Below are 42767 nucleotides of genomic sequence, written 5' to 3'. Positions count from 1 at the left end.
CGGCATTCCGGTCTGCCATGGGCCGACCGGATGCCCGGTGCATAACCAGATCCCCGACTGGAACGACCTAGTCTATTGCGGCAACTGGCAGCAGGCGGCGATCGACCTGCATTCGACCAACAACTTCCCCGAGTTCACCGGCCGCATCTGCCCGGCGCCCTGCGAGGAAGCCTGCACGCTGAACCTGGAAGACACCCCAGTCGCCATCAAGACCGTCGAACAGGCCATCGCCGACCGCGCCATCCGCAATGGCTGGGTCAAGCCGCAGATCAACGACAAGAAGACCGGGAAATCCGTGGCCATTATCGGCTCCGGCCCAGCGGGCATGGCAGCCGCCCAGCAACTGGCTCGCGCCGGTCATGACGTGCATCTTTATGAGCGCGAGCCCAAGGCCGGCGGCCTGATGCGTTATGGTATTCCCGACTTCAAGATGGAGAAGGACCATATCGACTTCCGCGTCGAGCAGATGACCGCCGAGGGCGTCACCTTCCATTACAACGAGAATATCGGCGTCACCCGGCCGCTGTCCGATTTACAGGGCCGGCACGATGCCGTGCTGCTGACCGGCGGCTCTGAACATCCCCGCGATGTCGATGCCGAAGGCGTCAATCTGGCGGGCGTCAACTTCGCCATGCCCTTCCTCGTGCAGCAGAATCGTCGCCTTGGCGGCGAGGATATTTCGGGCGAGCAACTGCTCTCGGCGGCCGGCAAGCATGTTGTGGTGGTCGGCGGCGGCGATACGGCGAGCGACTGCGTCGGCACCTCGTTCCGCCAGGGCGCCATTGCGGTGACCCAGCTCGACGTTCGCGCCCAGCCGCCTGAACTCGAGAACAAGCTGACCAACTGGCCCAACTGGGCGGTCAAGATGCGCACGTCGTCGTCCCAGGCCGAAGGCGCCATCCGCGAATTCGCGGCGGGCACGATGAAGATCATCGGCAATGCCAAGGGCCAGGTCACCGGCGTCGAATGCGCCCGCGTCGATCGCAAGCGCCAGCCCATCCCCGGTACCGAATTCATCATCAAGGCCGACCTGGTACTGCTGGCCATCGGTTTCGCCCACCCCATCCACGAGGGCATGCTGGCCGAACTCGGCGCCAAGCTGGATGCGCGCGGCAACTTGTTTGCCGATACGTTCAGCTACAAGACGAGCGTGGATAAGGTTTACGCCGCCGGCGACATGCGGCGTGGGCAATCGCTGGTGGTCTGGGCGATCCGCGAGGGTCGGCAGGCGGCGCGGGCGATCGATAAGGATCTGATGGGCAAGACGGATTTGCCGCGGTAGGCTTTTCTCCCAATTTCGACATCGTGGCTCCGAACACCCCCTCCCAACCTCCCCCATCAAGGGGGAGGTTGGGAGGGGGTGGGTTGAACTGGATCGAATTCCACGAGTGGAGAGAAACCTCCCCCTTGATGGGGGAGGTAGGAGGGGGTGAAGGGTGATCACCGCCCCATCGCGTTTTGTCCCATGCCACGCTAGAGGTTATGCCTTCCCGGGAATCGCCGCATGACCCAGCCGCCCTACACCGTCGATGAACTGATCTCCGCCAAAGCCATCGCGGCGCGGGTGGAAGCCCTCGCCAAGGAGATTGCGACCTTCTACGCCGATACCGACAAGCTCGTCGTCGTCGGCCTGCTGCGCGGCTCGTTCATCTTCATCGCCGATCTGGTGCGTGAGTTGAACCTGCCCGTCGAGGTCGACTTCATGGAAGCCTCATCCTATGGCAATGCCATGGAATCGAGCCGCGAAGTGCGTATTCTCAAGGATTTGCGCGGCGAAATCGGCGGGCGCGACGTGCTGGTGGTCGAGGACATCGTCGACACCGGTTACACGCTCAAGCACGTGCTGGAAATCCTCGAAACGCGCCATCCGCGCCGTATGGAAGTGTGTGCATTGCTCAACAAGCCCAGCCGGCGGGAAACCGACGTGCAGGCCAAATGGGTGGGCTTCGATATTCCCGACAAGTTCGTCGTCGGCTATGGCATCGACTACGGCCAGCGCAATCGCAACTTGCCCCATATCGGGGCCGTGCGCTTCCTCAAAAGCTAGCGCCCGGCGGCATTCTCCACCGCGCCCGGATCGACACCGACGCCAAACGCATCGACGCGGCCCTTCGGCGCGGTCATCAATTGCTCGAGCGTGAAGGCCGGCACTGGCGCCGGCTGGCCCGACGCGGTCAACAGATCGCCGGCCCGGTTCGGCGACCGGCTTAACGGGATCACTGCGCCGGCAACCTCCAGTAGCCGCACCTGTCCCAATCCCTGATACGGCAGCCGCACCATCGCGCCCGCATCGGTGCCCAGCAATGGATCGGCAACCGCCACGCTCACCCCGCCGCTGCGATAGAAATTGCGGATCGACTGGTTGAGATAAAACGCCAGCTTGTCCGAGCCGGCGGTGGAAAAGTGGATGCCGTCATCCTTGCGCATGCGCGCGCTCTGCCCGTTCACATCGGGGCCATAGGCGGAAAACTTGCCGTCCTCGCCGAGGAACCGCTCATAGATATCGACAAATTCGGCGCCGCCCGAGAAGCTTGCCAGCCGCTGGATGGCACTGATCTGGGCGAGGGCCGCGGAATATTCGCTCTTGCTCATCGGCGGCAGGCCAACCCAGATCACCGGCTTGTTGGCCGCACGCAATTGGTTCAGGAACCCCGTCAGCCGCTGCTGGTAGATCGCCTTCCACGGATCGGTCAGGGACTTGTAGCTCTGCCCGTCGGCATTGATTTCCTGCCGGTCATTGACGCCAATCATGACGATCGCCAGATCGAAACTATTGGCGGCGATCTGCTCGCCCACAGCCCGGTCCCAATCGAAGAAATCCTCGCGAACGAACCCGGAGTCCCCCACGCCCTGGTCGATGACCACGAGGTTCGGGTCCTCGGCATAGAAGCGTTCCAGCGCTTTGCTGAGATCGATCGCCATGGAATCCCCGAATACCGCCAGCCGCGTAGCGCCTTCGGCCTTGGTGACGAGCGGCTTGGCCGGCGGTAGCGCGGCGGTGGGCGCACGCGGCGTTGCCCGCGGTTGCTGTTGCTGCTGCACGGGGGGCGGCGGAGCCGGCTCCTCGCCAAACAGCAGGTCGAACAGCGTCCGCCGCTTCTGCGCCTGCGCCAACACGATAGTACCCTGGTCCTGCGCAAACACCGGCGCAATATCGACCATGACGAAGCAGAACAGGACGATGACGGAGAGGACGCGGATCATGTCAGCCCTTGGTAAACTCGCCCATTCTCTAGCAAAACAGGCCCGGCAAGGCCAGTTCAGTCACGCCGAACTTATCGCGCCGCGGCGGCTAGTTCCTCGTAGGACGCCTTGGTGATGAAGCCATCGGCCACCTCGCCGCGCGAGGCCTGGAACTGCGCATAGGCCTGTTGGCTGATCGGCCCGATCCGGCCATCCACATCGCCCTTCAGAAAGCCTAGCTTGACCAATGCCGCCTGGATCGCCTTGCGCTCGGCGATATTGGGGAATTGCGTGTCGCGCGGCCAATCGTCCGCAAAGGCATCGCCGCCGTTGAGCCGGTCGGCGAGATGGGACACCGCCATGGCGTAGCTGTCGGAGAGATTATAGCCCTTGAGGACCATGTAGTTCTGCGTCATGAGGAATTTCGGGCCGTCCTTGCCCGCTGGCACATAGAGAAAGACCGGCAGATTGGGATCGGCGAAGGCCTCTCCCCGCACCCGCGCTATGCCCTTCTCGGCAAAGAACGATACCGGCCGCATCTGGGTCCGATCCGCCAACAGGTAGTCGAAACCATCGGGCACCGCGACCTCGATGCTGCAGGGCACGCCCGGCTGATAGCCCAATCCGCGCAGATAGACCGCGCTGGTGGCCAGCGCATCGGCCAGCGAATTCTGCAGGTCCACCACGCCGTCGCCATCCCCGTCGGTGCCGTATTTGACCACGTTAGATGGATTGACCTGCAAATGCCCGATCGCCCCGGCCCAGGAGCCGACCAGATGCTGCGCGTCGAGCGGCCCCCGTTGCACCAGTTGCAATGCGGCGATCAAATCGGCTTCGTCGCCTTCGAGGCGGCTGCGGCGCTGATGCACCAGCGTCGCTAGCGAGCGCACGATCGGCCGGATTATTTTGGTATCGCCCAGCACCGAGCCATAATTGGTCTCGATACCCCAGATGGCCCCCAGCAGGCGCGGTTCAACGCCGTAGCGCTGGCCGATATCGGCGAACAATGACGCATTGCGCTCCATCGCCGCCTTGCCGTTGGTGATGCGTCGCGGCGATGCGCGCAGATCGATATAATCCCACATCGGGGTGGTGAATTCGGGCTGCGCGCTCACCAGGTCCGGTGTGCCGGCGTCCGGGGTCAGCCCAACCATCGCCGCCTGATAGGTTTCGCGAGTGATCCCCGCCGCCAGGGCCTTCGCCTCGAAATTGGCAATGAAGCTGTCGAAGCTTTCGATTGGCTGGGCGTTTGCCGGCACGATCATGAGCGCCAGCAGCAGGCTCGCAACGATGGTTTTGATCACGGGCAGCCCCTTTTTATCCCGAGCCTAGCGGTTGCGCACCATCAGGTGCTGTTCCCAAGCATAGGCGGATTCGACGATTTCTTGCAGATCGTCATGCTGGGGCACCCAGCCCAGGATCGAGCGCACCTTTTCGCCGGTGGCGGTGATAGAGGCCGGATCGCCCGGACGGCGCGGGCCTTCATCGACGCGGAAATCGACGCCCGACACCGCCTTGACGGTATCGACCACCTGCCGCACCGAATAGCCCTGCCCGTAGGCGCAGTTCAACGTCGTGCTCTCGCCGCCGCTGCGCAAATGGCCCAGCAGCAAGGCATGGGCCGCGATCAGGTCGGTGACGTGGATATAGTCGCGCACGCAGGTGCCGTCCGGCGTTTCGTAGTCGGTGCCAAAAATGTCCATCTTGGCGCGCTGACCGAGCGCCGTCTGCGCCGCCACCTTGATCAGATGGGTGGCAAACGGCGTCGACTGGCCAGAACGCTTGCCGGGATCGGCGCCCGCCACGTTGAAATAGCGCAGCACCCCATAGGTGATCGGGTGCGCCGCCGCCACGTCGGCCAGCATCCATTCGGTCATCAATTTGGAGCGGCCATAGGGCGACATCGGGTTGAGCGGGGTTTCCTCCACCACGGGGGCCAGGCCGGTCATGCCGTAAACCGCGGCGGTGGACGAGAAGATGAAGTGCTTGACCCCCGCCTTGACCGCAGCCTCCAGCAGGTTGCGCGAAATAGCGGTGTTATTGCCATAATATTTGAGCGGATCGACTACCGATTCCGGCACCACGATGGAGCCGGCGAAATGGATAATCTCGGTGATACCGTGCTCTTTGACCAGCGCCCCTACCAATTCCATGTCGCCGGCGGAGCCCTGCACGAACGTGGCGCGCCCATCGATGGCCCAATCGAAACCGGTGACCAGGTTATCGAGCACCACGACGGTCTCGCCGGCATCGGTGAGGTTCAGCACCATATGGCTGCCAATATATCCGGCGCCGCCGGTGACCAGGACTGCCATGCTGTTAACTCCAACCGCTAAGACGCTATTTTGCCGTGATGTTATGTGCCAGATGTTGAGATAGCTTTACGGCGAAAATCCAGATTGGGGTGAACAGTGGGCAAGCGCGTCAGGACAGCAGTATTTCCCGTTGCGGGGTTGGGAACGCGGTTCCTGCCGGCCACCAAGGCCCTGCCCAAGGAGATGCTGACCGTCGTCGACCGGCCGCTGATCCAGTACGCGGTCGATGAGGCGCGCGAAGCCGGCATCGAGCACTTCGTCTTCGTCACCGGCCGCAACAAGGGCGTCATCGAGGACCACTTCGACCGCCAGTTCGAACTCGAAACCACGCTGGAAATGCGCGGCAAGACCAAGGCGCTCGATGAGTTGCGCAAGGACCTGCCCTCGGCGGGCCGCACCAGCTTCACTCGCCAGCAAGAGCCGCTGGGGCTGGGCCACGCCGTGTGGTGCGCGCGTCACATCGTGGGCAGCGAGCCGTTCGCGCTGCTGCTGCCCGACATGCTGTTCAAAGGCAATCCGGGCGTGCTCAAGCAAATGATGGACACCTATGAGGAAACCGGCGGCAACGTGATCGCCGTCGAGGAAGTCCCCCCGGCCGAAGTTTCCTCCTACGGCATCATCGCGCGTGGCGACGGCCCCGACAGCAATTTCGCCATCACCCAGATGGTAGAAAAGCCCAAGCAAGAGGAAGCCCCCTCCAACCTGATCATTTCGGGTCGCTATATCCTGCAGCCGGAAATCTTCACGCTGCTTGCCGACCAGCCCAAGGGCGCGGGGGGGGAAATCCAGCTTACCGATGCGATGCAGACGCTGATGAAGTCGCAGGCTTTCACCGGCGTGAAGTACCAGGGCCAGTCGTTCGACTGCGGCTCCAAGATCGGCTTCCTGACAGCCAATGTGGTCTACGCGCTGGACCGCGACGACATCCGCGAGGGCTTTGTCGCCGAGTTGCGCAAGCTCGACCTCGGCGAGCATTTCTAGCGCTTAGCGCTTGACCGTAACCCCGACCGTCACCCGATGGCTGTCCTCGGGGCTGTCATTGGTCTTATCGGCGTGCTCATAGCCGTAGTCGGCGGTAAGCGCGGTGTGGGCGTTGACGCTGTAGTCGGCGCCGACGCCGTAGCCGTAGCCTGTTTCGGTGTCGCTGCTGCCATCGAACGTGCTGGTATTCCAGTCGGCCAGCGCCCGCAGCACCAGCCAGGAATTGACCGTGTAATTGACGTCCGCATTGGCGGCGTATTCGACCTTAGTCAGCCCGCCATTGTCCGGGCCGGGAGGCGCCACGGTGGTGGTCAGACCTGCAGTAAAGCGCCAGGTGGGATCGGGGCTGAACACCAGCCGCGCGTCATAGAGGTTCGACTTGACCTCGCCCAGGCTCGCTTCATCGAACCGGCGGAGGCCCAGCCCGACCGAAGCTTCGGCGCTCAGCACTTCGTTCCATTTGCCCGACACGCCAGCCTTGATCGACGTATTGGTCGCATCCGGCTTGATCAGCAGCACCGATGAGGGCCTGTCGAACATTTCCCGGCCGAGATTGGCTTCGGTGAAAATCTCGAAGATCGGCGTCGCCTGGAAGCCCAGCCGCAGCCCGCCACCCGCCGTCCACAAATCCTGCTCGCTATTATCGACCACCGAGCCATCGGCGTAGGTCGTATTGCCATAGAGCGAGCGGGTCACCTCGCCCGTCACCCCGACATTGAAGCGGCCGAATTGGCGCGTCACACCGCCATCGACACTGCCCACAACGGTCTGGGGCGCCTGGGTGATGCCATTGGCCAGCCCTGGCGTATCGGGCCGGTCCCGGCTGATCGACAGATCCGCGTTGGCGTCGAGCGTCGTCACGCTGTCCAGCGCGTAGTTGGTGCTGAGATCGAGCCGCAAGGCGCTGACGTCGATTTGCCCGTCGACCGGCTGGTCGACTTCGGCGCCAGCATTGAACTTGATCTGCGAGCGGGAGCCGGCGTGCTCGAAGCTGACGCTGGGTGCGAGCACGACATCAAACTGTTCACCATCATTGGTTTTCGTGTAGCTGCCGCGCAGCGCCATCGACCAATCGATGTTGAAAAATGGATCGTAAGGCTCCCGCAAGCCCGGAAAATCCAGCGGCAGCGCATCAACGGGCGCCGCAGGGTAAACGCCGGGCAGCAGCCGTTGATTGTCGGCATCGGAGCCGTCGCCATTGCCAAGCTGTGTCTGTGCCAGGGCCGAGCCCGCCATGGCGAGCGCGCACAATGCCGAGGCCGCGCCGATTTGCCCGATATGCCGGAACGACCGCAAGGGCAAAGACTTGGCTCCCGTCAGGACAGTGCTGATAGCGGCGAGCCTGCCCAAACGGCAGCCGACGCCCGCTAATCCTTACAGCTTATAGTTAACGAAGCCTTGCAATGCCGCATTTGGCGACTCATGGAGCGTTAACTGCACCGCTTAAGCGCCAATTATTTGTTGCGCGCCAATAGTGTGGCCACATTCAAGCGTCCCAGAACGGGGCGTCTACGGGGCCTACACATCAAATGGATATCGCAACCCTGATCGGCTTGTTCGGCGGCATCTGCCTGCTGTTCATCGCCATCTTGCTCGAGGGATCCAACCCTGCGAGCTTTTTCAGTCTGCTGGCCGTCGTGGTTGTGGTTGGCGGCGCCACCATGGCCGTCATGGGCCGCTACACGCTGGGCGGCTTCATCGCCGCGATGGCCACTTTCAAGAGCGCCATCTACTTCAAGCACGTCACGCCCACCACCCTGATCGACCAGATCGCCGAAATCGCCGACCGCATGCGCAAGAAGGGCCCGATCGCGCTCGAAACCGTCCAGCTGGACGACCCATTCTTCCAGCGCGGCGTGCGCATGATCGCCGATGGATATACGGGGGAGGCGATGCGCTACTCGCTGGAGCGCGAACGCGACCTCGATTACGAGCGCCTCGAAGACGGCAGCCGGATTTTCCGCGCCCTTGGCGAAGCCGCGCCCGGCATGGGCATGGTCGGCACGCTGATCGGCCTGGTCTCGATGTTCGGCCACATGGACGATCCCAAAAAGATCGGTCCCGGCATGGCCATCGCCCTGCTGACCACGCTTTATGGCGCCGTCGTCGCCAACGTCATCATGCTGCCGATTGCCGACAAACTGGCCAATCGCGCCACTGAGGAGGGCACCAATCGGAGCCTCATCATCGAGGCACTGGTGATGATCCGCGATGGCAAAAATCCCCTGGCCATCCGGGACGAACTGGCGAGTTACCTGCCGCTGCACAGCCGTCCCATGCTTCAGGCGGCTTGATCGATGGCCGCGCTCAAGAAAAGACACGGCGCCGGTGGCGCGCATGGCGGCACCTGGATCGTTTCCTTCGCCGACCTGATGGCCCTGCTGATGGCGTTCTTCGTCATGCTGCTGAGCTTTTCCACCCAGGAGCAGGAGAAGCTGACCCAGGCCACCGGCTCACTGCAGCATGCCTTCGGCATCACGCCCGACAGCCTGCTGGCCGGCGTGATCGAACGCAACGGCCAGCCCGACCGCAATTTCATGAAATCGGTGACGCAGGAACGCACCGACGCCACGACCGAGTTCTCCACCGTCGAGGCGGACAACATCAATGCCCGGGGCGAGCAGACCGACACAGCGATCAAGGAGCCCAATGACGTCCAGCGCGCCGCCAATTTCTCGCTCGCCGCAGCAAGCCTGAAGCAGGCCTGGCAGGACCAGCCCGATATCACGGCGCTGGCCGACAACCTGATCGTCGAGGAAACAGCGGACGGCATCAACATCATCATCGCCGACCAGACCGGTCGTGCCATGTTCTCCCCGGGATCGAAATATCCCAACGAGTTGACCCGCAAGGCGCTCGCCGCCATGGCGCCGGCCTTGGCCAAAATGCCCAACCAGATCGCCATTTCGGGCCATACCGCGGCCGGGGTCAGCTATCCCAATCCCAATTACGGGCCCTGGGAATTGTCCTTCGATCGCGCCAATATGGTGCGCCAGATTCTGGGTGAATTCGGCGTGCCTGACCAGCGCATCTCCGATGTCTCGGGCCGAGCGGATAGCGATCCGTTCTTTGCCAACGATCCCTATCTGCCGTCCAACGAGCGCGTCATCATCGTGCTGAAATACGACGCGCCGCCGCTGCCGGCCAATATGGGGTTTTGAGGTATTTGGCCTGATATCGTGGGCATCCATCACCCCCTCCCCATCAAGGGGGAGGTGTCTGCCGGTGGGTTGAACTGGATCGCATTCCAGGAGTGGAGAGGCACCTCCCCCTTGGTGGGGGAGGTTGGGAGGGGGTGACGTTTAGCCCCGATTGACCGATCGTATCCGGGGCCCCTAAGCCGCCACGACGTTCAACACCGCCCCATTATTGCCGGTGATGCGCACGCGCACTCCGGCAGGCAGGTTGGGGCCGGCCACACGCCAGACCGTATCGTCCAGCACCAGCCGCCCGAAGCCGTCGACGATCGGCTCCTCCAGCATCGCCTCCTGCCCGGTAAAGCGGTCGGCGCGGCGATTGAGGTAGGGCCGGTCGCTTTGCACCACCTTGCCGCGCTGCCAGCGCAGCCACAGCACGATCGCCACCAGCGACAGCACCCCGAACACCAGCCATTGCAGTGGCCAGTCGATGGGATGGATCAGAACGATCAGCCCGGTGACGATCCCGGCTACGCCCATCCACAACAGAAACCCGCCCGAGCCCACCACTTCGAGCGCCAGCAGGACGATGCCGGCGACGATCCATGACCATGCACCATAGGCAGCGATAAAATCGATGACCTGCATCGTGGCCTCCGACTAGCCCTGGCTGCCTGGGGTAACCGATGGCGGCCGCCCGCTCCGCGGGGTGCTGGGCGATGAGCCGCCAAAGGTTTCACGCGCGATCTCGGCGATGCCGCCGATGGCGCCGATGACGCTGGAGGCCTCGAGCGGCAGCATCAGGATTTTCTGGTTGGGGGAGGTTGCGATCGCTTCCAGCGCCTTGATGTAGTTATTGGCGACGAAATAGTTGATTGCCTGCACGCTGCCGCTGGCGATGGCCTCGGACACCATGGTGGTCGCCTTGGCTTCGGCTTCGGCGGCACGCTCGCGCGCCTCGGCATCGCGGAACGCCGCTTCCCTGCGCCCTTCAGCTTCGAGCACCTGCGCCTGCTTGGCGCCTTCGGCCTGCAGGATCGCCGACTGGCGGCGCCCCTCGGCCTCGAGGATTGCGGCGCGCTTCTCGCGTTCAGCCTTCATCTGCCGGCCCATCGATTCCACCACATCCTTGGGCGGATCAATATCCTTGATCTCGATGCGGGTGATCTTGACGCCCCAGGGCGAGACCGCCGCGTCCACCACCTTGAGCAGTCGATGGTTGATCTCGTCGCGGTTGGACAGTAGCTCATCCATGTCCATCGAGCCCATCACGGTACGGATATTGGTCATGGTCAGGTTGAGGATGGCGTTTTCCAGCCCGGAAACCTCGTAGGCCGCGGCCGCTGCATCAAGGATTTGATAAAATGTCACGCCATTGGCGGTGATCGACGCATTGTCGCGGGTGATCACCTCCTGGTGGGGGACCTCGAGCACCTGCTCCATGACGTTGATCTTCTTGCCGATATTGTCGATGAACGGCACAATGATGTTGAGGCCCGGCTTGAGCGTGCGCGTGTATTTGCCGAACCGCTCGACGGTGTAATTGTAGCCCTGCGGAATGGTCTTGGCGCCGGCGAACAGCACCAGCAGCGCCAGAATGCCCAGCCCGATCAGCGTAATGCTCAGCCCGTCGAGCCGAATTCCGTCCATCAATTCCATATCGATTCTCCCAACCGCGCCTCGCGCCGCGACTTTACGGTTGGCTTGTGGCCCGCGCAATCGAATCCCACAGGCGCAACCAAGCGCGCAGCGCAACCGTTGAGACCGTGGTCCAAATCAACTCTGCGAGCCCGCAATGCCAGCGTCACGCCCGATCTGGAAAGGTCAGCTCCGCCTCTCGCTCGTCTCCATCGGCGTTGAGCTGTATTCGGCGACCAAACCCAATGCCAAGCCAGCCTTCCGGCAAATTCACGAGCCCACCGGAAAGCACATCAACTACGAAAAAGTGGTTGCGGGCGTCGGTCCCCTCAACAAGGACGAGATCATGAAGGGGTTTGAATACGAAAAGGGCGACTATGTGCTGCTGACGGATGACGAGATCGACGCGGTTAAGCTGGAAACCCGCAAGACGCTGGAGCTGACCCAGTTCGTTGCCGCTGCCGAGATCGATCCGATCTATTACGACAAGCCCTATTTCGCTGTCCCCTCGGACAAGCTGGCCGAAGACGCCTTCCGCGTTACTCGCGATGCGCTACGGCAGAGCCAGAAAGTGGGGCTGGGGCAGTTGGCGCTGCGCGGCAAGGAATACTTGGTCGCCATCAAGCCGACTGGCACGGGGCTCCTGTTGGAAACGCTGCATTACGAGGCGGAAATCCGCAAATCCGATCCGTTCTTCTCGGAGATTTCCGCCAAGAAGGCCGATCCGGATTTGCTCGAAGTCGCCACCGCGCTGATCGACAAGAAGACCGCCAAGTTCGACGCGGGCGTGTTCAAGGATCACTATCAGACAGCGCTACGCGAACTGATAGCCCGCAAACTCAAAGCCAAGGGCCACAAGATTTCCACCAAGGAAGAACTGCCCGAGCACAAGCCGACCGGCTCCAATGTGGTGGATTTGATGGCGGCGCTGAAATCGAGCCTCGAGGGTGGGGCTGCCAAGAAGCCGGCAGCAAAGGCCGCCCCTCGCAAGAACGCGAGCTAGGTCATGGCCAGCAAAGCCGAGCCCCTGCTCAAGGAATACAAAGCCAAGCGCGACTTCGCCAAGACGCAGGAGCCGTCGGGCGACTCCAGTGTCGACCGGCAAGGCCAGCTGACCTTCGTCGTGCAGAAGCACGACGCTACGCGCCTGCATTATGACTTCCGCATCGAACTCGATGGCGTGCTGAAAAGCTGGGCGGTGACCAAGGGGCCATCGGATAATCCAGCGGATAAGCGCCTCGCCGTTCGGGTCGAGGACCATCCGCTCGATTACGGCACGTTCGAGGGCACCATCCCCGAAGGCGAATATGGCGGCGGCACCGTCATGCTGTGGGACGAGGGCACCTGGGAGCCGGTACAGGGCGATCCGCATGATGGCCTGGCCGACGGCGACCTCAAGATGCGCCTGCACGGTCATCGCATGAAGGGCGAATGGGTCTTGGTCCATATGAAGCGTCGCGACAGCAAGCGCAAATCCGGCCCGCCGCGCGAAAACTGGCTGCTGATCAAGCATCACGATGACTATGCCAAGGATGCTGAAACGCTGGTGCCCAAGTTCACCACCTCGGTATCGACCGGCCGCGACATGCCCGGTATCGCCAAGGGGTTGAAGCCGAAGAAGTCGACCGAAACGCCTGCCGAAGCCGTCTGGCATTCCGACAAGGACAAGGCGGTCGATAATCCCGTCGCCGCCAAGGCGGCGCCCAGAAAGACCGGCAAAGCTGCGGTGATGCCGGCTTTCCGCGAACCCCAGTTGGCAACCCTCGTCACCGCCGTGCCGCAGGGCAGCGAGTGGGTGTTCGAGATGAAATATGACGGCTATCGCTGTCTCGCGGCCGTGGCCGGCGAGCAAGTGGCACTCTACACGCGAACCGGCAAGGACTGGTCCGAGCAGTTCAAGGCCGTCGCCCCGCCCCTGCGTAAGCTGACCAAGGGCAGCGCCCTGATCGATGGCGAACTGTGCGCCTTCGACGCCAAGGGGCGTACGGATTTCGCCACGCTTAAGGACCACCTGTCTGATGGCGGCGCGCTGACCTATTTTGCCTTCGACCTGCTGGAACAGGACGGCGAAGACCTCACCAAGCTGCCTCTGGTCGAGCGCAAGGCGCGGCTGGAAAAGCTGCTGGGCCCAATCGATAAATCGTCCCTCGTACAATATTCCGCTCACGTCACCGGCAACGGCCAAAAGGTGTTCGACGCTGTCGCCGCCGAGGGCCATGAAGGCATTATCGCCAAACTGGCCAATGCGCCCTATCGGGGCGAGCGCACCAAGAGCTGGCTCAAGATCAAGGCGGCCAAGCGGCAGGAATTCATCATTGCCGGCTGGTCGCCATCTGAGAAAAAGAAGACCTTCGCGTCGCTGCTGATCGGCACTCTGGAAGACGGCAAGTTGGTCTATCGCGGTCGTGTCGGCACCGGCTTTACGGTCGATAGCGCCGAGGCCTTGCAGCAAAAGCTCGACGCCCGTGCCCGCAAGACCAGCCCCTTTGCCGAGGTGCCCAAGCTGATCGCCCGCACAGCCCATTGGGTGGCTCCCGAATTGGTCGCCGAAATCGGCTTTACCGAGTTCACCCCCGATGGGGTGCTGCGCCATCCCTCCTTCCTCGCTTTGCGCGAGGATAAGCCGGCGGGGGAGATCGCGTTGGAAACACCCGTTTCAACCGACGCCGCCAGCCCACCGCTACACAGCCAGGCCGGCATTTTGGCCGCCGAGGCCGCCGGCATCCACTTCACCAGCCCCGACCGCATCATCTATCCGGGCCAGGGCGTCACCAAGGGCGATCTTGCCGCCTATTACGCTGCGGTCGCCGATGTCATGCTGCCCTATATCGAAAACCGCCCGCTCAGCCTGCTGCGGTGTCCGCAGGGGCGTACGAAATACTGCTTCTTCCAGAAGCACGATACCGGCGGCTTTCCCGACGTGATGAAGTCCATCCTGATCGAGGAGAAGGACGGCCAGAAGGAAGACTATTTCTATATCGACACCCTGGCGGGCCTGCTGGGCGGCACGCAAATGAACGTGCTGGAATGGCACCTGTGGGGATCGCGCACCAAGGATATCGAAAAGCCCGAGCGCATTATTTTCGATATCGATCCCGACGAGGGTCTGGGGTTCGAACATGTGCGCGATGCGGCACGCGACATCGCCAAACTGCTCGAGGAGTTCGACCTGCAGACCTATCCGCTGGTCAGCGGCGGCAAGGGCGTGCACGTCATCGCCCCGCTGGTGCCCAAACTGGAATGGCCCGATATCAAGGCTTTTTGCAAAGGGATAGCCAAGCTGCTGGAGGAACGCGAGCCGGATCGTTTCGTCGCCAATATGAGCAAGGCCAAGCGCAAGGGCCGCATGTTCGTCGATTACCTGCGCAATGAGCGCGGCTCCACCGCCATCGCGCCGTGGTCCAGCCGCTCGCGCCAGGGCGCTCCTGCCGCCGTGCCGGTGAGCTGGGCTGAGTTGAAAGACATCAAAGCCGCCAACCAGTTCAGCCTCGCCGCCGCCGCCGAGCGGGCCAAAAAGCCGGACCCGTGGAAGGGTTACTTTTCGACGACGCAGACCATCACCAAGGCGATGCTGGATAAGGTTGCGAGCTAAGGCAGCGGCAGTGTCGAGCGGCGGTCCATGGTCATCGTCACCGCGATGACCACGAAGGCGAACACCACCATGCCCAGCGCCAGCACATGCGCCGTGCCCCATTGCAGCCGTTCGACATAGTCGTAGATCGAGATAGACAGCACCTTGGTCTGGCCGGGAATATTGCCGCCGATCATCAGCACCACGCCGAATTCACCCACCGTATGGGCAAAGGTCATAACCGCGCCGGTGATATAGCCCGGTCGCGCCAGTGGCAGCGCCACCCGCAAGAAGCGTTGCCAATTGCTGGCGCCGAGGCACGATGCTGCCTCCAACGGCTCATCGCCGATGGCCACGAAGGCGTTGCGCAGCGGCTGCACCATGAAGGGCATCGAATAAAATACCGAGCCGATGACGAGGCCCGGAAACGAGAAGGCCAGCGTCCGCCCGCCCCAGAACCCCGCAATCCAGCCGCCCGGCCCATAGGGACCGAGCGCCAGCAGCAGGTAAAATCCCAGCACCGTCGGCGGCAGCACCAGCGGCAGTGCCACCACGGCCCCCACCAGTTCGCGCGCCCGCGACTGGCTGCGCGCCAACCACCAGGCGATCGGCGTGCCGACCAGCAGCAGGATGAGCGTATTGATCCCGGCCAGCATCAGCGTCAGGCTGATCGGTGGCCAGAGTTCTGCTACGCTCATCCAGTTGTTCCGATTACTTTGTGGTGTAACCCGAGGCTTCTATCACGGCCACAGCGGCGTCGCTCTTGAGGAAATCGAGGAAGCCGGTCGCCGCCTTGTTCTCAGCACCGGTCTTGAGCAGCACGGCATCCTGCTTGATCGGCTCATGCAGTTCGGCGGGCACGATCCAGACGTGATCCTTGCCGAGCACCTGGCTGGCGGCGACGAAGCCGAGCTCAGCATTGCCGCTATCGACGAACTGCAGCGTCTGCGTGATGTTCTCGCCGGTAACAAATTTGGGCGTAACCGCATCGAGCAGGCCAAGCTTGGTCAGCGATTCAATGGCGGCCTGGCCATAGGGCGCGGTCTTCGGATCGGCGATTGCAATCTTCTGGAACGCATCGGCCTTGAGCACTGCTTCGCCATCGGTCACGTCGATCGAGGTGCTGTAAAGCGCCAGCGAGCCAATCGCATAGGTAAACACCGAGCCATCGACACCGAGCCCATCGGCCACAGCCTTGGCGGGACGGGTATCGTCAGCCGACAGCAGGATATCGAACGGCGCGCCCTGGGTGATCTGGGTATAGAGCGCCCCGGTGGCACCAAAGCTCAGCGTGACCTCATCGCCTGTCGCCGTCTTGAACGCCTCGGCCAGCTTCTCAGCCACCGCGGTAAAATTGGCCGCGACTGCAACGCTCGCCGTCTCAGCATAGGCCTGCGGCACGAACGATACGCCCAGCAGCAGAGCGCCGATCAGAATCTTGTTCATTGTCTCGTTCCGATATGTTTGATGAACCCTATCGGTTCTGGCAAACGCCAGAGCGGCCCGCAAGCGTTATTTCTTGCCGGACATATCGATGAGCTGCCGCAGCGCACTCACATCTTCGGCAATCGCCTCGCGCGTCCGCTCCTGCATGGAGCGATAGTGGGTCAGCACCAGTTGCCCCGCCTCGGTCAACAGCGCCCCGCCCTGTCCGCTGCCGCCGCGGCTGGTTTCCACCAGCACCATGCCAAAGCCCTCATTGAGCGCCTGCACCAGCCCCCAGGCGCGCTTGTAGCTCATGCCCATGGCCTTGCCGGCCGCCGAGATCGAGCCTGTCTTGCCGATCTGCTCCAGCAAATCGGCACGGCCAGGCCCCAGATAGGCGGTTTCGGTCAGGGTGATCCGCAGATGCGTCAAGCCGCTATCGGGAACGCTCATGCGTCGAACGGCTGCATTTGGACATCGCCCAGCGCGCGCCGGCCGGACTGCGCGCAGACTACGAGCTTATCGCCCTCGCCTGTGGCCTGGCCCTGGTGAATCCCCCAATCCTGCAGCCCCGCAATGATCGGCTTGAGGCTAAGGCCAAGCGCCGTCACGCGATATTCGACGCGGGCGGGCACTTCGGCGAACACCTGCCGGCTGACCAGCCCATGCTCCTCCATCTCGCGCAATTGCTGGATCAGCACCTTTTGCGCAATGCCCGGAATGCCGCGCTCCAGGGCGGACAGGCGCTTCGGGCCATCGACCAGATGGCAGATGATGTAGAGCTTCCAGCGCCCCCCGATGATCTGCAGCGTCCGCTCCAGCGGCCATGTGGATAGGCGGTTCATCATCGTCTCCCTGCTGACCTTGCGGTCTGTACCCGACCGAAAGGTCGGTGGAATCGCGCGGCTGATCCGGCGCAAAAGGCTCTCCCAATATGAGGAGACGCGCAATGAAAGCCAATGTCCTTGATCAATTCGGCGGGCCCGACAATTTCAGCTATCGCGAGAGTGACACACCGGAACCGTCGGATGGCCGGGTGCTGGTCCGCGTCATTGCCAGTGGCGTCAATCTGGGCGACGCGCTCATTCGCAGCGGCAGCACCGGCCTGCCCTTGCCGCTTCCGCTCGTGCTGGGCTCGGAGGCAGCGGGCTACATCGAAGCGGTGGGGAGCAGCGTAACCAGCCTGGTTATCGGTCAGCGCGTTTTCGCGGCGCCATTCGCCATCGGCGCGCTGGGCGGCGGCTATGCGACCCATATGGTGGTGGACGCGGCTGCCGTGTTTCCGATCCTCGACGGCGTCAGCTTCGAAGACGCCGTAGCGCTCGGCGTGGCTGGCATTACGGCGCTGCATCTGGTCCGAGCGGTCCCGGTGGCTGGCCGCTCGGTGCTGGTGCACAGCGCGGCCGGCGGCGTCGGCAACCTGCTGCTGCAGTTGGCGAAGGCGCGCGGCGCCTCCCCACTCATCGCCACTGTCGGCAGCGCCGCCAAAGCCGATGCCATTGCGGCCCTCGGCCCTGACCTTGTCATCGACTATTCCAACGCCGCCTGGCCCCAAGCCGTGCGCGACGTCACCAGCGGCAGGGGCGCGGACGTGATCTTCGACGCGGCCGGCGGTGCCTTGAGCAGCCAGGGCCTGACGGTGCTCGCCGACAGTGGCCACTTCGTCGCCTATGGGGGGCCAGCGGCACCTATCCGGCTATCTCCGCGGCGGAAATGCCCGGCTTCCTCGCCAAGGCGCAAACGCTCAGGGGCTTCTCGCTGTGGTCGCTACTCGGCGATACCGGGCGGCGCAGAAATGCCCTGGAGCAGGATTTCGCCGAACTTTATGCACTCGTGGCGGCCGGATCGTTGAAACCCCTGATCGCTCATCGCCTGCCGCTGGCAGAAGCCGCCAGCGCCCATCGCCTGATCGAAAGCCGTCAATCGGTCGGCAAGATTATTCTGGCCCCTTAGCCACGCAACTGGCTGGCCTCGCGCGCCAGTGCTTCGATCTGGGCCCAATCGCCCGAGGCCAGCGCATCGGCCGGCATCATCCAAGAGCCGCCGACGCAGATCACATTGGGCAGCGCCAGGTAGGTCTTGGCCTTGACGGGATCGAGGCCACCGGTGGGGCAGAACTTGATATCGGAAAGCGGGGAGGCAAAGGCCTTGAGCACCGGCGCGCCGCCCAGCGCTTCGGCCGGGAAAAACTTGAGGAAGGAATAGCCACGCTCGCTGGCGGTCATCGCTTCGCTCGGGGTTCCGATGCCCGGCAGCAGCGGAATGCCGATATCGTCGGCGGCATCAAGAATGCGCGGCGAAATGCCCGGCGACACCATGAAGCGGCAGCCGGCATCCACCGATTGCTGCATATGGTTGGCGTTCCGCACGGTGCCCGAGCCGACGATGGCGCCGGTAACCTTGGCCATTTCTTCCATGACCTTGAGCGCATTGGGCGTGCGCAGCGTGACTTCGAGGATCGGCAGCCCGCCCGCCACCAGCGCTTCGGCCAGCGGCCGCGCCTGGCTGACATCGTCCAGAATGATCACCGGAATGACCGGGGCGAGCGACAGGATGGAACGGATCGCTTCGGCATCTTGGGGCATTTTGGACTCCCGCATCACAACTGTTGTGCACGAACGGTTAGGGGCTCGGAAAAATTCTCGCAACCCTCTTCATTGAAATGCACGATGAAAATACCTAGGTTCCGCCCGCGCACTTGGCTCGCCAGAGGTCCAACGATGGTTCAGACGATCAACGCCCTCACGCCGCTGGATGATGCCCGCGCCATTCTGGGGGAGTCATACGATCTGCACTTCTCCAAGGCGATCGAGCGGGCCACCGAAAGTGTCTACGAGAGGGTCAAGGATAAGATCCCCCAGATCGAGTGGAGCTTTTATGCACCGCTGATCTTTGCGATCAACCAGCTCAAGACGGAAAAAGACGCGGTCATCCTGGCGCACAATTACCAGACGCCGCAGATTTATCACGGCGTCGCCGATATTGTCGGCGACAGCCTGCAGCTCGCCATCGAGGCCACCAAGGTCAGGCAATCGGTGATCGTGCAATGCGGCGTGCACTTCATGGCCGAAACCTCAAAGCTGCTGAACCCGCAAAAAACCGTATTGATTCCCGATAGCCGCGCCGGCTGCTCGCTCGCCTCCTCGATTACGGTCGAGGACGTGCTGGCGATGAAGGCCATGTATCCGGGCGTGCCGGTGGTGACCTATGTCAACACCTCGGCCGCCGTCAAAGCCGTCACCGACGTGTGCTGCACCTCGTCCAACGCCGCCGATATCGTCAACCGGATCGAGGGCGACACGGTCATCATGATCCCCGACCAGTTTCTGGCGCAGAACACCGCCAAGAAAACCCACAAGAAGATCATCACCTGGGCCGGCGCCTGCGAGGTGCACGAAACCTTCACCGCCGAAGACATTGCCGAGCTACGCCACGCCTATCCGACGGCCAAGATCATCGCCCATCCTGAATGCCCGCCCGAGGTGATCGACGCGGTGGACTTTGCCGGCTCGACGGCGGCAATGATTGATTGGGTCAAGACGCAAAAGCCGGCCCGCGTGGTCATGGTCACCGAATGCTCGATGTCCGACAATGTCGCCAGCGAAACCACCGGCGTCGATTTCCTGCGCGGCTGCAACATCTGCCCGCACATGAAGCGCATCAATCTGGAAAACATCCTCTGGTCGCTGCACACCATGACCGAGGAGGTCACAGTCGACCCCGCCATCAGCGCTCCGGCAAGATTGGCCGTGGAACGCATGATCGAAATGAGCCGGAAGGGCGATTAACGGCTCAGAGCGTACCGTCGGTGATGTGCCAGAAATTCCGCACCGGGGCGGAACAGCACATCGTCGGGCACGATCAGGGTCGCGCGCAACGCCGCCAGCATGGTGCTGTCCAGCAGGTCCGGATGCGGCACGACAATGCGGTAATCATCCTCGATCGTGATGAGGCCGCTGCGGAACGGACGCGCCAGCGAAGCGATCATGGGCAGGTAGTTGGCGATGCTGAGCGGCCCGCCCTGCTCGCGCGGCTGAATGGCCTCGACATCGAGATCGGCATGCAAGGCCAGCACCGGCGGGGCGAAGCGCGCGCCCGTCAAGGCACAGCGATAGCCGTAGCTGAGCAGCACCAAACGATAGAGACCCGTATAGGCATCCAGCGTATGATCGGCCGCAAAGCCACGTTGAGCCCCTTCACCAAAGCCGTAGTCATCGCCACTGGCCACAAACGCTCTCCGCCTTCCCGACGGGAGAGACCTTACGCACAACTACCTATCTTGCAAGCAGGACCGCGCCCGTCATGACCACTTTCGACAACACCCTGAACGCCGATGGCGCCCTGATCGTGGGTGCCGGTCTTGCCGGTTTGTTCTGCGCGCTCAAGCTGGCACCGCGGCCCGTCACAGTGCTGTCGCCCAAACCTCTTGGTTTTGGCGCGTCATCGGCCTGGGCGCAGGGCGGCGTGGCGGCTGCGGTGGGTGAGGGCGACAGCAGCCACGCCCATGCTGTTGATACAGAAATGGCCGGCGCCGGTATTGTCGATCATGGCATTGCCGAGTCCGTCACCGCCGAAGCGGCTGCCCGCATCGAGGACCTGGCGCGCTGGGGCACGCCGTTTGACCGCGACGATTTCGGCCATTATGCGCTGGGCCGCGAGGCAGCCCATTCGGCCAACCGCATCGTCAAGGTCGAGGGCGACCGCGCCGGCTGGGCCATTATGCAGGCCATCATCGCCGAGGTGCGCCGCACCCCCTCGATCCGCGTCGTCGAAGGCATTACCGCGCTGAGTCTCGCCCGGGATAACGGCCGCATCGTCGGCGTATTTTGCCGCAAGTTGGGCGACCGGTATTCCGAGCCGGTTTTCATCCGCGCCCGCGCCACGGTGCTCGCCGCCGGCGGACTGGGCGGGCTCTATGCCGTCACCACCAATCCGCCCGGCGTGCGTGGCCACGCCATGGGCATGGCGGCCCGCGCCGGCGCGCTGATCGCCGACGCCGAATTCGTGCAATTCCATCCCACCGCCATCGCAACTGGCGCCGATCCGGCCCCTCTCGCCACCGAGGCGCTGCGCGGCGAAGGCGCGATCCTGGTCAACGAATTGGGCGAGCGTTTCATGCCAGCCATCCACCCGGACGCCGAACTGGCACCCCGCGACGTCGTTGCCCGGGCCAATTTCCGCCAAATCCAGGCGGGGCATAAGGTATTTCTCGACACGCGAAAAGTGCTGGGCGAGGCGATACTGACCCGCTTCCCCACCGTGGCAAAGTACTGCCTCGATGCCGGTATCGACCCCGTATCCGGCATGATCCCGGTGACGCCTGCCGCCCATTTCCACATGGGCGGCGTCAAGGTCGACGAGCGTGGACGCTCGTCTCTCCCCGGCCTATGGGTCTGCGGCGAGGCCAGCTGCACGGGCCTGCACGGTGCCAATCGACTGGCCTCCAATTCACTGCTCGAAGCAACCGTCTATGGCGCGCGCATCGCCGAGGACATTGGCGGGCTGGAGCCGGTGCGCAATCTGGCGCCGTTCAAGGGCATCGAGTGGAACGAGGCCGAGGGCGAAAAGGCCGAGCAGGTGCTGCGCGACCTGCCCGCGGTGCAGAACCTGCGCCACATCATGACCGATCTCGTGGGTGTCGAACGCGACGCCACCGGGCTCAAGCAGGCGCTCCGCCGGATCGCGGCGCTCGAAGCCAATGCCGAGCACGTCACCAGCGCCTATCTCAACATGACCACCTCGGCCACGCTGGTCGCGGCGGCGGCCCTCAAGCGTACCGAAAGCCGCGGCGGCCATTTCCGCACGGACTTTCCCGAAACCGACGACAAGAACTGGGAACACCACACCACGATGACACTTGAGGAAGCCCTCGCCATCCGCGCCGGGGCTTGAAGCCGTCAGGCGTTGAGCACAGCATCCACCTGCGCCCGGGTCGGCGGCTTGCAGCCCTTTTCGCCGCAATTGAGCCCGGCGACAACCGCGCCGAACCGCAGCATGTCGGCGAGCGCGCCGCTTCCCAGGTCATCGAGCTTGCCGGGCTTGAGCAGATGCCGCTCGTTAAGCCAGGACAGTACGCCCGCCATCAGACTGTCGCCGGCGCCCACGGTGTCGCCAAACACTGGCGGTGCATAAATATCGGCTTGGGCCTTGCCTGACGCGGTGAAGGCCCGCGAGCCCTTTTCGCCCAACGTTACAACCACCAACTGGCAATTGGGCCGGGCCAGCAGGTCTGCCGCGTGCTGCTCGATGCTCTTGTCCGCATCCAGTTCGGCCAAGTCCTCCTCGGACACCTTGACCACATGGGCCAGGTCGAGGAAGGCCGACAGGCGCTGCTTGTAGCCTTCGAAATCATCGACGAGGCTGGGGCGCACATTGGGATCGATCGAAATGGTCGCGCCCTTGGCGATCGCCGCCTGCACGATCTGCAGCCAGACCACGGCCTCGTCGGCCTTCATCGGGCAGAAACCGCCAATCTGATAGAGATTGAGGTCATCGGGGAGCGCTGCGATAGCCTTGGCGGCATCGATAACCCCATCGGCCTGGCGATAAAACCCGTAGCGGGCATTGTGATTGTCGTCGAAATTGATCACCGCCAGGGTGGTATATTCGGGCACCCGCTCGGGCAGCAGCGTGGTGACGCCAGCGGCATCGAGCGGCCCCAGCAGATAGTCGCCGAACGCATCGGCCGAAATCGGGCAGAGGAAGCCGGTATCATTGCCCAGCCTGGCGAGCGCAATGGCGCAATTATAGGGCGAGCCGCCCGGATGCGCCGTCATCACGATCTGGCCAGCGCCATCCCGGTTGATCAGCGTGCCATCCGCCAGTTCCACCTCGGCCTTCAGATCGATCAGGCTTTCCCCACCAACGACAAACATTATTCCGCTCTCCCGACAGATGCCGCGCCGCCTCGGCACAGCGCCAGCCACATAGCATTTTTGCCCGCCCTGTCACCAGCGAGGTGAGTATGTGCCCGCCGCTTGAGCACAGAAGTTTAAGTTTATTCCGGCGACCGGGGATTAATTGTTTCGCACCGGTGTTGATCCCTGTGCAGGGCGCCATGACGGCCCCCTGAACACGGAGGAAAAATCCATGAATATCCGTATGCTTCTGGCCGGCGCCGCTGCGCTGGCGCTGTTTTCCGCCCCCGCCTTCGCCGAAGATTATGCCGGTGGCGCCGTCAAGACGTCTGAAATCGGTGGCAAGGAAGTGCTGACCGATGCCAAGGGCATGACCCTCTATACTTTCGACAAGGACACTGCCGGCGTCACCAATTGCTACGACGATTGCGCCACCAAATGGCCACCGGCGATGGCCGATGCCTCTGCTAAGGCCGAGGGTGACTTCACCCTGGTCGACCGCAAGGACGGCTCCAAGATGTGGGCCCATAAGGGCATGCCGCTCTATCTGTGGTTCAAGGACACCAAGGCTGGTGAAACCACCGGCGACGGCGTCGGCGGCGTCTGGCATACTGCGGTTGAATGATCCACTGAGCAGGCTTCCTTGACAGATTTTCTCGACCAGGTCGAAACCTGCGTGCCGGCGCTACGGCGTTATGCGCGGGCGCTGACACGCAATATCGATCTGGCCGATGATCTGGTGCAGGATTGCCTGGAACGCGCCATCTCCCGGCGCGCGCTGTTCCGCCCCACGGGCCCGGTGCGCGCCTGGCTGTTCACCATTTTGCTGAACCTTTATCGCAACAGCCTGCGTTCCTCCCATAGACGGGGCCAGACGGTGGATATCGACACCATCCCCGAGCCCTCCACCCCGGCGACGCAGCCGGGCCATATCGCGCTGGCCGAAATGGCGCGCGCCATCGAAACTTTACCACTCGACCAGAAGGAAGCATTGCTCTTGATCGCCCTCGAAGGCCTCTCATATTCCGAGGCCGCGACCATTCTCGGCATTCCCCAGGGCACGCTGATGTCCCGGCTGGGCCGTGCCCGCGCGGCCCTGCGCGTGGCCACCGGCAATAGCGCCGAGCCGCATTTGAGGACGGTCAAATGAGCGCCGTGACCCGCGACATGCTGATGGCCTATGTGGATGGCCAGCTCGATGCGGCCGATCGGCCGGCGGTCGAGGCCCATCTGGCGGCCAATCCCGAGGTGGCGGCCGAAGTGCTGCTCTGGCAGCGCCAGTCCAACGCCCTGCGTGCGCTGTTCGCCCCCGCCGGCTCTGAGCCGGTTCCGGCGCGCCTGCGTGCGCATCGGATTGCTGCCGCAACCGGATCGCGCCGCATGCGCTCCTGGCGCTGGGCGGCCGCTGCGGTCGTGCTGGTGGGCTTGGGGCTGGGCGGCGGCTGGTTTGCCCGTCCGCTGCTGAATGGCGCACCCGCGGCCAGCGCCAGCCTGATCGCCGACGCGGTCAACGCCCACACGGTGTTCGTGGCCGAAAACCGCCACGCCGTCGAAGTGCCCGCGACCGATCAGGACCATCTGGTGACCTGGCTGTCCAATCGGCTGTCCACGCCGCTTGATACGCCCGATCTGAGTGCCGAAGGGTTCACTTTGGTTGGCGGACGCCTGCTGCCGGGCGAGCCCAATGCGGGCGGCCGCGCCGCGCAATTGATGTATGAAAACGCCGCCAAGGATCGGGTGACGGTCTATGTCACCGCCGCCCTGCCCGATCGTGCGCCGGCCTATCAGTTCGCCAATGCCGGCGGCGCCGAGGCGTTCTACTGGGCCAATGCGCGCATCACCTGCACGGTGGTGGGCACCCTGCCCGAAGCGCAGATGAAAACTGTTTCCCAAGCTGTGTACCGCCAGATGACCGAAGGCGATGTTACGGCCGGCCCGCCCTATCGGGGATAAGTGACGCTACGCCTGCTGCTTCCTTTTCCTCTCCCCATCGGGGAGAGGTCGGCTTGCGGAGCAAGACGGGTGAGGGGGAATGTCGCCGCGAACCCAGCCCTCTGAGCAACCCAACGCACCCCCTCATCCGGCGCTACGCGCCACCTTCTCCCCGATGGGGAGAAGAAAAGAGGTGCCCCTACCCCTTCGCCCCCAGCGGCGAGTTCCGCTTTGGAATATCGTTGGAATAAATATTGTGCAGCCCAACATTGAGGATGTCGCGTTCGCCGCACAGCGCCATGGTGGTGTCGAGTTCCTTGCGGATGATATCGAGCACGCGGGTGACGCCAGCTTCGCCGCCAGCGCCCAGGCCGTAGAGCATGGGGCGGCCGATAAAGGTTCCCTTGGCGCCGTAGGCCATGGCCTTGAGCACGTCCTGACCCGAGCGGATGCCGCTATCGAGATACACTTCGGTCTTGTTGCCGATGGCGTCGATGATCTCGGGAAGCACGCGGATGGTCGAGGGGGCGCCGTCGAGCTGGCGACCGCCATGATTGGAGACGATCACGGCGTCCGCACCATTGTTCACCGCGGCCAGCGCGTCTTCCGGATCGAGCACGCCCTTGACGATGACCGGGCCGCCAAAGCGCTTCTTGACCCAGGCGATATCGCCCCAATTGAGCGTGAGGTCGAACTGGCTGGCGGTCCAGGCCGACAGCGAGGCCAGGTCGTGATCGCCGCTCACATGGCCGACGATGTTGCGAAAGGTATGCCGCTTGGTGCCGAGCATGCGCATGCACCACGCCGGATGCTGCATCATCTGCCAGATCGAATAGGCATTGAATTTGGGCGGGGTGGAGAGCCCGTTATGGATGTCCTTGTGGCGCTGACCCAGGATCTGCAAATCCATGGTCAGCACCAGCGCCGAGCACTTGGCCGCCTTGGCGCGGTCGATCATGCGCTCGATGAAGCCGCGGTCGCGCATCACATAGAGCTGGAACCAGAACGGCGCCGTGGTGTTTTCGGCGATGTCCTCGATCGAGCAGACGCTCATGGTCGAAAGCGCGAAGGGAATGCCGAATTTCTCGGCGGCCTTGGCGGCCTTGATCTCGCCATCGGCCACCTGCATGCCGCCCGTCGCGGCCGGCGCGATGGCGACCGGCATGGTGATGGGCTTGCCCAGCATCGTGGTCTTGAGATTGCGGCCCTCGAGGTTGACGGCCACCTTCTGCTTCAGCTTGATCTTGGCAAAATCGCTCTCGTTTTCTCGATAGGTGCTTTCGGTATAGCTGCCGCTATCGGCATATTCGAAGAACATCTTGGGCACGCGCCGGTGAGCGGCCGTTTTCATTTCGGCGACGGTGAGGATTTTGTCGAGTGCGGCCATGCTGGGCTCCCAAGGTTGCCCTGCCCTAGCAACTAACATGTTAGTCGTCAATGCGGCACTGAGCATGGCTGCGTGCCGCCCGGGCGAAAGCCCTGCGGTGGAAAGACTGCGGCATGCGGCGAGACGTGCCTCATGGTTTTGTAGATAAGCGAGACAGCGCCTCGCCGCATGCGATGGGGTTTCTGGCCGCCCGAACGTGGCCCCTCTTGAAGTGAGGAACGAACGTCGCGCTGGCCCAGGGATCGCGCGACCGCATTCCCCTCCCACCAAACTCCCCACGGCCGTTCGTCGCGAACCCCGCAGCCATTGTGGAGATATCGGGGATGATTATGCAGCGGGGTGGAGGGGGTGAGGATTAGATGGGTAAGTGGGAGAGATCGGGGCTAAACGGCACCCCCTCCCTGCCTCCCCCATCAAGGGGGAGGTGTCTGCCGGTGGGTTGAACTGCATCGAGTTCCAATAGCGGCGGCTTGAACCCAATCGCGCCCCCAGAGTGGAGAGGCACCTCCCCCTTGATGGGGGAGGCTGGGAGGGGGTGACGGTTGGCCGAGATGCATGGGCCGTGGGACGCCGCTCCACAAAATTCCGCGCCAACCCACCTTGCGCGCGCCCGCCCTCTTGCCTCAAATGCCGCCCAAAGGGAGACCACGAACATGGCACTGCTGGCGGGCGAAAACATCGAATATATCGACAAGAAATTCTATGAGTTGGTGCAGGGCAACGCGCCGATGGAGACGCTCTACGACGGCTGCCGCTGGGCCGAGGGGCCGGTCTGGTTCAACGATGGCGGCTATTTGCTGTGGTCCGACATTCCCAATAACCGCATCCTGCGCTGGACGCCCGATCTTGGAGTGTCCACTTTCCGCAGCCCCGCCAACTACACCAATGGTCACACTCGCGACCGTGAAGGCCGCCTGATCTCCTGCTCGCATGGTGCTCGTGCGGTGCTGCGCACTGAGCCCGATGGCACGGTGACGACGCTCGTCGACAGCTACCGGGGCAAGCGCCTCAATTCCCCCAATGACGTAGTGGTCAAGTCCGATGGCACAATCTGGTTCACCGATCCGCCGTATGGGATTTTGTCTGACTATGAGGGCTACAAGGCCGACCAGGAACAGGAACACTGCAACGTCTTCCGCTTCGATCCAGCCGATGGTTCGCTGGCGGTAGTCGTCGACGATTTTGCCAAGCCGAACGGGCTGGCGTTTTCGGCCGACGAAAGCGTGCTCTACATCGCCGATACCGGCCGCAGCCACGATCCCGACTGGCCCGCCCATATCCGGCAATTCGATGTCGTGAACGGCAAGACGCTGACCAATGGGCGCACCTATGTGGATGTCGATACCGGCCTGCCCGACGGCTTCCGGCTCGATACCGAAGGCAATATCTGGACCAGCGCCGGTCCTTGCGTGAATGTCTACAACCCGGCTGGTGCCTTGCTCGGCCGGATCAAGACCGGCCAATCCACCTCCAACCTCACCTTTGGGGGCGCACGGCGGAACCGGCTGTTCATCACCTCCAGCCAATACGTTTATTCGCTTTATGTCGGGGCGACGGGGTTGCAGCGGCCCTAATGGAACTGCCCTAGAACGGCGCCATTCTGTGCTAGGGGTGATCCCTCGTAACCCGGATTAGGACACGCATTGGCAACCCAAGACAGCAATGGCACTCAGGTCGAAGAGTTGCTGGACACAGCAAACCTGTCGGACGCGCTGGAGAGCGATCGCTTCAAGCAATTTCTCGATCACGTGCCGTTCGGCATCGCGGTCGCCGAATTGCGCCCGACGGAACGGCTGACTTATGCCAATGTGGAGTTCGAACGGCTGATTGGCCGCACAGCGTCGCAGTTGCAGGGCAAGGGTTGGGATGCCCTGCCCACCACCGCGGTCAGCGCGGCCGACGGACAGCCGCTCAACCGCGTCATCACCGAGCAGGACGACTATCTGGGGGCATTCACCATCGCGCTGGACGCGGAAACACATAGCGTCGACGCCTGGTCCAACATCATCGAGGCCGATGACGGCACGCCCATGTTCCGCCTGGTGGCACTGGCGCAAACGCTGGCGTCCGCATCAGCCGAGAGTACCGACATCAAGCGCCAGCTGGGCGAAAAGGACACGCTGCTGCGCGAACTGCAGCACCGGGTCAAAAACAATTTGCAGATGATCACCGCGCTGATCCGGCTGGAAGCGCGCAACATGCCCGAAGGCGCTACCGGCGAGGCTTTCGGACGCCTGGCCGGCAGGGTGAGCTCGCTCGGCCTGTTATACCAATCGCTGACCGAAGAAAATCTAGGCGATAGCGTCGATCTGGGCGTCTATCTCAGCCAGGTCGCGTCCGCCGTGATGGCGGCCCATGCCGTGGAAGGCATCCGGCTCAACCTGCAGGTCGATACCTGGCCGGTCTCGGTCAACGTCGCCATGCCGACGGGCCTTGTGGTCAACGAGCTGCTGACCAATGCGCTGAAATACGCCTTCGTCGGCAGCGACGGTGGCACCATCAAGCTGCACAGCCTAGTCGACGAGACGGGGTGCCTCGTGACCATATCGGACGACGGCGTGGGCCTGGCCGAAGGGGTTCACTGGCCCAAGCCGGGCAAGCTCAGCGCGCTGATCGTGCATTCGCTGGAGCAGAATGCTCACGCCAAAATCGACGTCACCTCAGCGCCCGGCCTGGGCATGAAGGTGTCGATTTTCTTCGCCCGTGCCGACGCGGCGCCCGAAACTTAGCCCTCCACCTCCAGCACGGTCAGCACATGGCGCTGGCCATTGCGGGCGTTCCAGGTGATCGATTGGCCCTTGGTCAGCCCGATCAAGGCGGTGCCCACGGGGGTGAGCACGGAAATCCGGCCGGCCGAAATATCGGCATCGATGGGATAGACCAGCGTGACCGTGCGGTCGTCGCCGTTATCGGGACGATAGGTGACGCGCGAGCCCATGCGCACGACGGCGCCGCTCAGCTTGGCGTCGCTGACGACGCGGGCGCGCTCGAGTTCGTAGAGCAGGTCGTCCCCTGCGTCGGAGGTGTGGCCGATACCGGCCAGCGCAAGTGCGATGAGCTTGCGGTGATCACCCTCGCCGACCACGAGTTTGGGGCGCAGGGTGACAGAGTTCATGCTTGGCATGATGATAGTCCTTAGATGGCAAGCCGCAGCGGTCTTGGCCGCGCTGGCTTGCAGAATGTTGATTGTTGTGAATTCGTCTGAGCGGACAAACCGCTATGAGCAGCGTTCAAAACGCTGGAGAACCACCCTAAACCCGGCTTGACGTCAGCTCAGGTCTAGGGACGTGCGCCTGCGACCGGGTGTTCCCGGCGTGCAAAATCCTGCAGGTGCATCGCAAAAGCGTTCATGGCTTTAAAATAGGGAGCCCGGCCGCCTTGTCAAGCGGCGGCCGGTTTGGGCGTCGAAAGCCTACATCGTCGCGCCGACCTGCCACGGCACGAATTCGTTGTCGCCATAGCCCAGAGCTTCCGACTTGGTCGGCTCGCCCGAGGCGACGCGCAGCAGCAGGTCGAAGATTTCCTGGCCTTTGTCCTCGATCGACACGCCCTCGACGATGTCGCCGCAATTGATGTCCATATCGCCGGTCATGCGGTTGTACATGTCCGAATTGGTCGCCAGCTTCACCGAGGGCACCGGCTTGCAGCCATAGGCCGAACCGCGCCCGGTGGTGAAGGCCAGAATGTTGGCGCCGCCCGCCACCTGCCCCGTCGCCGAGACCGGATCGAAGCCGGGCGTGTCCATGAACACAAAGCCCTTTTCGCGCACCTTCTCCGCGTATTCGTAGACCGCCGTCAGCGGCGTGGTGCCGCCCTTGGCAGTGGCGCCGAGCGATTTTTCGAGAATCGTGGTCAGCCCGCCCAGCTTGTTGCCCGGCGAGGGATTGTTGTTCATCTCGCCATGATTGCGCTGGGTATAGTCTTCCCACCAGTGGATGCGGCTGAGGAGCTTTTCCCCGACTTCGCGCGACACAGCGCGGCGCGTCAGCAGATGCTCGGCGCCGTAGATTTCCGGCGTTTCGCTGAGGATCGCGGTGCCGCCATTACGCACCAGGATATCGGCCGCATAGCCGAGCGCCGGATTGGCGGTGATGCCCGAATAGCCGTCCGAGCCACCGCATTGCAGCGCCAGCACCAGTTCGGACGCATCGATGGTTTCGCGCCGCGCCTTGGCGGCCACGGGCAGCATTTCCTTCATGCGCTCGATGCCCCATTCCACGATCTTCTTGGTGCCACCGCTTTCCTGAATGGTCATGGTCTGGAAGGTGTCGCTCTCGGTGATGCCGTACATTTCCTTCATGCGGCCGATCTGGAACACTTCGCAGCCCAGGCCCACCAGCATTGCGGCGCCCAGATTGGGATTGGACGTGTAGCCCCACTGCGTGCGCTTGAGGATGTCAAAACCCTCGCCGCGCGATTCCATGCCGCAGCCGGTGCCATGCACGAACGGCACGACGCCGTCGATTTCGGGATAATCATCCAGAATACCCGAACGGTTGATGCCTTCGGCGATGAACTTGGCGACCGTTGCCGAGCAGTTCACCGAGGTCAGGATGCCCACATAATTGCGGGTGCCCACCGAGCCGTTGGCGCGGCGATAACCCTCGAAGGTGGCGCGCTGGTCGAGCGGCACCATGTCGGGCGCAACGGCGCCTTCGGAAAAGGCATAGTCGTGCTTGAGGCTGCCATCGGCGCCGCCCATGCCGCAATTATGCTCGTGCACCCACTCGCCCGCCGCGATATCCACGCTGGCAAAACCGATGATCTGGCCGAACTTGACGATGGCCTCGCCCGCCCGCACCGGGCGCACGGTGAATTTGTGGCCCTTGGGCACCCGCTTGGCGACGATCCGGCCCTGCGGCGTCTCGGTACCGGCATCGAGATTGGCCAAAGCCACGGCGATATTGTCGGCCGGATTCAGCACCAGGGTTCTGGTTTCGGGGCGGATCATGGTTTGCGACATGGGGTGTGAACTTTCGGATGCTGCTGCTGCCAAGGCTTTACCGCACGCTCAATACCGGCCACATAGGCACCCTGAAGTGCGGGCCGCCGGCTTCAATCGTGTTGTAAATCGCCACGGGTCTAACTAACATGTTAGCATGACTATGGAAGCAAGTCCCTATCGTTTTCTCGCCCGCCCCACGGCTTTGTCGCGCGGCAGCGTCACGCTTGACGTGACCGCGGCACTGCGCCAGGCCATCGTCACCCTGGCGCTGGCGCCGGGTCAGAGCATCGACAAGACCGCCATCTGCGAGCAGCTCGGCGTCTCCCGCTTTCCGGTCAGCGAAGCGCTGGCGCGGCTGCAGGCGGAGGGGCTGGTCGATATCGCACCGCAGCGCGGCTCGACCGTGTCGCTGGTGCGCATTGCCGACGTGCGCGAATATATGCTGATCCGCAAAGGCATCGAAAGCGAGGCCCTGCGCGTGCTGATCGGCAAGCATGACGCCGAGGTTATCGAGGCGCTGCATGCCAATATGGCGGCCCAGCGCGAGGCCGCCAGTCGCGACGATGCCGAGGCGTTTCACCAGATCGATCTGGAATTCCACGACATCATCTTCCGCTCGATGAAATTCACCAAGATCAAGAACATCATCGACAGCGCCCGCGCCAATCTCGATCGCGCCCGCCGGCTGATCATCACGCCGCGTCGGCTGGCCATCACCATCGCCGAGCATCAGGCGATTTTCGACGGTATTCTGGCGGCGGACCAGGCCCAGGCCACCAGGGCCATCCGCGCCCATATTGACGCGGTCATGGTCGAGCTGTTCGCCTTTGCGCGCGACGACCCCAAGGTCTTTGCCGACGGCGATACCCTTGGTAGCGACAGCGACAGTTTTCCATTCGGCTAAATCCCTGGGAGGGGACCCAAAATGCTCAAAAATATTCCGCCACTGCTCGGCCCCGACCTGCTCGGCATTCTGCGCGCCATGGGCCATGGCGACGAAATCGCCATCGTCGATGCCAACTATCCCGCCGATGCGGCCGGGCCGGCCCTGGTGCGCCTCGATGGCATCAGCGCCACCGATGTCCTTGAGGCCGTCCTGACGCTGATGCCGCTCGACGATTTCGTCGATGAGGCCGCCATTGTCATGCAGGTGGTGGGCGACGCCGGCGCGCGTCCGCCCGTGGTCGATGAGTTCGAAGCCATCGTCAAAAAGCACGAACCCAAGATGGGCGTGTCGTCGCTGGAACGCTTCGCCTTTTATGAGCGGGTCAAGACCGGCTACGCCATCGTGCAGACCGGCGAGCGTCGGCTCTATGGCAATATCCTGCTCAAGAAGGGCATTATCCGCCCGCAATAATTCGCCCAGCCGAACCGATTGGCCTTTGGTCGGCCTCGACAGGCTAACATGTTAGCTTTATTGCCTCATCACCCTCAACTGGATCTGACCTCATGAAACTCCTCCGCGTTGGCGCCAAGGGCGCTGAGAAGCCCGCCATTCTGGATGCCGATGGCACTATCCGTGATCTCAGCGGCATTGTGGGCGACATCGGCGGCGATACGCTGACGCCCGAAGGCCTGGCCAAGATCCGTGCCGTGGACATCGGCGTGCTGCCCAAGCTCGATGCCAATGACCGCATCGGTCCCTGCGTCGCCAATGTGGGCAAGTTCATCTGCATCGGCCTCAACTATGCCGACCACGCCGCCGAAACCGGCGCCGCCATCCCCGAAGAGCCGATCATCTTCATGAAGGCTACCAGCGCCATCATCGGCCCCAATGACGATGTGATCATCCCCAAGAACTCCATCAAGCCCGATTGGGAAGTCGAACTCGGCATCATTATCGGCACGGAAGCCCGCTACGTCGAGGAAGCCGACGCCATGAACCATGTCGCCGGCTATTGCGTCATCAACGACGTTTCCGAGCGTCATTTCCAGACCGAGCGCGGCGGCACCTGGGACAAGGGCAAAGGCAGCGACACCTTTGGCCCCATCGGCCCCTGGATGGTGACCAAGGACGAAGTCGCCGACCCGCAGAACCTGTCGATGTGGCTCGAGGTCGACGGTCACCGCTACCAGAACGGCTCCACCAAGACGATGATCTTCGGCGTCGCCACCGTGGTGGCCTATGTTAGCCAGTTCATGAGCCTGCAGCCCGGCGACATCATCTCCACCGGCACCCCTCCGGGCGTCGGCATGGGGATCAAGCCGAACCCGGTCTGGCTCAAGCCCGGCAATGTCATGCGTTTGGGCATCGAGGGCCTGGGCGAACAGCGTCAGTTGACCAAGGCGTATTCGGCTTAAGCCTCACAGATAATCCTGCCATTCGCGGCGCGGTGCCGGTCTTGCCTCAAGACCGATATCGCGCCGCAGTGCGTTTCGCCCCGGCTCGGCATCGCGCCCGGGGCGCAGGGTCTGCGCCTTCCCGATTGATTGCGGGAATGCGATCATCGGCCCCCACCGCCGCAAATTCCGCCCTGCTGCCTTAGACTGGCCTGATTGTGCCTGTGCCTTGCCATAGCCACCCCGAGAGGATCATCATGATCCCGCCAACAAGGAGGAGCTAGCCAATGGCCGTCACCAAAGCCGATCTGCAACGTATCCTGGGCAAGGACGATGCCGACCTTGTCGAACAAGCCCGCCATCCCGCCCTGGCCGATCTGACCCAGGACGAATTGCGCCAGCTTTCCAATCGCCTGCGCGAGCGGCGCAACAAGGCCAATACGGCCATCGCCAATCATCGTCGCGCCATCAAGGGCCGCGGCACCGGGGTCACCGAAAAGCTCGAAACCAACCAGCGCCGTCACTACTCGATCTTTGGCGAAGCCCTCGCACGCACCAACAAGGAAACCACCCGCCGCCAAGTGCAGGCGCGACGCACCGAACTGATGAGCAATGCGCAGCGGGCCCTGTCGCTCAAGCAAGCGGCCGGAGCGCCGGGCCATCCGGGCGGCGAGGCCCATGCCGGCAGCGGCATGAAATCCAACGCCAGCACCAAGACCGCCAAGGTCGGCAGCGTCACCCAGCACGCCCGCGTGTCACAGGCGACCAAGACCGCTCAGGCCAAGAAGGACAATCGCGGCGCCTGACCCGATTACGGGCGGCGCGCCACCATATCGATCTCGACCAGCGCCCCAACCGCCAGTGCCGTCACGCCCACCGTGGTGCGCGCCGGCAACTTCCCCGCCTCGAAAAAGCTCGGCCACAGCGCATTGAGCCCCGCATAGTCGCGCTCGAACGCGGTCAGATAAATCCGCGCCATCGTCACGTGCTCGAAGCCCAGCCCGATGCCGGCCAGCACGATCCGAAGATTGTCCATCACCCGCTGGGTCTGCGCCGCAATCCCCTCGGGCAGCGGCGCATCGGGCGCCGCCGGATCGGTGGGCATTTGGCCGGTGATGAAGACGAAGCCGTCGGCCTCCACCGCATGGGAAAAAGGCGCCACCGGTCGTGGGCCTGACGCAATCGTGTGATGAATAGGCAATGCCAATGCGACGCTCCGATTTGTTGAAACGGAAGTTTCGACCTACATTGCCAAATGTCAATTGTCGGGTGCCATGTCCCACGCTAATGGTGCATGGCAAGAGGAGAGCACCCCAGACCAATGTTTGATATTTTTCACGCGATATCGGCCTATCTTGAGACCTTTCTCGACGCGATTTCGGGCAATTTCTGGCTGACCTTTATTTTCATCTTCCTGGTCGCCATTGGCGAAGCGGTGTTCGTGCTGGGCCTGTTCGTGCCCTCGACGCCGGTTCTGCTGCTGGTGGGCGGCATTATTGCCGAAGGCCGGCTGCCCTTCTGGGAAGTGTATTTCGCCGCCGTCATCGGCGCCATCATCGGCGACGCGCTATCCTATGGCATCGGCCATCTGCTCAAGGACACCATCCGCACGGTCTGGCCGTTCAAGTACCACACCGAACTCATCGCCAAGGGCGAGGCCTTTTTCGCCAAGCATGGCGGCAAGAGCGTGTTCATCGGCCGCTTCATCCCCGGCGTCAAAGCGGTGATTCCCGGCGTCGCCGGCATCATGGGCATGGACTACCGCAAGTTCTCCATCATCAATATCAGCTCGGCCTTTGTCTGGGCCGCGGCCCATATCCTGCCCGGCATGCTGCTGACCGCCTGGCTCAAGTCCATCGGCCTGTCGCTGGAACTGGTCATCGTGGTCGGCACTTTGGTGCTGACGGCGCTGTTCCTGCTGGTGCATTACCACCGCGCGATCCTACTGGCGTTCGCTCCCTGGCTGGGCGGCTTCGGCAAATCCATCCAGGCGCGCTGGGGCAAGACCGACATCGCCCACTAGGTCGCCGGGTTCACGAACTGCTGTCTTGCCGCCGGCCGCAATCGGCGGCAAGCTCAGATTATGCGCATCTGGATCACCCGCTATCCGGCCGTCATCGCAGCCCTGCTGGGGCCGCTGCTGGTGCTTTTGTTCCTGCTGGCGCCGGCCAGTGCCCAGAGCGCCGACAATCCCGTTCTCGATAATCTGTTCGCCCAACTTCGCGTTGCGCCCGATGAGGCCAGCGCCAAGGCCATCAGCCTGCAGATCTGGACCCAGTGGATGACCCCGCCCGATCCGGCTCTCGCCACCCGCATGCAGCAGGCGGTGCGCAAACTGGCAATCGATCCTGCGGGCGCGCTCGATGAATTCGAGGCCATCGCCAAGGATTATCCCGACTACGCGGAGGCCTGGAACCAGCTCGCCACCGCCCATTACCTGCAAGGCGATTACACGACCTCGCTGAGCGATATCGACAAGGTCCTGGCGCTCGAACCGCGCCATTTCGGCGCCTTGTCGGGACGCGCGATGATTTATCTCAAGCAGGGCAAGCGGGCCCTCGCGCTCAAGGACATGTCCACGGCGTCGGCGCTGCATCCGTTCCTGGCCGAGCGCGCGCTGTTTCCCGAACTGCTGCAAGGCGTAACGCACATCTAGGGGTTGCGCAGCGGCTCGTGCAGACCGACATTGTGCTCAGTCGAACGCTCGGGACCACGCATCATGACCACTGCCGATATCACCGTCATCCGCCAGGATAGTGCCACGCGCGGCCGCTATATGGTCGAGCTGGCGCCCGGGGTCGAAGCCGAAATGACCTATCGCAAAACCCCAGCGGGGGTGATGAGCATCGACCATACCGGCGTGCCGTCCGAATTCGGCGGCCGCGGCATCGCGGCGAAACTGGTCAACGCCGCCATCGCTGACGCCCGAGCCGAAGGCTTCAAGATCGAGCCGCTGTGCTCCTATGTCGAAGCCCAGTTCCGGCGCCACCCCGAATGGGCGGACCTGCGCGCTTAGCTGCCGTAGCGCACCGAGTCCGAGCTTTCCGACATGATATCGCCGAGGCTTTCCCACGGCACCACAATGGTGGGGGCGCCATACGCGTAGGCGGCGACCTCATAGGGCTCGAACTGGATGGTCAGCCCGTAGTCGCTGCCAAAGCTCCAGCGGCTGGGGTCGGTGATGATGGCGCCGAGGTTTTCGACACCCTCGAGTTGCAAATTGTCGCCATGCTCGCGCTTGAGTTCGGCGGTGGCGATATCGGTCAGCGTCTTTTCCCAGCCTTCGCCGGCAAAAATATCGCTCGCCTCCATCGCGCGCTGCCGGCCGAGCAGATAGTGCGCGTAGGTGATGCCCCAATTGCTGTGCGCCGCGCCATGGCCAAACCAGTTGGTCATCACCTTGAGCGTCACCCGCGTGCCCACCACTTCAGACAGCGTGATGTCCACCGTCGTGTCGCTCTGCGCGTCGCTCATCGCATCGCCACCCTCGTCCGTGATCGAGCCCGAGACGCTCGCGACGGTGTCGCTGATGAAGCTATCGAAGCCCTCCGCATCGGCTTTGCCCCCATCCAGCGCAGGATAGGTGAGCTGGTGGGTCGCGACCTTCCAATAGGACGTCGGATCATCCACCGCGTCCGGATCGGGTAGTGCACTATAGCTGCTGGACACGGCAAAGCGGTGCCCACCCAGCATCCGGCTTTGTTCCAGCACCCCCGTGCGGGTGGAAAAAGCCAGCCCCAGGCAGTCGATCTGGTTGTCCGTATAAGTATCCACATCCGATAGCGGTTCGGCATGGTCGGTGCAGGACCTGGTGGCGAAATCGAGCCAAGCGCGCTGCTCGGCCCGCATCGCGATGACCGCCGGCTTGCTCAGCCCGCCAATCGCAGTGGCAAAGGCTACGGCCAGCGTATCGTCGTCCGCCGAGAGTTTTGGATTGTCGCAGATCGCCTTCTCGAAGGCCGTCGTCGCCTTGCTGCAATCAAAGCTCGCCGCGCTCGCCGGCCCCGCCATGGCCAAGGCCAGCACCAGCAGCATCGCGCCCAATATCGTCCGCATCATTGCCCGTCTCCTCATCGGCGATAGTGTCCAGATTACCCGGCGTCAGGGCCGCGCGATAGCGTCTGCATCGGCGGCCAGATAATCACGCAACACTCCCCAGCCCACGCTGACCGCCGGGCTGCCGGGAGTGACTTCCTGGTTCTCGAACTGCACCATCAGCCCCGCGCGGGTAAAACTCCAGCGCTGTGGATCGGTGGCGAATGGCATCATGGTTTCGCCGTCATAGGTGATCTCGCCATCCCGCAGGTCGACACTGGCGCGCTCGGCCACGAGAGTGGCCAGCGCTGTGCCCCAGTTTTTGCCCTCGAACATGTCGGTGACCTCAAGCGGCCGTTCTTCCTTGGTCAGGAAGTGAAAATTGCCCAGGCTGGAATTGGCGTGGGCGGCGCCATGGCCATACCATTCCAAGCCCAGCACCACACTGATGCGCCTGGCATTGACACTGCCCAGCACCATCAGAAAATCATTGTCCTCGTTGGCCACGCTGTCGTTCCGCTGCGCGCCGGCAAAGTCGGTATATTCACCCGTATAGTCCGCGGTGACCTGCCGCATATAGGCGTTGAACGCATTGGCGAGGCTGTCATTGCCATCCATGCGCAGGCTCGACATCACCTTGCGGCCCAGTCTAAAGCGCCCGCCATTAGGGTCGGGCACAGCCTCATAGGTATCGGCGGTGAAAAACCGCATCCCACCAACCATGCGGCTCTGCTCCAGCACCTTTAGCCGCGCGTCGTAGAGGCGCTGCAGGCATTGCGGTCGTTCCAAATCCGCACTGTCCTCGCCCGGCAGATACTGGTCGGAGCAGACCGTGTCGGTGAAATCGAGCCAATCGCGCTGCCCCTTGCGCATGACGATCTCGGCCTCTTCGGTCAGCCCCGAAATCGCCCCCACATAGGCTAGCGCCATCACGTCATCGGCGCGCGACAAAGCTGGATCGGCGCAGATCGTCTTTTCAATGGGCGTTCTGGCGTCGCTGCATGAAAAACTCGCCGCCTGTGCGGCCGGCAACAGCGCCAGGAAAGCCAGCAGGGCAATGACGGAGCGCATCGGCAAAACTCCCGGGATGGTACCCGCCTGTAATCCGGGTTTTCTGAATACGGACTGAACGTCCGCAGCCTAGCCGATTCCCAGCTTGGGCTTGCCGGTAGACGCCGTATCGGCATCGAAGATCACCACCTTGTTGCGGCCCTGCTCCTTGGCGATATAGAGCGCGGCATCGGCCATGTCGGTAGTGGTTTCCAACGTTTCGCCAGCCTCGGCAATGCAGGCGCCGACGCTGATCGTGACCATGATCGGGCGGCCATCGGGCAACATCACCGGCGCCTCGCACACCTGGGCCGTCAGGCCATACGCCATGGCGCGCAACGTGACCGGTGCGCTGTCGACCAGCACCACGACGAATTCGTCGCCACCCCAGCGCGCGCAGTGATTGCCCAGCCCAGCCGCCAATTGGATACGCCGGGCGATTTCCTGCACCACCACGTCGCCGGCGGCATGCCCATAAGTGTCGTTGATGGTCTTGAAGCGATCAATGTCGACCAGCAGCAGCCCATGCACCTGCTCGCGCGACAGCTCCTGATAAATCGCCATGAAGCCGCGCCGATTGGCGATGCCTGTCTGCCCGTCCATGAACGCCAGCCGTTCCAGCTCCTCGGTGCGCGCCCGCACGCGCGCTTCCAGCTCCTTTGTGTGCTGGCCGACCGCCTTGGCCATCTGCACGAAGGCCGTGGACAGCCGCCCGATCTCGTCCTGGCGATCATCGGCCAGCGCCGCGGCGGCCGCATAGTCCCCGTCCCGCGCCAGATCGACCGCCGCTTCCAGCCGCCCGACACGATCCACCACAGCCCGCTTGAACACCAGCGTGATCAACACCGCCACCAGCGCCATCATCGCCGCCAGCAACAGGCCCACCGGCAGGAACAGGCGTTTATCGATGATGGTGTCGATATCCATCAGCGTCACATTGTACCAGCCCAGCTTGTCGAGATAGCCGACCCCAACCAGCACCGACTTGCCGCCGATCTGCATGAACCGCGATTTGACCAGCACCTCGCCCGCCGAAACCTCGTTCATCATGGTTTGCAGCACGATGGCGTCGTCCGGCCGGTCGAGCATGGCGAACACCGTCTTGCGATCGGTCATCTCGCGCGTCAGGCTGTGATAGTCCACCAGGTTCTGGTCGCGATGGGCCTGCACGGCGCCATTGTGATCGACGAACATCGCTACGACGCCCACCTGGGGCACATTGACGACTTCGCGGATGAAGGCGGAGAGATCAATGCCGGTCCCCAGGATCCCCAGCACCTTGCGACCCTCGCGGATCACGCAGTTCATCCAAACCTTGGTGACGCGCAGCTTGTCGTCATTGTCGACATTGAGGTGACAGCCCTGGCCCAGCGCCGCCGTATTGTAATACCAGCCGTCGCGCGGATTGTTGGGGTCCAGCGTGTAGCGATACTGGTTGCCCGCATAGGCGTTGCCGGCATCGTTGAAATAGTAATTGCCCGAGGCGCCGATGACGAAGAAATAGCTCTTGTCGCTAAACGACTGCCGGTAATGCTCCAGCTCGGCAATGGCGCGGGTGCGTTTATCCGCATCGGTTTCGTCCACCGCCCAGTCGCGGATGGCCTGCGTGCCGGCCAAGGTTTCGGCCAGCGAGACTTCCCGCGTCAATGCTTCGAGCCCGCGAAAACGATCGTAGAGAATCTGTTTTTCGGCAAACAGGGTGCCCAACTGGATCACCGTCGAATTGACGATCCAGGAAAATGCCGCATAGGCCGGCACCGCCACCGCCGCAAAACCGAGCAGCACCAGCACCAGCACGCGTGTCCGCAAGCTCGCGGAAATTCGCCCCCTCAGGCCGTCGATTTTCGCGCTCCATCAATGGGTAAGGTCAGCGCGACCAAGGTGATACCTGCCCGCATTGTTAAGGGAGAGCCCTCTAAAGATCATTAACAAAGTGCTGCAATGTCCGGATCGCCTGTGTGGAGGCGCCGACCATCAACCCGCCTTCACCGCCGCTGCTACAAACCGCTGTGTCTCGCGCAGTTCTTCCGGCCGCAATTCATGCCCGCCATCGTGCCAGAACACATTCGCCTTGGCGCCCTGGCCAGCAAAATAGTCCACCAATTGCTGCGTGGCTGGAGCCGGCGCAATCGGATCGCGCCTGCCGGCAGTGACGAGCACGCTGCGCCCTGCAAGACCCGGTGCCGGAGCCGGCTGGAACGGGATCAGCGGATGCATCAGCACCGAGGCGTCGAAGAGTTCCGGCGCTGCGAACTGCACCGAAGCCAGAATATTGGCGCCATTGGAATAGCCCAGCCCGATCACCCGAGAGGACTGGCTCTCGGCAATCCGCGCCTTGATGAACGCCACCATCGTGCCGGTGCGCAGCGCCAGATCCGCCATGTCGTAGCGCCCCTCGCCGGTGCGGCGGAAATAGCGCAGCGCGCCGCCCTCGGACACATCGCCCCGCGCCGCCACGATCCGCCCGCCGGGCAGCAGTTCGCCGCCCAGATCGAAGAACTGGTTCTCGTCCCCACCGGTGCCGTGAAACACGAACAACAGCGGCGCACCCACCGCGCCCTTGGCTTCGCGATAAACATAATCAGACATGGCGGCCTCCTGCATTGTGCTCAATGTGATATCGGGCAAACCCGCATCCGCCGCAATCGGCCGCTGCGCCACGCACTGTTGCCGATTGCTGGACAATAGCGCTGGCGCGCGTTGTCTTGCCGCATGATCCGTGCATGATAGCGCCATGTTCCTGTCCATTTTCGACGTCTTCAAGATCGGTATCGGCCCATCGAGTTCCCACACCATGGGGCCGATGACCGCAGCCAACCGGTTCCTCGATGAGCTCAAGTCAGGCGATTGGCCCCGCGCCGCCCGTGCCCGCCCGGCGGCGCTGACGGCGAGCCTGCACGGATCGCTGGCCTTTACGGGCATCGGCCACGGCACCGGGCGTGCGGTCATCCTGGGGCTGTGCGGGGAAAATCCGCGCCAGATCGATCCCGATACGATGGACGCCAAGATCGCCCAGGTCGAGGCCACTGGTATGGTCCATCCGCCCGGCCACGCCGCGTATCGGTTCCTGCCGACGCGCGATCTGGTGTTCGACAAGCGCAATCCCCTGCCCGGTCATCCCAATGGCCTGCAATTCACCGCTCTCGACACCGATGGGCAATTGCTGCTGCGGCGCATCTATTATTCCATCGGCGGGGGCTTCGTCGTCACCGATGCCGAACTGGACGCCGTCAAGGGCTCCTCCCCGGCGCAGGCCGACGTGCCCTACCCGTTCGCCCATGCCAAGGACATGCTGGCCATGGCCGCCAGCTCGGGGCTCTCCATTGCCGCCATGAAGCGCGCCAACGAGGAAGCCAGCCGCTCGCGCAAGACGCTGGATGACGGTATCGACGAAATCTGGTCGGTCATGGCCGCTTGCATCGACCGAGGCCTCGACCAATCGGGCATCATGCCCGGCGGCCTCAACGTCAAGCGCCGCGCCAAGGCCATCGTGGCCCAGCTCGACGCCCAATGGCAGCGCAACGAAATCACCCCGCTGATGGCCAATGACTGGCTCAGCGTTTACGCCATGGCGGTCAACGAGGAGAACGCCGCCGGCGGCCGCGTCGTCACCGCGCCCACCAACGGGGCCGCCGGGGTCATCCCCGCCGTGTTGCGCTATTTCATCAAGTTCGATGCTCGCGCCAACAGCTCGACCATTCGCGACTATCTGCTGACCGCCGCCGCCATTGGCGGCATCATCAAGCACAATGCCTCGATTTCGGGCGCCGAAGTGGGCTGCCAGGGCGAGGTGGGCTCCGCCTCGGCGATGGCCGCCGCGGGGCTCTGTGCGGTAATGGGCGGCACCCCGACCCAGGTCGAAAACGCCGCGGAGATCGCGCTGGAGCACCATCTGGGCATGACCTGCGATCCGGTCGCCGGCCTGGTGCAAATTCCCTGCATCGAGCGCAACGCCTTTGGCGCCGTCAAGGCCGTCACCGCAGCTTCGCTGGCCCTCAAGGGCGACGGCACCCATGCGGTGCCGCTCGACG

45 protein-coding genes are annotated in these 42767 nt (G+C 63.2%); 24 read left to right on the top strand and 21 right to left on the bottom strand.

What is annotated here, in order from left to right; genetic code table 11:
* Both JWP26_RS01120 and hpt read left to right on the top strand, forming a co-directional pair.
* The coding region (locus JWP26_RS01120) for a glutamate synthase subunit beta (RefSeq protein WP_299722194.1) at positions 1 to 1282 on the top strand (1282 nt) is incomplete at its 5' end.
* A 222-nt stretch (positions 1283 to 1504) separates the two neighbouring features.
* On the top strand, positions 1505 to 2047 hold the full coding sequence (gene hpt / locus JWP26_RS01115) for a hypoxanthine phosphoribosyltransferase (protein ID WP_299722191.1): 543 nt from the start codon (positions 1505 to 1507) through the stop codon (positions 2045 to 2047).
* Here the strand turns inward: hpt and JWP26_RS01110 are convergent.
* The 3 genes from JWP26_RS01110 to galE all read right to left on the bottom strand — a co-directional run bounded on the left by JWP26_RS01110 (position 2044) and on the right by galE (position 5498).
* Positions 2044 to 3204 (bottom strand): DUF459 domain-containing protein, encoded by a 1161-nt coding sequence (locus JWP26_RS01110; protein ID WP_299722189.1) that lies wholly within the window; start codon positions 3202 to 3204, stop codon positions 2044 to 2046. The two genes, hpt and JWP26_RS01110, sit on opposite strands and share 4 nt — an antisense overlap.
* 71 nt (positions 3205 to 3275) lie before the next feature.
* Positions 3276 to 4487 carry a lytic murein transglycosylase gene (locus JWP26_RS01105; protein ID WP_299722186.1) on the bottom strand — a complete coding sequence of 404 codons (1212 nt, stop codon included), beginning with the start codon at positions 4485 to 4487 and terminating at the stop codon, positions 3276 to 3278.
* A 24-nt stretch (positions 4488 to 4511) separates the two neighbouring features.
* Positions 4512 to 5498: a UDP-glucose 4-epimerase GalE gene (gene galE / locus JWP26_RS01100; protein WP_299722183.1), complete on the bottom strand. Its 987-nt coding sequence runs from the start codon at positions 5496 to 5498 to the stop codon at positions 4512 to 4514.
* 96 nt (positions 5499 to 5594) lie between these two features.
* On the opposite strand from galE, the gene galU reads away from it, so the two are divergent.
* Complete coding sequence (gene galU, locus JWP26_RS01095; protein ID WP_299722180.1) at positions 5595 to 6479, top strand: UTP--glucose-1-phosphate uridylyltransferase GalU; 885 nt, start codon at positions 5595 to 5597, stop codon at positions 6477 to 6479.
* A 3-nt stretch (positions 6480 to 6482) separates the two neighbouring features.
* On the opposite strand, the gene JWP26_RS01090 is transcribed toward galU, so the two are convergent.
* On the bottom strand, positions 6483 to 7781 hold the full coding sequence (locus tag JWP26_RS01090; protein WP_299722177.1) for an outer membrane beta-barrel protein: 1299 nt from the start codon (positions 7779 to 7781) through the stop codon (positions 6483 to 6485).
* A gap of 227 nt (positions 7782 to 8008) precedes the next feature.
* Here JWP26_RS01090 and JWP26_RS01085 point away from each other — a divergent pair, with 227 nt between their 5' ends.
* Both JWP26_RS01085 and JWP26_RS01080 read left to right on the top strand, forming a co-directional pair.
* Positions 8009 to 8773, top strand: a complete 765-nt coding sequence (locus JWP26_RS01085) for a MotA/TolQ/ExbB proton channel family protein (protein WP_299722173.1) — start codon at positions 8009 to 8011, stop codon at positions 8771 to 8773.
* 3 nt (positions 8774 to 8776) lie between these two features.
* Positions 8777 to 9640 (top strand): flagellar motor protein MotB, encoded by an 864-nt coding sequence (locus JWP26_RS01080; RefSeq protein ID WP_299722170.1) that lies wholly within the window; start codon positions 8777 to 8779, stop codon positions 9638 to 9640.
* Positions 9641 to 9814: 174 nt separating this feature from the next.
* Here JWP26_RS01080 and JWP26_RS01075 read toward each other — a convergent pair whose 3' ends face one another.
* Both JWP26_RS01075 and JWP26_RS01070 read right to left on the bottom strand, forming a co-directional pair.
* Positions 9815 to 10264 (bottom strand): NfeD family protein, encoded by a 450-nt coding sequence (locus JWP26_RS01075; protein ID WP_299722167.1) that lies wholly within the window; start codon positions 10262 to 10264, stop codon positions 9815 to 9817.
* A gap of 12 nt (positions 10265 to 10276) precedes the next feature.
* Positions 10277 to 11266, bottom strand: a complete 990-nt coding sequence (locus JWP26_RS01070) for an SPFH domain-containing protein (RefSeq protein ID WP_299722203.1) — start codon at positions 11264 to 11266, stop codon at positions 10277 to 10279.
* Between the two features lie 145 nt (positions 11267 to 11411).
* On the opposite strand from JWP26_RS01070, the gene JWP26_RS01065 reads away from it, so the two are divergent.
* Both JWP26_RS01065 and ligD read left to right on the top strand, forming a co-directional pair.
* On the top strand, positions 11412 to 12257 hold the full coding sequence (locus tag JWP26_RS01065; protein ID WP_299722164.1) for a Ku protein: 846 nt from the start codon (positions 11412 to 11414) through the stop codon (positions 12255 to 12257).
* A 3-nt stretch (positions 12258 to 12260) separates the two neighbouring features.
* Entirely contained in the window at positions 12261 to 14846 is a 2586-nt protein-coding gene (gene ligD / locus JWP26_RS01060; protein ID WP_299722161.1) for a DNA ligase D, read from the top strand.
* Here the strand turns inward: ligD and modB are convergent.
* The 4 genes from modB to JWP26_RS01040 all read right to left on the bottom strand — a co-directional run bounded on the left by modB (position 14843) and on the right by JWP26_RS01040 (position 17095).
* Positions 14843 to 15523: a molybdate ABC transporter permease subunit gene (modB, locus tag JWP26_RS01055; RefSeq protein ID WP_299722158.1), complete on the bottom strand. Its 681-nt coding sequence runs from the start codon at positions 15521 to 15523 to the stop codon at positions 14843 to 14845. The two genes, ligD and modB, sit on opposite strands and share 4 nt — an antisense overlap.
* Positions 15524 to 15536: 13 nt before the next feature.
* The gene (modA, locus tag JWP26_RS01050) at positions 15537 to 16271 is read right to left on the bottom strand and encodes a molybdate ABC transporter substrate-binding protein (RefSeq protein ID WP_299722155.1); all 735 of its coding nucleotides are present in this window, start codon (positions 16269 to 16271) and stop codon (positions 15537 to 15539) included.
* A 66-nt stretch (positions 16272 to 16337) separates the two neighbouring features.
* Positions 16338 to 16703 (bottom strand): winged helix-turn-helix domain-containing protein, encoded by a 366-nt coding sequence (locus JWP26_RS01045; RefSeq protein ID WP_299722153.1) that lies wholly within the window; start codon positions 16701 to 16703, stop codon positions 16338 to 16340.
* Positions 16700 to 17095, bottom strand: coding sequence for a helix-turn-helix domain-containing protein (locus JWP26_RS01040; protein WP_299722151.1), 396 nt, complete (start codon positions 17093 to 17095; stop codon positions 16700 to 16702). The genes JWP26_RS01045 and JWP26_RS01040 overlap by 4 nt, the downstream gene beginning before the upstream one ends.
* Before the next feature lie 104 nt (positions 17096 to 17199).
* On the opposite strand from JWP26_RS01040, the gene JWP26_RS01035 reads away from it, so the two are divergent.
* Positions 17200 to 18102, top strand: coding sequence for a zinc-binding alcohol dehydrogenase family protein (locus JWP26_RS01035; RefSeq protein WP_299722148.1), 903 nt, complete (start codon positions 17200 to 17202; stop codon positions 18100 to 18102).
* Positions 18009 to 18203, top strand: coding sequence for a zinc-binding dehydrogenase (locus JWP26_RS01030; RefSeq protein WP_299722200.1), 195 nt, complete (start codon positions 18009 to 18011; stop codon positions 18201 to 18203). Before JWP26_RS01035 ends, JWP26_RS01030 begins: the two co-directional genes overlap by 94 nt.
* Here JWP26_RS01030 and eda read toward each other — a convergent pair.
* Positions 18200 to 18835, bottom strand: a complete 636-nt coding sequence (gene eda, locus JWP26_RS01025) for a bifunctional 4-hydroxy-2-oxoglutarate aldolase/2-dehydro-3-deoxy-phosphogluconate aldolase (protein WP_299722145.1) — start codon at positions 18833 to 18835, stop codon at positions 18200 to 18202. The genes JWP26_RS01030 and eda overlap by 4 nt on opposite strands.
* 135 nt (positions 18836 to 18970) lie before the next feature.
* Here eda and nadA point away from each other — a divergent pair, with 135 nt between their 5' ends.
* A complete protein-coding gene (gene nadA / locus JWP26_RS01020) occupies positions 18971 to 20038 on the top strand; it encodes a quinolinate synthase NadA (protein WP_299722142.1) in 1068 nt (355 codons plus the stop codon).
* Here nadA and JWP26_RS01015 read toward each other — a convergent pair.
* A complete protein-coding gene (locus JWP26_RS01015; protein ID WP_299722139.1) occupies positions 20035 to 20478 on the bottom strand; it encodes a hypothetical protein in 444 nt (147 codons plus the stop codon). The genes nadA and JWP26_RS01015 overlap by 4 nt on opposite strands.
* Positions 20479 to 20552: 74 nt before the next feature.
* Here JWP26_RS01015 and JWP26_RS01010 point away from each other — a divergent pair, with 74 nt between their 5' ends.
* Positions 20553 to 22142 carry an L-aspartate oxidase gene (locus JWP26_RS01010; RefSeq protein WP_299722136.1) on the top strand — a complete coding sequence of 530 codons (1590 nt, stop codon included), beginning with the start codon at positions 20553 to 20555 and terminating at the stop codon, positions 22140 to 22142.
* 5 nt (positions 22143 to 22147) lie between these two features.
* Here JWP26_RS01010 and JWP26_RS01005 read toward each other — a convergent pair whose 3' ends face one another.
* Positions 22148 to 23125 (bottom strand): PfkB family carbohydrate kinase, encoded by a 978-nt coding sequence (locus JWP26_RS01005; protein WP_299722133.1) that lies wholly within the window; start codon positions 23123 to 23125, stop codon positions 22148 to 22150.
* Between the two features lie 214 nt (positions 23126 to 23339).
* Here JWP26_RS01005 and JWP26_RS01000 point away from each other — a divergent pair, with 214 nt between their 5' ends.
* Genes JWP26_RS01000 through JWP26_RS00990 form a run of 3 tightly spaced genes read left to right on the top strand, consistent with a single transcriptional unit; the run spans position 23340 to position 25060 of the window.
* Positions 23340 to 23732 (top strand): hypothetical protein, encoded by a 393-nt coding sequence (locus tag JWP26_RS01000; protein WP_299722130.1) that lies wholly within the window; start codon positions 23340 to 23342, stop codon positions 23730 to 23732.
* Positions 23733 to 23750: 18 nt separating this feature from the next.
* Positions 23751 to 24257 carry a sigma-70 family RNA polymerase sigma factor gene (locus tag JWP26_RS00995; RefSeq protein WP_299722128.1) on the top strand — a complete coding sequence of 169 codons (507 nt, stop codon included), beginning with the start codon at positions 23751 to 23753 and terminating at the stop codon, positions 24255 to 24257.
* Positions 24254 to 25060, top strand: a complete 807-nt coding sequence (locus tag JWP26_RS00990; RefSeq protein ID WP_299722126.1) for an anti-sigma factor — start codon at positions 24254 to 24256, stop codon at positions 25058 to 25060. Before JWP26_RS00995 ends, JWP26_RS00990 begins: the two co-directional genes overlap by 4 nt.
* 178 nt (positions 25061 to 25238) lie before the next feature.
* Here the strand turns inward: JWP26_RS00990 and JWP26_RS00985 are convergent, their stop codons facing one another.
* A complete protein-coding gene (locus JWP26_RS00985) occupies positions 25239 to 26426 on the bottom strand; it encodes an alpha-hydroxy acid oxidase (RefSeq protein WP_299722123.1) in 1188 nt (395 codons plus the stop codon).
* Between the two features lie 653 nt (positions 26427 to 27079).
* Between JWP26_RS00985 and JWP26_RS00980 the strand changes: the two genes are divergently transcribed.
* Both JWP26_RS00980 and JWP26_RS00975 read left to right on the top strand, forming a co-directional pair.
* Positions 27080 to 28000, top strand: coding sequence for an SMP-30/gluconolactonase/LRE family protein (locus JWP26_RS00980; protein WP_299722120.1), 921 nt, complete (start codon positions 27080 to 27082; stop codon positions 27998 to 28000).
* 69 nt (positions 28001 to 28069) lie between these two features.
* A complete protein-coding gene (locus tag JWP26_RS00975) occupies positions 28070 to 29155 on the top strand; it encodes a sensor histidine kinase (protein WP_299722118.1) in 1086 nt (361 codons plus the stop codon).
* On the opposite strand, the gene rnk is transcribed toward JWP26_RS00975, so the two are convergent.
* On the bottom strand, positions 29152 to 29550 hold the full coding sequence (gene rnk / locus JWP26_RS00970; protein ID WP_299722116.1) for a nucleoside diphosphate kinase regulator: 399 nt from the start codon (positions 29548 to 29550) through the stop codon (positions 29152 to 29154). The genes JWP26_RS00975 and rnk overlap by 4 nt on opposite strands.
* Positions 29551 to 29838: 288 nt before the next feature.
* Complete coding sequence (locus JWP26_RS00965; protein ID WP_299722197.1) at positions 29839 to 31377, bottom strand: UxaA family hydrolase; 1539 nt, start codon at positions 31375 to 31377, stop codon at positions 29839 to 29841.
* Between the two features lie 148 nt (positions 31378 to 31525).
* Between JWP26_RS00965 and JWP26_RS00960 the strand changes: the two genes are divergently transcribed.
* The 4 genes from JWP26_RS00960 to JWP26_RS00945 all read left to right on the top strand — a co-directional run bounded on the left by JWP26_RS00960 (position 31526) and on the right by JWP26_RS00945 (position 34457).
* Positions 31526 to 32275 carry a GntR family transcriptional regulator gene (locus JWP26_RS00960; RefSeq protein WP_299722113.1) on the top strand — a complete coding sequence of 250 codons (750 nt, stop codon included), beginning with the start codon at positions 31526 to 31528 and terminating at the stop codon, positions 32273 to 32275.
* 21 nt (positions 32276 to 32296) lie between these two features.
* Complete coding sequence (locus JWP26_RS00955) at positions 32297 to 32728, top strand: RbsD/FucU domain-containing protein (protein WP_299722110.1); 432 nt, start codon at positions 32297 to 32299, stop codon at positions 32726 to 32728.
* Between the two features lie 92 nt (positions 32729 to 32820).
* Positions 32821 to 33672: a fumarylacetoacetate hydrolase family protein gene (locus tag JWP26_RS00950; protein ID WP_299722107.1), complete on the top strand. Its 852-nt coding sequence runs from the start codon at positions 32821 to 32823 to the stop codon at positions 33670 to 33672.
* Between the two features lie 266 nt (positions 33673 to 33938).
* A complete protein-coding gene (locus JWP26_RS00945) occupies positions 33939 to 34457 on the top strand; it encodes a hypothetical protein (protein WP_299722104.1) in 519 nt (172 codons plus the stop codon).
* A gap of 5 nt (positions 34458 to 34462) precedes the next feature.
* On the opposite strand, the gene JWP26_RS00940 is transcribed toward JWP26_RS00945, so the two are convergent.
* A complete protein-coding gene (locus JWP26_RS00940; RefSeq protein WP_299722101.1) occupies positions 34463 to 34813 on the bottom strand; it encodes a RidA family protein in 351 nt (116 codons plus the stop codon).
* Positions 34814 to 34972: 159 nt separating this feature from the next.
* Between JWP26_RS00940 and JWP26_RS00935 the strand changes: the two genes are divergently transcribed.
* From JWP26_RS00935 to JWP26_RS00925, 3 genes are all read left to right on the top strand, one after another.
* The gene (locus JWP26_RS00935; RefSeq protein WP_299722098.1) at positions 34973 to 35674 is read left to right on the top strand and encodes a DedA family protein; all 702 of its coding nucleotides are present in this window, start codon (positions 34973 to 34975) and stop codon (positions 35672 to 35674) included.
* Positions 35675 to 35734: 60 nt separating this feature from the next.
* Positions 35735 to 36307 carry a tetratricopeptide repeat protein gene (locus JWP26_RS00930; RefSeq protein ID WP_299722095.1) on the top strand — a complete coding sequence of 191 codons (573 nt, stop codon included), beginning with the start codon at positions 35735 to 35737 and terminating at the stop codon, positions 36305 to 36307.
* A gap of 63 nt (positions 36308 to 36370) precedes the next feature.
* Complete coding sequence (locus JWP26_RS00925) at positions 36371 to 36667, top strand: GNAT family N-acetyltransferase (protein ID WP_299722092.1); 297 nt, start codon at positions 36371 to 36373, stop codon at positions 36665 to 36667.
* On the opposite strand, the gene JWP26_RS00920 is transcribed toward JWP26_RS00925, so the two are convergent.
* From JWP26_RS00920 to JWP26_RS00905, 4 genes are all read right to left on the bottom strand, one after another.
* A complete protein-coding gene (locus tag JWP26_RS00920; protein ID WP_299722089.1) occupies positions 36664 to 37710 on the bottom strand; it encodes a DUF3298 domain-containing protein in 1047 nt (348 codons plus the stop codon). The two genes, JWP26_RS00925 and JWP26_RS00920, sit on opposite strands and share 4 nt — an antisense overlap.
* A gap of 42 nt (positions 37711 to 37752) precedes the next feature.
* A complete protein-coding gene (locus JWP26_RS00915; protein WP_299722086.1) occupies positions 37753 to 38757 on the bottom strand; it encodes a lysozyme inhibitor LprI family protein in 1005 nt (334 codons plus the stop codon).
* 69 nt (positions 38758 to 38826) lie between these two features.
* Positions 38827 to 40545 carry a GGDEF domain-containing protein gene (locus JWP26_RS00910; protein WP_299722083.1) on the bottom strand — a complete coding sequence of 573 codons (1719 nt, stop codon included), beginning with the start codon at positions 40543 to 40545 and terminating at the stop codon, positions 38827 to 38829.
* A 165-nt stretch (positions 40546 to 40710) separates the two neighbouring features.
* Positions 40711 to 41325, bottom strand: coding sequence for an alpha/beta hydrolase (locus tag JWP26_RS00905; protein ID WP_299722080.1), 615 nt, complete (start codon positions 41323 to 41325; stop codon positions 40711 to 40713).
* 145 nt (positions 41326 to 41470) lie between these two features.
* Between JWP26_RS00905 and JWP26_RS00900 the strand changes: the two genes are divergently transcribed.
* The coding region (locus JWP26_RS00900; protein ID WP_299722077.1) for an L-serine ammonia-lyase at positions 41471 to 42767 on the top strand (1297 nt) is incomplete at its 3' end.

Source organism: Devosia sp. (genome assembly GCF_028290435.1).
Taxonomy (GTDB): domain Bacteria; phylum Pseudomonadota; class Alphaproteobacteria; order Rhizobiales; family Devosiaceae; genus Devosia.
Note: the sequence above shows the minus strand (reverse complement) of the source record. Positions and strands in the feature narration are given on the sequence as shown.

Coding starts and splice junctions, on each gene's coding strand:
- JWP26_RS00950 (WP_299722107.1), top strand. CDS start 32,821: ATGAAACTCCTCCGCGTTGGCGCCAAGGGCGCTGAGAAGCCCGCCATT.
- JWP26_RS00935 (WP_299722098.1), top strand. CDS start 34,973: ATGTTTGATATTTTTCACGCGATATCGGCCTATCTTGAGACCTTTCTC.
- JWP26_RS00930 (WP_299722095.1), top strand. CDS start 35,735: ATGCGCATCTGGATCACCCGCTATCCGGCCGTCATCGCAGCCCTGCTG.
- JWP26_RS00945 (WP_299722104.1), top strand. CDS start 33,939: ATGGCCGTCACCAAAGCCGATCTGCAACGTATCCTGGGCAAGGACGAT.
- JWP26_RS01070 (WP_299722203.1), bottom strand. CDS start 11,266: ATGGACGGAATTCGGCTCGACGGGCTGAGCATTACGCTGATCGGGCTG.
- JWP26_RS01000 (WP_299722130.1), top strand. CDS start 23,340: ATGAATATCCGTATGCTTCTGGCCGGCGCCGCTGCGCTGGCGCTGTTT.
- JWP26_RS01045 (WP_299722153.1), bottom strand. CDS start 16,703: ATGAGCGTTCCCGATAGCGGCTTGACGCATCTGCGGATCACCCTGACC.
- hpt (WP_299722191.1), top strand. CDS start 1,505: ATGACCCAGCCGCCCTACACCGTCGATGAACTGATCTCCGCCAAAGCC.
- ligD (WP_299722161.1), top strand. CDS start 12,261: ATGGCCAGCAAAGCCGAGCCCCTGCTCAAGGAATACAAAGCCAAGCGC.
- JWP26_RS01065 (WP_299722164.1), top strand. CDS start 11,412: ATGCCAGCGTCACGCCCGATCTGGAAAGGTCAGCTCCGCCTCTCGCTC.
- JWP26_RS00960 (WP_299722113.1), top strand. CDS start 31,526: ATGACTATGGAAGCAAGTCCCTATCGTTTTCTCGCCCGCCCCACGGCT.
- rnk (WP_299722116.1), bottom strand. CDS start 29,550: ATGCCAAGCATGAACTCTGTCACCCTGCGCCCCAAACTCGTGGTCGGC.
- JWP26_RS00925 (WP_299722092.1), top strand. CDS start 36,371: ATGACCACTGCCGATATCACCGTCATCCGCCAGGATAGTGCCACGCGC.
- JWP26_RS01080 (WP_299722170.1), top strand. CDS start 8,777: ATGGCCGCGCTCAAGAAAAGACACGGCGCCGGTGGCGCGCATGGCGGC.
- JWP26_RS01005 (WP_299722133.1), bottom strand. CDS start 23,125: ATGTTTGTCGTTGGTGGGGAAAGCCTGATCGATCTGAAGGCCGAGGTG.
- JWP26_RS00905 (WP_299722080.1), bottom strand. CDS start 41,325: ATGTCTGATTATGTTTATCGCGAAGCCAAGGGCGCGGTGGGTGCGCCG.
- JWP26_RS01035 (WP_299722148.1), top strand. CDS start 17,200: ATGAAAGCCAATGTCCTTGATCAATTCGGCGGGCCCGACAATTTCAGC.
- JWP26_RS00980 (WP_299722120.1), top strand. CDS start 27,080: ATGGCACTGCTGGCGGGCGAAAACATCGAATATATCGACAAGAAATTC.
- JWP26_RS00990 (WP_299722126.1), top strand. CDS start 24,254: ATGAGCGCCGTGACCCGCGACATGCTGATGGCCTATGTGGATGGCCAG.
- JWP26_RS01075 (WP_299722167.1), bottom strand. CDS start 10,264: ATGCAGGTCATCGATTTTATCGCTGCCTATGGTGCATGGTCATGGATC.
- JWP26_RS01085 (WP_299722173.1), top strand. CDS start 8,009: ATGGATATCGCAACCCTGATCGGCTTGTTCGGCGGCATCTGCCTGCTG.
- JWP26_RS00955 (WP_299722110.1), top strand. CDS start 32,297: ATGCTCAAAAATATTCCGCCACTGCTCGGCCCCGACCTGCTCGGCATT.
- modB (WP_299722158.1), bottom strand. CDS start 15,523: ATGAGCGTAGCAGAACTCTGGCCACCGATCAGCCTGACGCTGATGCTG.
- nadA (WP_299722142.1), top strand. CDS start 18,971: ATGGTTCAGACGATCAACGCCCTCACGCCGCTGGATGATGCCCGCGCC.
- galE (WP_299722183.1), bottom strand. CDS start 5,498: ATGGCAGTCCTGGTCACCGGCGGCGCCGGATATATTGGCAGCCATATG.
- eda (WP_299722145.1), bottom strand. CDS start 18,835: ATGCCCCAAGATGCCGAAGCGATCCGTTCCATCCTGTCGCTCGCCCCG.
- JWP26_RS00915 (WP_299722086.1), bottom strand. CDS start 38,757: ATGCGCTCCGTCATTGCCCTGCTGGCTTTCCTGGCGCTGTTGCCGGCC.
- modA (WP_299722155.1), bottom strand. CDS start 16,271: ATGAACAAGATTCTGATCGGCGCTCTGCTGCTGGGCGTATCGTTCGTG.
- JWP26_RS00920 (WP_299722089.1), bottom strand. CDS start 37,710: ATGATGCGGACGATATTGGGCGCGATGCTGCTGGTGCTGGCCTTGGCC.
- JWP26_RS00965 (WP_299722197.1), bottom strand. CDS start 31,377: ATGATCCGCCCCGAAACCAGAACCCTGGTGCTGAATCCGGCCGACAAT.
- JWP26_RS01040 (WP_299722151.1), bottom strand. CDS start 17,095: ATGAACCGCCTATCCACATGGCCGCTGGAGCGGACGCTGCAGATCATC.
- JWP26_RS01110 (WP_299722189.1), bottom strand. CDS start 3,204: ATGATCCGCGTCCTCTCCGTCATCGTCCTGTTCTGCTTCGTCATGGTC.
- JWP26_RS01010 (WP_299722136.1), top strand. CDS start 20,553: ATGACCACTTTCGACAACACCCTGAACGCCGATGGCGCCCTGATCGTG.
- JWP26_RS00985 (WP_299722123.1), bottom strand. CDS start 26,426: ATGGCCGCACTCGACAAAATCCTCACCGTCGCCGAAATGAAAACGGCC.